General features: G+C 47.9%; 47 protein-coding genes (1 of these 47 cut by a window edge). 25 read left to right on the top strand and 22 right to left on the bottom strand.

Translation table 11 applies throughout. The features are described 5' to 3' along the window. On the top strand, window positions 1–107 hold the 3' portion of the coding sequence (locus GJR95_RS23325; protein ID WP_162388149.1) for a DsbA family oxidoreductase. 556 nt of this gene lie to the left of the window's left edge; the window shows 107 of its 663 coding nt (coding positions 557–663); its start codon lies off the left edge, out of view; its stop codon occupies window positions 105–107. Window positions 108–202: 95 nt separating this feature from the next. Here the strand turns inward: GJR95_RS23325 and dusB are convergent, their stop codons facing one another. The 3 genes from dusB to GJR95_RS23310 all read right to left on the bottom strand — a co-directional run bounded on the left by dusB (window position 203) and on the right by GJR95_RS23310 (window position 3790). Next, window positions 203–1192 (bottom strand): tRNA dihydrouridine synthase DusB, encoded by a 990-nt coding sequence (dusB, locus tag GJR95_RS23320; RefSeq protein ID WP_162388148.1) that lies wholly within the window; start codon window positions 1190–1192, stop codon window positions 203–205. 120 nt (window positions 1193–1312) lie between these two features. Next, a complete protein-coding gene (locus GJR95_RS23315; protein WP_232540836.1) occupies window positions 1313–2548 on the bottom strand; it encodes a sensor histidine kinase in 1236 nt (411 codons plus the stop codon). A 165-nt stretch (window positions 2549–2713) separates the two neighbouring features. Next, the gene (locus tag GJR95_RS23310) at window positions 2714–3790 is read right to left on the bottom strand and encodes a sensor histidine kinase (RefSeq protein ID WP_162388147.1); all 1077 of its coding nucleotides are present in this window, start codon (window positions 3788–3790) and stop codon (window positions 2714–2716) included. Between the two features lie 312 nt (window positions 3791–4102). Between GJR95_RS23310 and GJR95_RS23305 the strand changes: the two genes are divergently transcribed. From GJR95_RS23305 to GJR95_RS23295, 3 genes are read left to right on the top strand one after another with little or no spacing between them, the layout of a single operon-like run. After that, on the top strand, window positions 4103–5053 hold the full coding sequence (locus GJR95_RS23305; protein WP_394369961.1) for a CPBP family intramembrane glutamic endopeptidase: 951 nt from the start codon (window positions 4103–4105) through the stop codon (window positions 5051–5053). Between the two features lie 40 nt (window positions 5054–5093). Further along, window positions 5094–5312, top strand: coding sequence for a putative signal transducing protein (locus tag GJR95_RS23300; protein WP_162388146.1), 219 nt, complete (start codon window positions 5094–5096; stop codon window positions 5310–5312). Next, window positions 5293–6126: a phosphatidate cytidylyltransferase gene (locus GJR95_RS23295; RefSeq protein ID WP_162388145.1), complete on the top strand. Its 834-nt coding sequence runs from the start codon at window positions 5293–5295 to the stop codon at window positions 6124–6126. The genes GJR95_RS23300 and GJR95_RS23295 overlap by 20 nt, the downstream gene beginning before the upstream one ends. A 21-nt stretch (window positions 6127–6147) precedes the next feature. Here the strand turns inward: GJR95_RS23295 and GJR95_RS23290 are convergent, their stop codons facing one another. Next, the gene (locus GJR95_RS23290; RefSeq protein WP_162388144.1) at window positions 6148–7569 is read right to left on the bottom strand and encodes an MFS transporter; all 1422 of its coding nucleotides are present in this window, start codon (window positions 7567–7569) and stop codon (window positions 6148–6150) included. Between the two features lie 120 nt (window positions 7570–7689). Between GJR95_RS23290 and GJR95_RS23285 the strand changes: the two genes are divergently transcribed. From GJR95_RS23285 to GJR95_RS23260, 6 genes are all read left to right on the top strand, one after another. Beyond that, window positions 7690–8181, top strand: coding sequence for an Lrp/AsnC family transcriptional regulator (locus tag GJR95_RS23285; protein WP_162388143.1), 492 nt, complete (start codon window positions 7690–7692; stop codon window positions 8179–8181). A 345-nt stretch (window positions 8182–8526) separates the two neighbouring features. After that, on the top strand, window positions 8527–9252 hold the full coding sequence (locus tag GJR95_RS23280) for a carboxypeptidase-like regulatory domain-containing protein (RefSeq protein WP_162388142.1): 726 nt from the start codon (window positions 8527–8529) through the stop codon (window positions 9250–9252). Window positions 9253–9413: 161 nt separating this feature from the next. Further along, window positions 9414–11225, top strand: coding sequence for a tetratricopeptide repeat protein (locus tag GJR95_RS23275; RefSeq protein WP_232540835.1), 1812 nt, complete (start codon window positions 9414–9416; stop codon window positions 11223–11225). A 321-nt stretch (window positions 11226–11546) separates the two neighbouring features. After that, window positions 11547–14303, top strand: a complete 2757-nt coding sequence (locus GJR95_RS23270; RefSeq protein ID WP_162388141.1) for a TonB-dependent receptor — start codon at window positions 11547–11549, stop codon at window positions 14301–14303. A 96-nt stretch (window positions 14304–14399) separates the two neighbouring features. Then, window positions 14400–15668, top strand: coding sequence for a right-handed parallel beta-helix repeat-containing protein (locus GJR95_RS23265; protein WP_162388140.1), 1269 nt, complete (start codon window positions 14400–14402; stop codon window positions 15666–15668). A gap of 59 nt (window positions 15669–15727) precedes the next feature. Further along, window positions 15728–16822 carry a phytase gene (locus GJR95_RS23260; RefSeq protein ID WP_162388139.1) on the top strand — a complete coding sequence of 365 codons (1095 nt, stop codon included), beginning with the start codon at window positions 15728–15730 and terminating at the stop codon, window positions 16820–16822. A gap of 29 nt (window positions 16823–16851) precedes the next feature. Here the strand turns inward: GJR95_RS23260 and GJR95_RS23255 are convergent, their stop codons facing one another. Beyond that, window positions 16852–17637 (bottom strand): UDP-2,3-diacylglucosamine diphosphatase, encoded by a 786-nt coding sequence (locus GJR95_RS23255; protein WP_162388138.1) that lies wholly within the window; start codon window positions 17635–17637, stop codon window positions 16852–16854. A 137-nt stretch (window positions 17638–17774) separates the two neighbouring features. On the opposite strand from GJR95_RS23255, the gene GJR95_RS23250 reads away from it, so the two are divergent. The 3 genes from GJR95_RS23250 (at window position 17775) to GJR95_RS23240 (ending at window position 20761) form a co-directional block, all read left to right on the top strand. After that, on the top strand, window positions 17775–19190 hold the full coding sequence (locus GJR95_RS23250) for an OmpA family protein (protein WP_162388137.1): 1416 nt from the start codon (window positions 17775–17777) through the stop codon (window positions 19188–19190). Between the two features lie 74 nt (window positions 19191–19264). Next, window positions 19265–20023, top strand: coding sequence for a hypothetical protein (locus GJR95_RS23245; protein ID WP_162388136.1), 759 nt, complete (start codon window positions 19265–19267; stop codon window positions 20021–20023). A 288-nt stretch (window positions 20024–20311) separates the two neighbouring features. Beyond that, window positions 20312–20761: a DMT family transporter gene (locus GJR95_RS23240; protein WP_162388135.1), complete on the top strand. Its 450-nt coding sequence runs from the start codon at window positions 20312–20314 to the stop codon at window positions 20759–20761. A 378-nt stretch (window positions 20762–21139) separates the two neighbouring features. Here the strand turns inward: GJR95_RS23240 and GJR95_RS23235 are convergent, their stop codons facing one another. Further along, window positions 21140–22210, bottom strand: a complete 1071-nt coding sequence (locus tag GJR95_RS23235) for a glycosyltransferase family 4 protein (protein ID WP_162388134.1) — start codon at window positions 22208–22210, stop codon at window positions 21140–21142. Between the two features lie 253 nt (window positions 22211–22463). Here GJR95_RS23235 and GJR95_RS23230 point away from each other — a divergent pair, with 253 nt between their 5' ends. Both GJR95_RS23230 and GJR95_RS23225 read left to right on the top strand, forming a co-directional pair. Then, window positions 22464–23516: a glycosyltransferase family 4 protein gene (locus GJR95_RS23230; RefSeq protein WP_162388133.1), complete on the top strand. Its 1053-nt coding sequence runs from the start codon at window positions 22464–22466 to the stop codon at window positions 23514–23516. Between the two features lie 48 nt (window positions 23517–23564). Next, a complete protein-coding gene (locus GJR95_RS23225) occupies window positions 23565–25403 on the top strand; it encodes an ABC transporter ATP-binding protein (protein ID WP_162388132.1) in 1839 nt (612 codons plus the stop codon). 5 nt (window positions 25404–25408) lie between these two features. Here GJR95_RS23225 and GJR95_RS23220 read toward each other — a convergent pair whose 3' ends face one another. Next, window positions 25409–26644, bottom strand: coding sequence for a glycosyltransferase family 4 protein (locus tag GJR95_RS23220; RefSeq protein WP_162388131.1), 1236 nt, complete (start codon window positions 26642–26644; stop codon window positions 25409–25411). Between the two features lie 238 nt (window positions 26645–26882). Further along, window positions 26883–27644, bottom strand: coding sequence for a M48 family metallopeptidase (locus tag GJR95_RS23215; RefSeq protein WP_162388130.1), 762 nt, complete (start codon window positions 27642–27644; stop codon window positions 26883–26885). Between the two features lie 314 nt (window positions 27645–27958). On the opposite strand from GJR95_RS23215, the gene GJR95_RS23210 reads away from it, so the two are divergent. Both GJR95_RS23210 and GJR95_RS23205 read left to right on the top strand, forming a co-directional pair. Then, window positions 27959–28612 (top strand): response regulator, encoded by a 654-nt coding sequence (locus GJR95_RS23210; protein ID WP_162388129.1) that lies wholly within the window; start codon window positions 27959–27961, stop codon window positions 28610–28612. Between the two features lie 98 nt (window positions 28613–28710). Beyond that, window positions 28711–29298 carry a hypothetical protein gene (locus tag GJR95_RS23205; RefSeq protein ID WP_162388128.1) on the top strand — a complete coding sequence of 196 codons (588 nt, stop codon included), beginning with the start codon at window positions 28711–28713 and terminating at the stop codon, window positions 29296–29298. Window positions 29299–29503: 205 nt separating this feature from the next. On the opposite strand, the gene GJR95_RS23200 is transcribed toward GJR95_RS23205, so the two are convergent. The 3 genes from GJR95_RS23200 to GJR95_RS23190 form a co-directional block, all read right to left on the bottom strand. Continuing rightward, window positions 29504–30076 carry a hypothetical protein gene (locus GJR95_RS23200; RefSeq protein WP_162388127.1) on the bottom strand — a complete coding sequence of 191 codons (573 nt, stop codon included), beginning with the start codon at window positions 30074–30076 and terminating at the stop codon, window positions 29504–29506. A gap of 490 nt (window positions 30077–30566) precedes the next feature. Beyond that, the gene (locus tag GJR95_RS23195; RefSeq protein ID WP_162388126.1) at window positions 30567–31505 is read right to left on the bottom strand and encodes a 3-keto-disaccharide hydrolase; all 939 of its coding nucleotides are present in this window, start codon (window positions 31503–31505) and stop codon (window positions 30567–30569) included. Between the two features lie 303 nt (window positions 31506–31808). Continuing rightward, the gene (locus tag GJR95_RS23190) at window positions 31809–33878 is read right to left on the bottom strand and encodes a tetratricopeptide repeat-containing sensor histidine kinase (protein ID WP_162388125.1); all 2070 of its coding nucleotides are present in this window, start codon (window positions 33876–33878) and stop codon (window positions 31809–31811) included. A 344-nt stretch (window positions 33879–34222) separates the two neighbouring features. Here GJR95_RS23190 and GJR95_RS23185 point away from each other — a divergent pair, with 344 nt between their 5' ends. From GJR95_RS23185 to GJR95_RS23150, 8 genes are all read left to right on the top strand, one after another. Further along, complete coding sequence (locus GJR95_RS23185) at window positions 34223–35920, top strand: trypsin-like peptidase domain-containing protein (RefSeq protein WP_162388124.1); 1698 nt, start codon at window positions 34223–34225, stop codon at window positions 35918–35920. Window positions 35921–36105: 185 nt separating this feature from the next. Beyond that, window positions 36106–37293, top strand: coding sequence for a serine/threonine-protein kinase (locus GJR95_RS23180; protein WP_162388123.1), 1188 nt, complete (start codon window positions 36106–36108; stop codon window positions 37291–37293). An 11-nt stretch (window positions 37294–37304) separates the two neighbouring features. After that, window positions 37305–38243, top strand: coding sequence for a Stp1/IreP family PP2C-type Ser/Thr phosphatase (locus tag GJR95_RS23175; RefSeq protein ID WP_162388122.1), 939 nt, complete (start codon window positions 37305–37307; stop codon window positions 38241–38243). Further along, a complete protein-coding gene (locus tag GJR95_RS23170) occupies window positions 38240–40057 on the top strand; it encodes a serine/threonine protein kinase (protein WP_162388121.1) in 1818 nt (605 codons plus the stop codon). The genes GJR95_RS23175 and GJR95_RS23170 overlap by 4 nt, the downstream gene beginning before the upstream one ends. A 45-nt stretch (window positions 40058–40102) precedes the next feature. Continuing rightward, a complete protein-coding gene (locus GJR95_RS23165) occupies window positions 40103–40738 on the top strand; it encodes an OmpA family protein (RefSeq protein ID WP_162388120.1) in 636 nt (211 codons plus the stop codon). A 203-nt stretch (window positions 40739–40941) separates the two neighbouring features. Then, complete coding sequence (locus tag GJR95_RS23160; protein WP_162388119.1) at window positions 40942–42270, top strand: hypothetical protein; 1329 nt, start codon at window positions 40942–40944, stop codon at window positions 42268–42270. Window positions 42271–42317: 47 nt separating this feature from the next. After that, window positions 42318–44099, top strand: coding sequence for an ABC transporter ATP-binding protein (locus tag GJR95_RS23155; protein WP_162388118.1), 1782 nt, complete (start codon window positions 42318–42320; stop codon window positions 44097–44099). A 75-nt stretch (window positions 44100–44174) separates the two neighbouring features. Next, window positions 44175–45020 carry a serine/threonine-protein kinase gene (locus GJR95_RS23150; RefSeq protein ID WP_162388117.1) on the top strand — a complete coding sequence of 282 codons (846 nt, stop codon included), beginning with the start codon at window positions 44175–44177 and terminating at the stop codon, window positions 45018–45020. A 47-nt stretch (window positions 45021–45067) separates the two neighbouring features. On the opposite strand, the gene GJR95_RS23145 is transcribed toward GJR95_RS23150, so the two are convergent. From GJR95_RS23145 to GJR95_RS23095, 11 genes are all read right to left on the bottom strand, one after another. After that, window positions 45068–45562 carry a hypothetical protein gene (locus GJR95_RS23145; protein ID WP_162388116.1) on the bottom strand — a complete coding sequence of 165 codons (495 nt, stop codon included), beginning with the start codon at window positions 45560–45562 and terminating at the stop codon, window positions 45068–45070. A gap of 131 nt (window positions 45563–45693) precedes the next feature. Further along, window positions 45694–46086, bottom strand: a complete 393-nt coding sequence (locus tag GJR95_RS23140; RefSeq protein ID WP_232540834.1) for a hypothetical protein — start codon at window positions 46084–46086, stop codon at window positions 45694–45696. A 286-nt stretch (window positions 46087–46372) separates the two neighbouring features. Further along, window positions 46373–47377 (bottom strand): biotin synthase BioB, encoded by a 1005-nt coding sequence (bioB, locus tag GJR95_RS23135; protein ID WP_162388114.1) that lies wholly within the window; start codon window positions 47375–47377, stop codon window positions 46373–46375. A gap of 119 nt (window positions 47378–47496) precedes the next feature. Further along, a complete protein-coding gene (locus GJR95_RS23130) occupies window positions 47497–48717 on the bottom strand; it encodes an acyltransferase family protein (protein WP_317167012.1) in 1221 nt (406 codons plus the stop codon). A 127-nt stretch (window positions 48718–48844) separates the two neighbouring features. Further along, entirely contained in the window at window positions 48845–50806 is a 1962-nt protein-coding gene (locus GJR95_RS23125) for a pyrroloquinoline quinone-dependent dehydrogenase (RefSeq protein WP_162388113.1), read from the bottom strand. A 73-nt stretch (window positions 50807–50879) separates the two neighbouring features. After that, window positions 50880–52124, bottom strand: coding sequence for a helix-turn-helix domain-containing protein (locus GJR95_RS23120; RefSeq protein ID WP_162388112.1), 1245 nt, complete (start codon window positions 52122–52124; stop codon window positions 50880–50882). Window positions 52125–52229: 105 nt separating this feature from the next. Further along, window positions 52230–54002 (bottom strand): signal peptide peptidase SppA, encoded by a 1773-nt coding sequence (sppA, locus tag GJR95_RS23115; RefSeq protein WP_162388111.1) that lies wholly within the window; start codon window positions 54000–54002, stop codon window positions 52230–52232. Window positions 54003–54228: 226 nt separating this feature from the next. Next, window positions 54229–54840: an inorganic pyrophosphatase gene (locus tag GJR95_RS23110; protein WP_162388110.1), complete on the bottom strand. Its 612-nt coding sequence runs from the start codon at window positions 54838–54840 to the stop codon at window positions 54229–54231. 321 nt (window positions 54841–55161) lie between these two features. Then, the gene (locus tag GJR95_RS23105; RefSeq protein WP_162388109.1) at window positions 55162–56154 is read right to left on the bottom strand and encodes a glycosyltransferase family 2 protein; all 993 of its coding nucleotides are present in this window, start codon (window positions 56152–56154) and stop codon (window positions 55162–55164) included. Window positions 56155–56239: 85 nt separating this feature from the next. Beyond that, the gene (locus GJR95_RS23100) at window positions 56240–56893 is read right to left on the bottom strand and encodes a tRNA1(Val) (adenine(37)-N6)-methyltransferase (RefSeq protein ID WP_162391831.1); all 654 of its coding nucleotides are present in this window, start codon (window positions 56891–56893) and stop codon (window positions 56240–56242) included. Between the two features lie 63 nt (window positions 56894–56956). Next, complete coding sequence (locus GJR95_RS23095) at window positions 56957–57610, bottom strand: ribonuclease H1 domain-containing protein (protein ID WP_162388108.1); 654 nt, start codon at window positions 57608–57610, stop codon at window positions 56957–56959. Window positions 57611–57671 lie beyond the last annotated feature (61 nt).

Below are 57671 nucleotides of genomic sequence, written 5' to 3'. Positions count from 1 at the left end.
ATCGTCGATATGCTGTTTCTGGAGCCCAACAACCCGAAACCTTTCTGGGTGCACTCAACACGGCGTGGGCAGAAACTGAACAGGAGGCATCCAGCGTAAAACGCTAACCTATTTGCTAACCTGAAATATGAAGGCCACTTCGATTGAATGACGCTCAATCGAAGTGGCCTTTGTCTGTAATAGTATTTTACAGGAAGCTAGCTCACACAAGCTCAGGAATGTAATTTTCCTGAATCTCATCCAGAATTGCCCCAAGTTCTGCGTATGAATCGGTGGTTACCAGTCGGGACCGGTAGGGTTTAAAATCGGGCAACCCTTTGAAATAATTCGCATAATGACGGCGCATCTCAAAGAGCCCTACGATTTCACCTTTCCAGCGAATCGAGAAATCTAAATGCTGGCGACAAACGGCCACCCGATCGGCCACTGTCGGAGCAGGTCGGTGCTCGCCAGTTCGGGCAAAATGCTTGATTTCGTCAAAAATCCATGGATGGCCAATGCTGGCACGTCCGATCATGACACCATCTACGCCATACCGATTTTTATACTCCAGCGCCTTCTCCGGTGAATCGATATCACCATTTCCGAAAATCGGAATCTGAATGCGCGGGTTGTCTTTGATACGACCAATGAGCGTCCAGTCGGCATTGCCTTTGTACATCTGAACCCGTGTCCGGCCATGAATGGTCAGCGCTTTGATACCAATGTCCTGCAAGCGTTCGGCAACTTCGCCAACATTTTTAGTATTATCGTCCCAGCCAAGCCGGGTTTTAACGGTCACCGGAAGATGAGTGGCTTTAACGACCGCTTCGGTCATGCGCACCATTTTCGGAATATCCTGCAACAGGGCAGCACCAGCGCCCCGACAGGCTACATTTTTTACGGGGCAACCGTAGTTGATATCAATCAGATCGGGGTTGGCACGGGTTGCAATTTCGGCACAGGCCCCCATCGTCTCAATGTCGGAACCAAACAGTTGAATACCAATCGGTCGTTCGTACTCAAAGATATCGAGCTTCTGCACGCTTTTGGCGGCATCACGAATCAATCCCTCCGACGAGATAAATTCGGTATACATCAGATCGGCACCGTTGGCTTTACAGACCGCCCGAAACGGCGGATCACTGACATCCTCCATGGGAGCCAGCAGCAGCGGGAAGTCAGGTAATTGTATGTTGCCAATGTGTATCACGCAGGCAATAAGTTATGATTTATGATGTACAAATTACGATTTACAGCCCCGTTTGGTTCCTTTTCAATTGACAGTTCTTCAGCAGCTGAGTCAAGTTGGCTTTTTATAAACCACCTACTCTTACGATGAACTAGTTGGGGGAAACAATGATAAGGTAATCGTAAAATAGCCATCATCGTCCTGAATAATGGGTTCTGCATGACCCAGGAGCCGATATTTAGCGGCAATATTGGTTAAGCCGATCTGATTCGAGGCCATACGATTGTTCTTCCGTTGGAGATTATTCCGCACAATGAGCCAACCTCCACTCGCGGTTTTCGTTGATCGACCCGCCTGACGGACTGGCTTATTGCTGCCCAAATCGTCGGCGGTTGGTATCGTCGTAATTTCCAGCAACAAGGGCTTGCTGGCGGCAACAATATTATGTTTCACCGCATTTTCAACCAGCATTTGTAAGGTTAATGGTGGCAATCTATGCGTCAGAAATTCAGGTGAAACAGCCATTTTCAGGTCAATTCCAGCCCGGTAGCGGGTTTTGAGCAAGTGATAATACGACTCGATGAATTTCAGTTCCGTTTCGAGTGTGGTCAGTTCACTGGCGCCATCCAGACTACCTGTTTTATTGGTTTGTAACAGATACCGATACACATTCGCCATTTCATACAGAAACTCATCCGCCTGCTCGGGCTCATCGGCAATTAACGACGACAGTGAATTCAGACTATTGAATAAAAAATGCGGATTAACCTGATGCTTCAGGCTTTCGTACTGGCTTTGCAAGGTAACTTCTTTCAGTTTTTCCTGTTCCAGAGCACTTTCCCGCCATTTAGTCAGGGAATAAACCGTTTCGTCAATACCGACAGATACGATATTCACTAAAGCGTTGTAAAACAGAATCTTCACAGTCAGATTGGGATTATGCTGATACCCAAACAGATGAAAGTGATCATAGATAAAGATACCACCGAGAATGTATGCAGGCGTTACGATTCCGAATACAAGTAGCATCCGCCATACCCGAAGCCAAATCTGATTCAGGTCGGGGTATCGGCGAATCACTCGCTGGGTCAGAAAATTTAGCGTTAAAATACAGCAGCCCGATAAGCTAAAGTTCAGCAACGTTCCGAGCAGAAACGTTCTGGTATCCGTGATGTAGGCCGGGCCAATAATCCAATACGTCAGGAGTGGAATAAAAAACAAAGGCATCAGCAAAACATGCCATTGCAGCGCTGGTCGTTTGGGCAACATGGTTTCTGATTCAGAAACCGACAACGGTATAAAACGATCAAATCCGTAGGTTGCCAGCGGTCCAGTTGCCAGCCAAAAACGAAGGTTTTTCCTAAACGATGCTAACATAATACGATTCCCTCTGCGCCAATGAACGTCAACTGGCCGCAAGTACGAATTGTTTCGATGGATATCCGATCAAATTCTGCTTTAGCTGTTATATCGGCATGCCAGCCTGCCAAAACGGTCTGTCTAATTGAAAAACGTTTCTTCTCTGCCAGTTGCAACAATGCTTTATATATGCCCAAGATCTATCAATGGCACGGTAACGATAAACCACTCGTTCTCCTGTTGAATTACTAATTTGTCGTCGCTCAGCAGATCGTATCGCACCGTCAGGTTGGCTAAACCGGCGCGGGTCGTTTCAATTTTGTTTATTTTCTGCTGAAGAACGTTTTTAACCTCCAAACGTCCGTCGGGAAGCGTATTGATGCGTATCGTCAGTGGATTCGAAACCGACATGACATTATGTTTTATGGCGTTATCGATCAGCGTCTGAATGGTTAACGGCGGCAGACTACGCAGCCGATACTCGTCAGCTACGTGAAACGTAATGTTCAGACTATCACCATAGCGTGTTTTTAACAGATTGGCGTATACCCTGGTATAATCCAGTTCGGTCTGTAAGGATGTCAGTTCATGCTTGCCCGCCTGTAGCAGATACCGATAAACTCGGGCCAGATCATCTACAAACCGCTCGGCTTTCGTGGTATCTTCGCCAATCAGTGCAGACAGCGAATTCAGGCTATTAAATAGAAAATGTGGGTTTAAATCTCCCTTCAACGCGTCAAACTGGTGTTGCAGCGCCATCCGCTTCAACCGATCGTTTTCGATCTGATTCGTCTCCCACTGAGAATAGGTAAAATAGACGCTGATTCCTGTGCACAGAAAAACGTCGACAATGTAACTTACGATCCAGATCGGCAGTACCGTATCCCAGGAAAACGAGACGTTCAGTACAGGTATCAGGCTATAGAACCAGACGTAGATAACCGCCAGGCCAGTTGTTATACCCGCAGCCAGCAGCAACATGGTCAGTGTTCGGGAGGCCGCCTGGCGTACATGAGGAAACCGGCCTATTACCGTACGCACCACGAGTCTCAGTGCGCCAACCAAGAGCCAGTAAAACCCGGCCGACGATACGGTACCAATAAAAAACGCCGACAAATTCCGAAAATAGGGAAGCCCAATCAGGTAATAATTTCCAAGGAGCAGGAAAACGGGCATACCCAACAGGTAATACCGGCGTTCGGGAGTGTGGCGGCTAAAGGGCTGAATAAGGTAAGGTTTAATCAGAGGAAGAAAACCCATGTAGTTAGATCTCTGAATCAACCGGCAATTTACTAAATCATGTGTCTCTTCCCTATCCCGGAACAGGCTTTTCACCTTCAATTGCCCCGCGCAGAATGGCTGGCACCATTCAACCGGGGAAACCGATCTGGCCCAACGTTTTTTAAAACGAATTATCAACACGAGACGGGTTGTACCATCAGGGTTTGTTTTTTGTCGTAACTTGCGGCTTATACGCCTGACAGGCTAGCTTATCTGCCATGTTTTATTATCCAATTCGTCAGTGCCTTTCTAGCAGAAGATAGGTTGCTATTGAATAAATTTACCGGAAATATGCAACCAATCTATATGTCGAACCGCACTTTATCGCGGCCACCAACACTCGGTGGGCTGATTATGCTGGTCGGTTTTGTGCTGATGGGTGGGGTTATCAGTACGCTGTTGTTGTTCGGTCTGTTGATGCTCACCAAAGGAATGGGTCCTTCAGAAGCCCAGGCCTACCTGACCGAGCTGGCGGCTAATCCGGTTGCCGCCCCCAACGGATGGTACGAACTGATGGTGTTGCAGGCCATTAACCACCTCGGCACCTTTCTATTACCGTCGCTTTTATACTGGTATTCTATTGAGCGTCGAACCTGGGATCAGTTTAACCCCCGACCCATTTCGGCAGTTGCCGGGCTGAGTTTGATCGCGCTGATTGTGGTTGCATTCATGCCTTTCGACAGCCTCATTATTGAATGGAATCAGGGGATACATCTTCCTCAAACACTGTCTCCGCTGGAACAGTGGGTTCGCGATAAAGAAAAGGAACTTGAGGGAGTTACAAAGTACCTCACCACGTTTAAAACAATACCGCAATTGCTGGTGGCCTTTCTGGTGATTGCCATTATTCCGGCTATTGGTGAAGAGACCCTGTTTCGGGGTATTCTACAACGGAATTTAACCCACTGGAGCGGCAATGTTCACCTTGGTGTCTGGGTGGCGGCTGCCCTGTTCAGTGCCATTCACGTGCAGTTCCTGGGCTTTTTCCCCCGTATGCTGTTGGGAGCTTTATTTGGTTACCTCTACGTGTGGTCAGGGAATTTGTGGGTACCGATTCTGGCTCACTTTGTCAATAATGGGTTTACGGTACTGATGGTATTCCTGTACCAGCGAAAACTGGTATCGATGGATATTGAAAGTAACGAATCAGTGCCGCTGCTGGGCGCTTTGATTTCGGGTGTTGTTACCGTTGGCTTATTATTTTACTTCAGGCAGGCAAATGGTGATAAGGCAACGGGGTAATTATGCATTTCCCCATGCCAGCTACCTAATAATCTAAACAATGACAGAAAACTGGGAGTCTATTTATACTACACCCCTGCCCCACCGGGCTGAACTGGCAAAAGCGTTGTTGAGTGAACACGATATTCCGGCGGTTGTGGTCAACAAACAAAGCAGTAGTTATCCGTCAATCGGAGGGGGAAAAAGTGAAGTCCACGTATTGGCAAAGGACGCGGTTCTGGCCAAAGTAATTCTGGAGAATGAAGCAACGTTTAGCTAAAATGTCGAACCTACAACAGCGGGTTATTGCCGCTGTATTAGGGGTTCCTTTTATTATTTTCATGATTTGGTATGCCGACTGGACGTTCGCGCTACTCTTCTGCGTTATCAGTGCGCTCACACAGCGTGAGTTTTACCGCTTGTTAGGGCTCGACGGTTTTGAACCGTTAACGGCCTATGGAACGCTGGTTGGGTGTATGGTCTGTATATTGGCCTATTTCATTGAAACCGACCAGATTGGCACCGGCAACTACTTTCTGATCTGCCCGGCCTCGTCCATGATCTTCCTGATCAAGCTGTATAAAAAGCGGGATATGAAGCCGTTTACGAACATCGGTTTCACGTTTCTGGGCATCATTTACGTAGCCATGCCTTTTGCCCTGCTCATTATCCTGGCTTTGCGTGGGGGTAGTTTTCACCCCATGATTATTACCGGATGTCTGTTACTGCTGTGGGCGAGCGACATTGGAGCCTACTTTGCCGGAACTCATTTTGGCCGTCGAAAACTGTTCGAACGGGTATCGCCCAAAAAATCATGGGAAGGAGCCCTTGGTGGTGCAGCTGCCGCAGCCTTGATTGCCCTCGGTCTGGCGATATATGCCGATGAGCTACGGCCCTGGCAATGGTATTGTGTCGGCGGTATTATCGTTGTAACAGGTACGTACGGCGACCTCGTCGAATCCTTATTTAAGCGGAGCATTGCCATCAAAGATTCAGGAAGTAGCATTCCGGGACATGGCGGCTTTCTCGACCGCTTCGATGGGCTTTTGCTGGCGGCTCCATTTATTATCACGTTCCTTAAATTATTTGCCTGATTTATAGCCACGATTGGCAAGCTATAAAACATCATCGATTGTTTCGAGCAGGTGTTTATCCTGCTTGGATGACTGTCTGCGTTTAACATACGCATGCATTCCTAACCAAGTTACGCCTACAACCGCATAGACCAGTAATCCCACCGCTGGCCAGATCAAGCCATTAGCCACGTCTGTTTCGGAAGGCATCAACAGGCTTAATATCGACAACCCCAGGCCACCGCCCAGAAAGTAGGCCGTTGTCCCAACGCTTGAGGCTAGCCCCTGATGCTCAACCGCTATATCAGCAATGACCAGCAATGTCAGGCTGGTGAAGCATATGGCCATACCGAAGCCCGAGATACAGGCAACGGAAATCAAAAGGAGCCATAGTGGGTAGCCTAGCTGCAACGATCCGATCAAAGCAACCGCGCCAACCGTCATCATGCTCATACCCAATATACCCATCTGGAATACCGCCATCCGGCGGAGCAAAGCAGGAATCAGCAATTTGCCCACCACTGCCGAGAGAAGGCTAAAGGGAAATAACAAAATGCCCGCTCGAGCCGCACTATACCCCATGTATTGCTGTAGCGTAATGGATTGCACGAATAAGAAGCCCGTAAAAAAAGCCCCCAGCAAAAACGTTACCCCAAGGCCGGTCAGGGTATTGGGTGCCTGTAGTAAGGATACATCAATGAGCGGGTCCGTTTGCTGAACGGTCCGAAATCGTAACCACCTGATACTTAATACGATCAACCCGATCAACACAAATTGATGCCATAATGGCGATGCCGGCTGGCCGATTGTGTGAACTCCATACGTGATCAGCAACAGCGTAAAAGCCAGCAGTGCCCCCGACAGCAGATCAGGTGTCCGGCGGGTTCGATGAACCGGATCGGCCGGAATATAGTGAATCGCCAACCCGCCAATGAGCAAAAGCACCGGTACGTTGATAAAGAAGACCCACTGCCAGCCTGCGTAAGTAGCAATGATCCCCCCTAGCGACAAACCACTGCCGGAACCAATGGCAGCAAACGAACTGAATAAAGCGATTGCCTTACTTCGCGCTGTAAGCTCGGTGAATGTATTGGTAATCAGGGAAAGTGCCGAGGGCATGACCAGTGCGGCTGCGAGTCCCTGCAAGGCTCGAAATCCGGCTAACTGACCAAAAGAGGCCGAAAACCCGGCCCCTATCGATGCCAGGAAAAATAGCGCAATACCCACTAAAAATACCCGCTTTCGGCCTGATACGTCAGAGAGTTTACCACCAATGATCAGGAAACTCCCATATAAGAGGACATAAAGGGTCTGTAGCCATTGAACTGTGCCCGTATTCACACTAAACTGCTTCTGTATGAGCGGAATAGACAGATTGAGAATTGCGATGTCCAGCGCTTCGACAAAGACGCCGGTACAGGCAATCAATAGAATAATTGTATTGCGGGAAATGGTCATGTTCATACTATTTGTCCTGCACAAAATTATAATAGTAGAATATATACAGAAAATAATATGGCTATTTTAGAACAAATAAACTATATATTGGCACTTCCTAGAACAACTAATTAACTCCATGAGCAAATGGATGATTCAACAGAACAACACACAACTCCTCCTCTCCCACTCGATCAAAAGGATATCGAGATCTTACGGTTGCTTCAGGCAAATGCCAAGCTCACGGTTCGGGACATTGCGACTCAAATTCACCTGAGCCCTACGCCCACCCACGAACGGATCAAACGACTGGAGAAGCATGGCGTCATCAAACAATATGCAGCCCTGCTCGATCACCGGCAAGTCAATAAAGGCATTATGGTCCTCTGTCATATCACGCTAAAAGACCACGACCGGCAAACGGCAAGTGCCTTCATTGCGGCCATTCAACAATTCGATCAGGTCATTGAATGTTATAATATATCGGGCGAGTTTGATTTCATGCTCAAGATTGTTGCCAGCAGCATGGAGAGATATCATTATTTTATGGTCAATCACCTCAACGAGATTAAAGGCATCGGGCAAACGAAAAGTAGTTTTGTTATGGATATTGTCAAGCAAACCCACGAGCTGATCTAGCGTAATGAACTCCGGAATTACTCAAGCAGACAAGCGGTAGCAGACGTTTGCAACGCTACCAGTTAAAATAGAGCGTAAGGAGACTATCTCTAAAGCAATACCCTTACCTTTACATAAATTCGGCCAAAAACAGCAGAATGGTTTATTTTCTCTGGCTGAAACCAGAACAAACAAGTAGTTTAAGGCTTAACTTTTCTTAAATTATTTGCCTGAATACCGGCAATTAATAAATCATTCGTTATTTTGTATAGTTTACGTTAAAACGACTCTGGATGTTGGCGACCAGCAACTGGTTTGGGAAGAAACTCTTCGTTAACCAACCATAATCCAGCGTTTCTTTAAAGCATGAGGCAATCGCTAAAACATATACTTCTAGGATTAAGCCTGCTCCTGATGTCGGGCCTATTCACAACAACATTCGCGCAGGGGCAGGATCGGCAGGTAACGTTTACCGGTTTCCTGACTGGCGGCAAAAACAATGAGCCGCTCCCCGGAGCTTATATCTACATTCCGAAAGCCGGTCGTGGCGTGTTGTCCGCTCCGAACGGTTATTTTGCCTTGCCCGTATTTCCTGGCGATAGTATTATTTTTAGCTATGTTGGCTTTAAAGTACAATATCATATCATTCCTACGCGACTTACCGATCTAACCTATTCGGCGGTTGTTGCCCTTCAGGAAGATGTTAAAACTCTGGCGGAGGTGAAAGTATACCCCTACGCTACCGAAGAATTGTTTAAAGAGGCATTCGTTAATCTGAAGCTACCCGACGAAAAAGAACGGGAAAATCTGGCAAAAAATACCAGTCCCGAAGCAATTATGCGGCAGGCGGCTACCATGCCAATGGGTGCATTGGCCAATCACCAGAACTTTGTCAATCAACAGTTCTTTGGGCGAGAATCGGTCATTGGCCGAAGTCAGACACCGACCTTCTCGTTCACGAACCCCTTTGCCTGGGCTAACTTCATTCGATCCGTTAAACGAGGAGACCTAAAGAATAAGGAATGGCGCAGTGAGTTGAATAAAGCTCCCCGCGAAAACGTGTCCCGAAAAGATCTTTTGCAACAGAATTAAATAGTGTATAACCTGAATTAAACGCTCGGCCTGCTACAGGTCGGGCGTTTTTTTTATACGATTTGGTATCCGTATTGGCCTCAAGGTAAGTGTTAATAAAAACTTCACACCAGTCAGGCTTCGATCGTCTTACCTTTATGGGTTAGATTAATCCATATCGGATGTCGTCCTCTCACCTCTCATACACCTGTGCCTCAGCGGATACGCCCGTTTATTATCGGTGTAGTTACCTCAGGCACCTATTCCTGATGGTTGTTTTTGCGGGTTGGCAGCTATCCGTCACCGCACAAAGCCTGACTGTTGCCGAACAGCTATCCCGCCAATATCCCGATTCGGCCTACCGATTTATCAGGGTTTTGTTGAATCAGGCAGTGGCTCAGAATGACAGACGTACCGAAGGTGATTGTCTGCAACAGATCGGCCTGCTTTTTTATCATCAGGGAAGCTATGCCCAGGCGATTGACTACCTGCTTCAGGCGCAAAAAATCTTTCGTAGCGTAAGCGATGGCAATCGGCTGGCCCGTAACCGGAATGAACTTGGAACGGTCTACTATTATAATGAACAAAGTGACCTGGCGCTAAAGCAGTTCACCGAAGCGCTAACGTATTATAGCCAGAGTCAGAATGCGCAGGGATTGGCCCGCACCTATGCAAACATTGGTCATTTTTACGAAAAACGACTGGATCTAAATCAGGCATATCGATACCAAAAATTAGCTCTTTCTAACGCTGGACGAACAAACGATCGGGCTGGTCTCTCTACTATTTACGAAAATCTGGGGAGCATTTTCGAGGATAGAGAGCAGTATGACTCCGCCCAATATTATTACCAGAATGCGCTGTCGCTCAGTCAACAGACTCATGATGAGATTGGTCAGATCGAGATTATTAATAACCTCGGCGATATTTTCCGGAAGACCGGGCGCTTCCAGCGTGGCCTTGAACGATCGCGTGAGGCCATGCAGCTGGCTCAGCAAAAAAAGGAACGCTACCAATTGAGTAGTGCCTATCGGGACATTGCCAAAACCTTCCGGTTAATGAACCAGCCAGATAGCGCCTATACCTATCTGGAACGAAGCCGCGATCTGGTCGATGAGATTTATGCCGTTGAAAACAACCGCCAGATTGCCCTGCTCCAAACGCTCTACGATGTTGAACGGAAAGACAGTGAAATCAGCCAGTTAAACGCTCAGAAGCGGGTCGATTTTGTTGCGATTACCGCAACGGTCATTGTCCTGTTGCTTATTGGCGTTCTGGCTGCCGTAATAATCAGTCGGCAACGGCTGAAGATTCGCAATGAACAAGCCCTGAATCAGCAAAATCAGGAGATTTTCAGGACACAAAACGAGCTTATGCAGGTTGCCCTGAAGAATAAACAACTGGAAGAAGAAAACCTGAAAAGCCAGCTGGAGCTAAAAAGTAAAGAGTTAACGACCCATACTTTACAGATCATCCAGAAAAATCAGGTGCTGGAAGAATTAAAAGATGACCTCACTAAAGTGCTGAAAGATGATAAACGGGATCAGAAAAAACTGCTCAAGCAACTGGTTCAGAAAATAACGCTGAACTTCAGTCAGGATAAATACTGGGCTGATTTCAGGGCTATTTTCGAGCAGGTGCACCCTCATTTCTTCCGGGATCTAACGCAGCAATTCCCTGACTTGACATCAACGGACATGCGCCTGATTGCGCTGTTAAAAATGAATATCAGTTCAGCCGATGTAGCTACGTTACTTGGTATATCGACCGATAGTCTGCGTGTGGCCCGTTACCGACTACGCAAAAAGCTTGGTTTACTGGAAGGCGAATCGCTCTCTGCGTTCATTCAACGATTTTCCCGCGGCTCTTCAGGAACTCCTTTGAATCCCCAAATACCACTCGCGGCATCAGTTTCTGCGGTTACGTTTTCTCCTGTTACGCCTGTTTCAGCCGTTGAGTCAGTTTCTGCCGTGGGGTCAGTTTTGAGAAACTGACCCCACGGCAGAAACTGACCCGTTTCACAATCCTGCATTTCCTTTTCCCCAATCCTTCACATTCAGGAAACAGTTTCATAACAATAACATAATGGCTGTTTTGCTACGCCAAACAGCATTGATATACAACACATTAACCCTATCCTGTTAACGTTGTTGCCTACCTGTTTACGCTCCGGATTGCCTTGTTGCCTTTTTGTTCACGGCTAAAATTTGTCCTATTCCTCCGACTTCATACACCTTTGTCCGGCCAATCGAAACAACCTCCTTTTGAGTCGGGAGTTGATCGGGCCGTCAATCTGACACTAGGCTCTACACTGCATGAAGCTACTACTACTGAACATACTTTTTGTCTTTGGTTGCCTGCCGGTCTCGGCGGGTGTCATCAAAGGACGAGCCACGGACGCGGTCACCGGGCAGCCCGTTATTGGTGCAACACTACTTCTGGAAAATACAAAACTGTATGGCATATCGGGATTAGACGGCTCTTACTCGATTAAGAATGTTCCCGCCGGAACCTATAAAATTCGGGTCAGCTACGTTTCGTATCGGACTAAAACACTTGACATTAGTATCACTGGTGCAGACCAGATTATCACTCTGGATCTGCCATTAGAGACCGAAAACGACCGCCAGATTGCCGAAGTCACCGTGAAAGGGAAACGCGACGGTTCCAGTGACCGAACAGCCCGCGACCTCGAACGGAATGCCCTGCAGGTGACAAACATCGTGTCCGGCCGAACGATTGAACTCTCTCCCGATTTGACGGTAGCGAACGTCATTCAGCGCGTATCCGGAATTTCTATTGAGCGAAATAGCAACGGTGACGGTCAGTATGCCATCCTGCGCGGGATGGACAAGCGCTACAACTACACTCTTGTCAACGGTGTCAAGATCCCAAGCCCCGATAACCGGTATCGCTATGTGCCGCTCGATATTTTCCCATCTGAATTACTGGATCGTCTGGAGGTATATAAAGCGCTCACACCCAACATGGAAGGTGATGCCGTAGGTGGCGCAATCAACATGGTCATGAAAGATGCGCCCGACCGCCCGACCTTGCTGGCCAATCTCTCAACCGGCTATAGCGAACTATTTTTCGATCGCCCATTCACCAGCTTCGATACGAAAAACATCAATGTCAAATCGCCTTATGAGCAATTTGGTAACCAGTACAGCGCTAAATTTTCCGATTTCAATAAAGCGTCTACCACTTATACCAGCCATAACCCGCCCCCTAACCTGCTCGGCAGCTTTGCCATCGGTAACCGCTTCTTCAATCAGCGATTTGGGGTAATGCTCGCCGGAAGTTTGCAGAATACATTTCGGGGCAGCAATAGCCTGTTTTTCAATGGCGATGTGGTCGATACACTACGTGGCATTACGCTAACGAAACTAAGTGATCGGCAGTATTCGGAACGTCAAACTCGCTACGGGCTTCATGCCAAAATGGACTACCGGATCAACGAGAATAATAAAATCCAGTGGTTTAATGCCCTGATCAGTCTAACCAATCAGCAGATTCGCGAAACAAAATCAACAGAACTGGGGATTGGTGGTTTCGATCCGGTGCTGGGGAATGCGACATTAGGTTATGAAACCCGCTCCCGGCTGACGAAACAAAAGATTTATAACAGCACCCTTCAGGGCACACATCAACTAACCTCGAATCTGGCCGTAAACTGGTCGGCGGTGTATTCGCTGGCCAATAATACGGTTCCCGATCAAACCTATGTGCCACTGCTGGGTATTCGCAAAAATTTCGTCGAACAGCGGACAACGGTTCAGGATGGTCAACGCCGGTGGGAACACAATTCCGATACGGATCTGGCTGGTTATCTGAACTTGACGCTTAAAACAACACTCGCTGGCATAGCCGTTGACTGGATGGCTGGCGGTTTATACCGCGACAAGCAGCGCACAAATTTTTACAACAATTACACCCTTCGCCCTGCCAATCCATTTGCGCAGTATGGGGTCGATTTTACAGACTATAGCCAGATTGTCTGGACGATACAAAATCCGCTGGGTTCAGTTGCATCGGCGCTCAATTACGACGCAACGGAAAAAACCTCATCGGGCTATCTGCAATTCCGGACCACCGATCAGCCACTTGAAGTAATAGGGGGCGTTCGGGTCGAGCATACAGACCAGGGATACGCCATGAAGTTCCCGATTGGTGAAGAGAATCCAACCGGAAGTCAGATTTATACGGATGTGCTGCCCAGTCTGCATTTCCGCTATCACCCAACGGAGCGCACCAACTGGCGGCTGTCGTATTTCCGGTCATTGAATCGCCCTGGCTTTTTCGAGATTGTACCGTATCGCATTGTGAACGAAGAATATCAGGAACGTGGCAATCCGAATTTAAAACGGGCCCTGGCCGATAATGTCGATCTGCGGTATGAATTTTTCCCGCGACCGCTCGAACAGTTCATGGTTGGATTATTCTACAAACACATTCAGGACCCGATTGAATATACGCTTCAGAAAGATGCGATTCGTGGGCAGGATTTATACTACGGACCGGGCAACTTCGGTAACGCGACCAATTTCGGACTTGAGCTCGATGCCATCAAGTACTTTCAGCACTGGGGCGTAAAAGCCAATTACACCTACACCAACTCCAGCATTACCACGCCCAAGTCGAAACGTATTCGCAATGCTCAGGGCGATTTACAAACCATCACGGTTAATCAGACGCGTTCCTTATACGGACAGTCAGCGCACGTAGCGAACCTGTCGCTGCTCTACAAAGATTCCGAACATGGCTGGGATGGCCAGCTGGCGGCCAGCTATACCGGTGGCCGAATCAATACCGTCTCGCAATTTGTCGATAACGACCTGTATCAGAAGGGTTTTATTCAGATGGACGCATCGGCCGAAAAGCGGTTAGGCAATGGTTTCCTGCTGTTTGCCAAGGCAAATAACCTGCTGAATACACCAACTGAAATTTTCATAAAAAACGCCAGCAGCAAAAACTCAGACGTACCCGATCAGGATATTTCGGGCAAAACACTGATACGTCGCGACTTCTTTCAACGCTCTTATTTTCTGGGTATCCGGTACAAATTATAATCCATTGTCGATTCTCCAGAATCGGCCGAGTGCTACCTGTTTTCGAAGCCACCTCTGGAGAGTTGGTGCTACACAATTCATAACCAATAAATTACGATGAAACAATTAATTATTCTAGCCGCCCTGTCGGCTGCTGTGCTGGTAGGTTGCTCAAAGAGCGACGACAACAGCAATCCAAACGTAAACCCAACACCCGTTGTCAAAGAAGCGGTATCGGGCGATGTGTCAGGCACATGGACGAAAGGAAACACCTACAAAATCACCGGCCACTTGCAGATTCCTGCCAGTCAATCGCTGGTTATTGAAGAAGGGGTAAACGTAATTTTCAGCGATTCGACGGTAAAACCCGAAGTTATTGTTCGGGGCAATCTGTATGTAATGGGTACTTCGGCGAATCCGGTAAAATTCACAGTGCCCGACGCCTGGAAAACGACGGCCAACCAGTGGGGTAACCTGTGGGGTGGTATTATTGCCGCACCAACCTGCGCCGAAATGCTGATCGATAACGCCATTCTGGAATATGGTGGAGCGGTAACAACGGAGAGTTCGCCTTCCGTAAAAGCTGGCTTATACAAAGCCGAAGCTGGCAATCACGTACCTGCCATTAACTACTCGAATGTGAATGGTAAGCTGGTGATCGTTAACAGTCGGTTGAATAATCAGAATGAAGACGGTTTTTACATCGAGGGGGGTAAGGTTATCGTTGCCAACAATAAAATTTACACGCAGGGCGTATCGGGTGGCGACGCCATCAACATGAAATCGGGTGTACAGGCCGACGTAGCGTTCAATCTGGTGTATAGCCCAAACACCAATGCGCTGAAACTCTCGAACACCGGCGACCGCACCCCACAGGCTTATATAGTTGCTTATAACAACACGCTTCTAAATGCTGGCTGGCGTCGTCCAACCATCAAAGGAGGTTCTATCTGGGTAGAAGTGGCGGTTCGTGCTGAGCTTTACAACAACCTGCTGGTCAATGATCGGTTTGGCGTGAAACGCGATCCTAAAAATCCGGAAGACAATCGCACCAAAGTAAGCAACAATCTATATTATGGAGCTACCCAGGATGGCGTTACAGGCTTCCAGCCATCAACGGAAATCCTGGCCGGAACCAACGACATTCTCAGCAAAACCATTGGCGACAATGATCCAAAGTTTGTGAATTATCCGCTCACGACCGATCCAAAAAACGCAATTTTCAACACCGCGTGGGATTTCCGTCTGCAAGCAGGGTCGCCGGCCATTGGTAAAGGGACAACAAGTTTTACCCGGCTTTATGCTGACGGTATTTCGTTTGCAAACGGGACTGTTTACAAATCGCCCGCTCCCTCAACAACCATCGGTGCTTTCGGTACAAACTAATTTACCTGTCGTGTGGGTGTAAGCCCACACGACAAAACCCTGTTTTCATTCGCTTACCGATGAACAAGCCAGCTTATCCCATACTACGCCTGCCCTTCCCCCTTTATTTCATCCTGACCGGATTCTTACTAGTATCAGCCTGCCAGCAACCCTCGGCCCAGACAACAACACCGGAAGGAGCTCAGTCGGCAGTTATTCAACCCGTTTATATTACCGATACGGTACGACACGATACAGACGATCCGGCTATCTGGATCAACCCGGCCGATCCAACAAAAAGTCTGGTTATCGGCACAGATAAGGACCAGGATGGTGGCCTGTATGTATTTGATTTAAAAGGCAAAATTGTCCGTGAAGTTCATGACCTCAAACGGCCTGATAATGTCGATGTTGCCTACGGACTTATGCTGGGTGGCAAACCCACTGACATTGCCGTTACAACCGAACGTTTCACCCACAAGCTTCGCATTTTCGCGCTACCCGATATGAAGCCCGTCGATAAAGGCGGTCTTGAGATGTTCGTTGGTGATACCAGCAGCGGTTTCCGTGACCTGATGGGTATTGCGCTTTACAAAACTCCGGCAGGAATTCTCTATGCAATGGTTGGACGTAAAACGGGACCAACCGATGGATCATACATTGGCCAATATCGGCTCGAAGACGATGGTACTGGCCAGATTCGGGCTACACTGGTCAGGAAATTTGGGTCTTATAGCGGCAAAAAGGAAATTGAATCCATCGCGGTGGACAATGAACTTGGCTTTGTGTACTATTCTGATGAGGGTGTTGGCGTTCGGAAATACTATGCCGACCCAGCAAAAGGAAATCAGGAACTAGCGCTGTTCGCCAAAACAGGCTTTGCGGAAGATCACGAAGGTATATCTATCTACAAAACAGGCCCCAAAACGGGTTTCATTCTCGTGTCCGACCAGGGCGCCAATCAGTTTCATATCTTCAAACGCGAAGGCGAATCAACGAATCCAAATGATCACAAACTCGTTAAGATTGTGAAAGTTGCTGCCCAGGTCAGCGATGGTTCTGACGTAACGAATGTCGCTCTTGGCAAACAGTTTCCGCACGGGCTATTTGTGGTCATGTCCGACGATAAAACATTCCACTATTACCGCTGCGAAGACATTATTGGCAATGACTAAAGAATGAGTCTACAAGATTCATTCTTTAGTCATTTTGACGATTCCCACCTTTTCAGGGTTAATTCTGTCCCGTCAAAAACGGCATACGTTTTGGCAGAGACCCACTCACCCAGATTCATGTAACGGCTCGTGGGTGATACGGCCAGATCGAGTGGTAAATGGCGGTGGCCAAAAATATAAAAATCGTGATGATCGCGGGCTTCAACCTCACGGCAATACTGCATAAGCCATTCGCGGTCATCACCCAGAAAATGCTCCTCCCCTTTCTCCTGGTTACTGATCCGGCTCCGGCGCGACCACGCATGAGCCATTCCGATGCCCATATCGGGATGTAAGTATCGAAACAGGCGCATGGCCAGTTTGCTCTCAAAAACCCGCTTCAGTTTTTTGTAGGTATAGTCGCCGGGGCCAAGGCCATCGCCATGGCCGATGTAGAAACGCTTGTCGCCAATAACATAAGCCCTTGGGTCACGGTAAACGGGAATTCCCATTTCCTGCGTGAAATAATCATCCATCCACATGTCGTGGTTGCCCGTAAATAGAACGATGCGTGTGCCCGCATCGGTTAGTTCGGCCAGCTTTCCCTGCAGGCGGATAAAGCCTTTCGGAATACTATGCTTGTATTCGAACCAGAAATCGAACACATCACCAACCAGAAATATCACCTCGGCATCGGGGCGGATGGCATCGAGCCAGGCCACAATAGCGCGTTCGCGCGTGCGGCTCTGTTCGGGCGTAGGTGTACCCAGATGAAAATCGGAAGCAAAATAGGCCTTACGGTCAGGAGCAAGCGGAATGGTTTCGATAGCGGACATTGGTGCGTTAATTCGATCACAAAACTACGGAATGAATGCCGTTCACTCACTCATTCGTTACCGTTCACTCAGTGAACTCCGACAGATGTCCTGAAAATAGACATCTTTGTTCAGCTTACACGTTGATCATCCCGCTTATGAAAACCTTCTGCTTTCTCATCATAACAGGCTTATTTACAGCTCAGTTTTCCTTTGCACAGGTACGCGTCAACGATCCTGGTCGCGTGGTTGAGCGCAACGTCGAATATCGGGCGAATAGTAAAATCGATCAGGGAATCAATAAAGGGCTCGACAAAGTCGAAGAAGGTGTGATGGGTATCTTCAAGAAAAAAGATAAATCCAAGCAGACCAAAACTACCCCGGATAATGCCCCTGCAACTGAATCAGCGAACACGAATCCAGATAATAACAAAACGGATAATGCCCCCTCCAGTCAGGCAGGGAGTAGCAGCAACCCGTCGGCAACCAACACCAATGCTACCGGAACAGTAACGAAGGAACCAGCAACGTTAAAATCATACAGCAAGTTTGATTTTGTGCCGGGCGACAAAGTTATTGCTGTGGAAGACTTTATGCAGGACGCCATCGGTGATTTCCCGGCCAAATGGAATTCAAGCGGCTCCGGCGAAGTCGTTACGATCGATGGCAAAACAGGCCACTGGCTAATGTTATCAAAAAAGGGAGAATATTTCCCCGAATACATTACGAATCTTCCCGAAAACGCCACCCTTCAGTTCGATCTGGCCACGAATCCGGAGTTTAATTTTTACTCGAGCGAATTGTTTGTCAACCTGGTAGCGCTGGAAAAACAGGCGAAGGATTTTATTACCTGGGGTCGGCATACGCAGGGGAAAGACGGAGTTCGGGTGGCATTACACCCCAGAAACGCCGGAAGCACGGGTGGTATAACGTTATTTGAAAATTTTATTGGGGGTGAACGGCTTTTACACAATGAAGCCACCATGCGCCAATTCAATGCCGCAGAAGGGCGTAATCTGGTAAGCGTTTCATTCTGGCGGCAAAAACAACGGCTACGGGTTTATGTGAATGAAGAGAAAATCTGGGATATTCCCCGCGCCTTTCAACCCGGTGTGCCCTACAACACGGTCGTATTTTCTACGGCCGATATGCATACCGAAAACGATCGCTATTATATCAGCAACCTACGGCTGGCTGTCGGTGCACCCGATACCCGCAATAAACTCATCACTGAAGGGAAGTTCGTGACCCACGGTATTCTATTCGATACAAATTCAGACAAAATCAAACCTGAATCGTATGGAGCCATGAAAGATATCGCCAATGTATTGACCGAAAATGCCGACGTCCGCGTCCGAATCATTGGTCATACCGATGCCGACGGCGACGATGCCAGCAACCTGACTCTGTCAAAGCGTCGGGCAGAAGCGGTAAAAGCGGCCCTCGCCAGCATGTTCGGTATTGGCAGTGAACGCCTGGAAACTGATGGCAAAGGCGAATCGCAGCCCGCCGGACCCAATACCACCGCAGAAGGTAAAGCGAATAACCGACGTGTAGAGTTTATTAAATTATGAGAAAAGCCAAAAACAGTTGGAAGGATAACATGGTATTTAAGAAAACGCTAATTTTGGCTTTTCTCAAATAACTCATGAAAATCAAATCGCTGATACTGGCCTTTCCTGTACTGTGTTTAGCTTGCAGTAGCCCATCTGATTCGTCTGATCCCGCTAGCAATGCGGATGCCACATCAATTCTGGCTAAGAGTGTCTCTGGCGTTCTAACGCTCACCAGCAACGCCATATACGATAATCCCGGTCATCTTTTGGGCGAAGAGTATGTCCGTCATACGTTTAATTTACCAGAAAACACCGAACTGGAAGAAGTCCACGAGCACGACGGTTCCGCATTTGAATGGGCAGGCAATAAAGTAATTGTCTCGTTCAACGGTGCAAAGCCGTATTCGTCAATCGATTTCGCCAGCTATGATTTCGATAAAAAGTATCAAAACAAGCCCAGCAAACCGGTTGCACCCGTAGCCGAAGCAGAGCCTAAAGAAGAAGCGCCTGAAACAGAAGGTACCGCTACAGAAACCACGTCTACCACTGCTACTACAGCCCCGGAACACGAGGCTCATCAATCGCACCCTTCGCCAGGGATCACCTCTGCTACGGCCTCGCATACTGAGCCGGTTGTCAGCAAAGGCTCATTCGAAGCGGTTCCAGGTGTAGGTGACAAAGCGGTTTGGAATCCAACAACCGGCGAATTGCACGTTCTGTATGTTAATCATATCATTAACGTGACTGTCGAAACAAAAGACAAGGCTGAAGTTCGTAAAGAACATGCTTTGAGCCTGGCCGAAGTTTTGATCGAAAAAATTGCCAATAACGAATATATAAAGCGGTTGTAAGCAGAACCGATCATGTCGAGACAAAAAAGGAGTCTGATTATTTTTATCAGGCTCCTTTTTTGTGCCCCGGATTATCAGGATTGGCTTTCGAAGCCTAACCTTTATAAGTCTCATTCCGTGCCAAAAAACAAGAAAAAAATCAGACAAGCTCGTTGAAACCCAGAAACATACGATTAACAAATCCGGTGATTTTTACGGTTAATTCAAACCCGGTAAAATGATTCGCTTAAAGTACTATATTCACCTTCTTTGACGAATATAATTCCCAAACCATTCCTCTTTCTACCCATGATCAACTCATTCCTTTATTTACTATTAGCCGTATTTGCCGGCGTAGTCATTCCGTTTCAAAGCGCGATAAACACTCAGTTGGGCAAAAGCCTGCAAAGCCCTTATTATTCTGCACTGACCGTTTTTATGGTAGCAGTAATCGGGCTGGCGGTTTATACATTCATTATGCGGCAAGAACTTCCGACTCTTCAACAGTTCACTAATGCGCCAAAATGGAGTTATCTGGGTGGTATATTAGGGGGAACCTATACATTGCTGGTCGTGATTTGCGCCCCCAGATTAGGAATTGGGAATGTAACAATCATGGTTTTGCTGGGTCAGGTATTGGCAGCAATGATAGTCGATCAGCTTGGGCTATTCAACACGCCCATTCATGCCATTAGCTGGCAACGGCTGGTGGGCGTGGTCCTGGTAGTTGCCGGGGCTTATATCGTGCGGAAATTTTAACTAAATCATTGTTCATAAAGAGTCATCGATCAACGATTTCCATCGCCCACGAAATAAGACCCTGCCTCCTTTCCAGCCAGAAAGTGTTAGCTGTATCCGTTTATTGATTTGCCCTGATAGATCCGACAAAAGTGAATGTGGTGTCGGTTTCTCAAAACCGACACAGCAAGGAGGGCTGGCCGTGGCGATTCTCCAAACCTCGTCGTTCATGGCGATTGCAGTTTTGAGAAACCGCGGAGGTCAGGTTGAAGAACCTGACCTCCGCTAATCAACCTGAACTCACACCAATACTCGCTAAACAGATCGTATTCAACTGCGTAATCTGGTGTATGTTCTTTGCTATGAATCAGCTACCTCATGAGACAAATTAGTCCAGTTTCAGGACATGAGTGACTGGTAAACGGCTAGATACTGTCTGGCGCTCTTTTCCCAGTTAAATCGTTTCGTATTTTCTATAATCGACTCGGCCATGGTTGAGGTTTCATAGGTTTTCATACCCTGCCTGTAGACTTCCTGGACGGAAATTTCGCTAAAGTCTGGAAAATAAAAAGCCGAATCTCCGCCTACTTCCGGCAACGAAGTAAGCCCGGACAGGAATACGGGCTTACCAAATTGCATGGCTTCTATTACCGGCAAACCGAATCCCTCGGCTAAAGAAGGATGTAAAAACGCTTTACAATGGCGTAAATACCAGATCTTTTCGGCTTCAGAAACCGTGCCTGGCAGCTGTAATCGATCACTAACGCCTAACTTCTGAGCGTAATTTCTCATAGAAACCACGTAGTCCGGGTCATCAGGATGGCCCAGAATAATCAGATCCAGGTCTGGATTGGATTGCAGTAACGGTAGCAGGACGTGGTAATTTTTCTTCTGATTCAGGTAGCCTAATCCCAACAGAAATTCCCGACCGGGTTTGTAGGTAGTTACATCATCATCCACCTGCGGCAGGGGATTAAGGCCGTTGTAGATGACATGAACTGGTTTACCAGCTGTAGTACAATGGGTCAACACGTCGTTCCGGGTAAACTCAGAAATACAAATGATTGCATCACTCTGATCAATTAATGACTGAGTGCGGGCGAGGCTTTTTTCCTGGTAGTTTGCGGGTTTGCCCTCGTGCAGGAAGTTTAAATCATGGATTGTCAACACAACCTTCACATGGGGAAATTTCCGTTTGTTGGGCACTATTCGGCCAGCCTGGAAAGGAGCATGCCACAGCTGACAATCCTTCAGAAAAGGCTGCATGAATTTATGCCACTTTCGTTCAATCAGGTGATGCGGTTCTTCGATAAGCCTTAGTTTCTTCCTGGGTGGCAGATACATCTGCATCAATCCCTGATTTTCCTCCGTAAGCAACGAATTGATGTGTTGTGTCAGGTTCTGGCAGTAGTGGTATAAGCCCGAGTGAGGAAACTTCATCAGGTCACAATCGAGAATAATACGTGGCATAGTGTTATGCATGGATTGAATTCGGGGCCTTAAAATCGCATTATGTGATTTTGTGCAACATTAATCCCTAGTAGTCAGTATTGTTTGTATAGAAGTTATTAATCACTCCAACCCTTACTCCTCATAAAGTCTCCTAGTACCCAACAAGGGTTCCTGTAAATGGTGAACCGTTGTAATAGAAGTGCCTTTTTTAATGGATGGTGTGTTTCAGGACTTCTATTTCAATTATCCAACTTTATAAAGCTAGAACGTTATGATCCGTATTGTGTTCGATTGTGAGCGTATGAAGTACGTTAACACTGGGCTGTATTATTACTGCCTCAATCTGGGAAAAGCAATTCAGCAAAACATAAGTCAGGAACAGCTATCGTTATTTATTCCAAAACAGGCCGTATCGACTTTCGACGCTTCGTTAACGTGCATCAATCAGCATTCGCTCCAGAAATTCTTCATGCCTTCGTTAAATGGATTCGATGTGTGGCATAGCACCTACCAGAATTCACACTATTTACCAGTGCGGAATAAAAAAATTAAAGTTCTGCTTACCATTCACGATCTAAATTTCCTGCATGAGGATAAGTCCGATCAGAAAAAAGAGCGATGCCTGGCTCATCTACAACGGAACATCGATCGATGTGATGCCATTGTCTGTATTTCTGAGTTTACCCAGAACGATGTGTTGACCCATTGTAATACGGATGGCAAACCAGTTCATGTCATCTACAACGGAACAAATGGATTACCCCGGCCTGCATTGGAGGAGAAATCATACCGGCCCGCAACGCCTTTTCTGTTTAATATTGGGGTAATTGCTCCTAAAAAAAACCAGCACCAGATTTTGCCGTTACTTCAGTATAACCCGAAGCTGGAACTTGTTTTGGCAGGTCGGCACGAGGATAAAGACTATGCCCGTTTTCTCCGGCAGCAAGCCTCCGAATTAAACGTAGAAGACCGAATGCACCTGGTAAATGAGATTACTGAAGGCGAGAAATCCTGGTATTATCATAATTGCCAGGCAGTAGTAATGCCCTCACTAGCCGAAGGTTTTGGCTTACCTGTTACTGAAGCAATGTCGATCGGCAAGCCCGTTTTTCTATCGAAGCACACTGCCTTGCCTGAGATTGGTAAGGATATGGCCTTCTATTTTCACGATCTTGATAACATGCAGGAGACTTTTACGGCGGGGATGTACCAGTACAATAAGGCTGGTAATCAGCTAAAAGAAGCCATGAAAGCGTATAGTGCGCAGTTTAATTGGGAGGATTCGGCCCGGAAATACATTGACGTCTATCGATCATTAAGTTAGTCGTTGCATCAGACCGAAGTTTCTTTTTTTATACATGAACGCCAACCAATGAAGATTTATAAGCGGCTGATGGTGTATGCCAGGCCTTATGGAAAATTTATCATTCCCTTTTTTATTTTTACACTCATCAGTGTGTTCTTCAACGTATTCCAGTTTGCGTTGATCATTCCGCTGCTCAACTTTCTGTTCGACCCGATCAATACAGCCGATGCGGTCAAGTATGAGTTGATGCCAGCTTTTCGGCTGTCGCCCAACTACTTCAAGGATTCCTTTTACCACCTGATTTATTATTTCAAGACCACGAATCCTGTTCATGCGCTATATTTTCTGGCGGCCATGATTGTGGTGGCCGTTGTTCTGACCAACCTGTTCCGATTTCTGGCGCAGCGTTGCCTGCTCAATGCCCGGACGCTATTGGTAAAACGGCTTCGGGAGACTCTGTTCGAGAAAATCAATCACTTACACCTGGGTTATTTTACAAAAGAACATAAAGGCGATTTGTTATCCCGTCTCAATGGTGATGTCTATGCCATCGAGAGTGTGGCAGCCAGTTCCATCGAAGTCGTTTTCAAAGAACCGTATATGCTGATTGGCTACTTTGTTGCTCTGTTCCTGATTTCGACCAAGTTGATGCTCTTTACGCTGGTTATCATTCCCATTTCGGCTGTGGGTATAGCCGCTGTCACCAAAAAACTTAAAAAGGAAGCTAAAGATGTTCAGGCATCCATGGGGCGAATGCTCACCCTTATGGATGAAACGCTGCTGGGAATGCGGATAATTCGGTCGTTTAATGCCACGCCGTTTGTCATAGATCGATTCAGTGAAGAAAACGACTTTTACCGAAAGGCCAGTCTGGAGGGTTTCAAACGTCGGGAGTTAGCGCCCGCCTTTTCCGAAGCGTCCGGTGTATTTGTTGTGGCCTGTATTCTCGTATATGGAGGCAGTCTGGTTCTGAATAGTCAGAGTAATTTACAGGCCAGCTCGTTTATTGCCTTCATCGCCATTTTCTCGCAGGTCATCCGTCCGGCCAAAGCCATTGTTGTGGCACTGACCAACATTCAACAGGGACAGGCTGCGGGCGAACGCATCATTGAACTCCTTGATAAGCCGGTAGAAATCCAGGACAAGCCGAATGCCAGGGTTCTCGATGGATTTCATCGGGATATTGTTTTCAACAATGTAAGCTTCCAGTACGCCGACAAGCCCGTTCTGAAAAACATTAATTTTCGACTGGATAAAGGCAAAAAAATAGCGCTGGTAGGTCCATCTGGCGTTGGCAAATCAACCATTGCAGATCTGATTCCCCGGTTTTACGAAGCAACAAAGGGCAGTGTCACTATCGACGGGGTCGACGTTCGGGAGTTTACTATGGAATCGTTACGCCAGCAGATGAGCTTCGTAACCCAGGAAATCATCTTATTCAATGACACGATCTTCAACAATATCGCCCTGGGTAAACCGGATGCCCGAATGGAGGATGTTATTGAAGCGGCTAAAATAGCGAATGCCCATGCTTTTATTATGGAAACAGAGGATGGCTACCAGACCAATATCGGCGACCGGGGCATTCGCCTGAGTGGTGGCCAGCGACAACGGCTCAGTATTGCTCGTGCGGTATTTAAAAAACCCTCGATTCTTATTCTGGATGAGGCCACATCAGCGCTGGACATCGAATCGGAAAAATCGGTTCAGGATGCGCTCGATAACCTGATGGAAGGCCGGACAACCCTGGTGATTGCCCACCGGCTCAGTACCATAAAAGAAGCCGATGAGATCTTGATAATGGAGGGGGGCGAAATCATCGAACGGGGCAACCACTACGACCTCCTGAGCAATAAAAATAGTATTTATCGTCGGTTAAACACCATGCACGAAGTGCTTCAGTAACTCATTTAGTTCTTCTCCGATACATACGCTACAGCTTTATTAAACTTTGTCAGCACGGTTGGCCATGTATAATATTGTTGAATATAAGCACGGGCATTGCTGGCCATTTCTGACACATCCTGCATTAGTATCTGATTGATAGCCCCCTCAAAATCAGGATAGTTACGATATAAAATCCCAGCCTGGCTCCCAACGATGTGATCGCTAAGAACGGCACAGTCGGCATTGGCAATAACGGGAATTCCGGCAGCGAAGCTTTCCAGAGTCACCATTGACAGACTTTCGTAAGGCGATGGCATGATCAGCGCTTTTGCGCCCGCCAATAAAGCCGCTTTCGTGGGTTCGTCCACAAAACCTGCCGACAAAAGGTCAGGATGTTCGGGTACGGGCATAAATGCCTGCCCAACCAGCACCAACTTTAAGGTCGAAGGATTCGCTTCCTTGTAGCGGAAGAACAGATCGAACAACATGTCACATCCTTTAGCCACATCAATCCGACCAATGTAGAGCACATATGTGGTATGGCTGTCCAGTATAGTAGTCATGGCTTCTCCCGATCCGGCACTGGCGGGTTCGATTCCTACCCCAATGACATCATTATAGATCGCATCGTTCTTAAACTTCTGATGAACGAAGCTTTGTTCGGCCGGTGTGAGGAATAAAATAGCGCGTGGTTTTTGAAATACCGGGTCGAACAGGGGCAGGTAAATTGGCAATTCGTCATGTGCCGTCGGGATAAAAATAGACTTATGCGGAGCAACGTTCAGCCCGGCGGTTGTTGGATAATAGAGGTACGTAATGAAAATCAGCGCGTCATACTGCTGATGGTTGTGCTTTAGATAGGTGATCAGCTCAGGCGTGTATGGCCCCTGATACCTGGCCCACAACCGGCCATAACGTCGTACGGTCTTGCCAACCAGCGCACGAGCCCACATTTTCAGAAAACCCAATCCTTGCCATTCCTCCGGTCGAGACCATTTCTTGAGCTTATGCTCAACTCGGGAGGATTCCTTCACCTGCCGTTCGTACTGAGTGGGGAAGCGGTGCACCTGTACACCATTTATCGACGTTGTTTCGGCCGGGTACCAGTTGGCCCAGGTGACGTATTCCAATGCGCAACTGGTTAGCACATCTACGTTGTAGGTATCGGCCAGTTTTTCCGCCAATAGGCGGCAATAGTACTCTGCTCCACCATTAACTTCTACGCCATAACGCTGGACAACAAACGCAATTTTTCTCATAGAAACGAACCGACGATCTTCTGTTTTTCTATAAACGTATTCTACCCCAGCAATACGTCTGTTTAATCGATAAAGGGTGCAACTGTAAATGCAACAGATACTAATATAAGCGTCTAGTACTCTTCCAATTTCTAGTTTATACGTACTAGTTAAGGTTGATTACAAACCTATAAGGTTTCAAAAACCTTATAGGTTTAAATTGGCCGAGCACTGATGATCAGACAGTTAATTTACTAAACTAACGAGCCAGTCCATCGCGACGGGCGCGGTCACGTACGCGCTGAGCCCTGGCTTTACTATCGGGGTGCGTAGACAAAATCTGGGTAACACCGCTTCCTCCGCCACCGCCCTGTTTGGCCAGTTTCTCAAACGAAGTAGCGAGTGCCATCACATTGTAACCATACCGTTTCAGAAAGTCATAACTATAATCATCAGCTTCGCTCTCCTGCTGGCGGCTAAACTTCGCCCCCAACATATAGTCGGCCAACCCGCCCAACTGGGAGCGGGACAGCTTTCCAATCAAACCCGATTGCGAAGCAGCCACATTGCGAACTGCCGAACGACGGAGCGCGCTTTTCATGGCATCGCGAGTATCATGGTTTATGACGTGCCCTATTTCGTGTCCCATAATGGCCAGCAGTTCGTTATCGGTCATGATATCCATCAAGCCCTTAAAGACCCGAACGCTCCCATCGGCGGTTGCAAAGGCATTTACATCGGGCACTTTATATACTTTATAATTGATGGGTAGTCCGCTAACCGTATGGTGGCGGGTAACAATCCTATTAAGCCGCTGCGTATACGGATCATTCGGAGCAGCCACCGGGTTTTTCGCATCCATTTCCACAACAGCCTGCCGGGAAAGCTCAGCAACCTGAGCATCACTCAGCATGGCAGAATTGAGTGCATCCATAGCGGCTTGGGCCAGCCCAGGTTGCTGGGCAAACGTCGAGACTGGAAGCCAAACCGTAAGTAGAAATAACCTTGCTATATAGTTCATAACGGAGTCGTTTTAGTTGGCCACCTACAAAATCAACAGTAAGTAGCTTTATTCTATTGACTTTATAAGTAGCATAAAAGTTTAACGGGTCTGATTCAATGGCATTATTATCAGGCAAGTCGATTTCCCTCCGATGTGGCCGATCGTCGCAGAAAACTGGTTGAAACAGCTATCCACATCGGTTATTTATCGCGCTGTATCGGCAAGGGCTATTTTCTGTACATTATCATTCCAGTTGAATGACAAATTATTGACCATCAAGTCTAAACGTATAGTATATTTGGCTAAGAGCCCCAACCTACCTCGTACTGACCATGCCATCCTCAATCCGTGTCCTATTAACGGACGATCACGAAATTATTTTAGATAGCCTATCACTTTTATTGAGCCGCATCGAGGGCGTAGAGGTCGTAGGCACGCTGATTGACAGCCGGAAAGTGGTTGATTTTTTGCACGTAAATGACGTTGATATCCTGTTGACCGATATGGATATGCCCGACCTGAATGGCATCAATCTGACGCTAAAAGTTCGGCAGCTTTTCCCGAACCTTAAGATTCTGATGTTAACCGTTTCCGAAGATGCGGATAATATTCGGGAGGCTTTTCGGGCTGGCATTTCGGGTTACGTCATGAAAAAAGCCGGTAAAGCCGAACTTGAAAAAGCCCTTCGTACGATTGCAAGGGGCGAAAAATACTTTTCTGAATCGGTTATGACCCAGTTGGTAGCCTTACCTGTAGAGCCAATTCGCCCAACCGACGAAGCACCTGCCCTACTTACCCCGCTCACCGACCGCGAAATTGAAATCATCCGACTCGTTGCGCAGGAACTCTCCACCAATGCCATTGCCGATACGTTGTTTATCAGCCCTGGCACCGTAGAGACCCATCGCCACAACATCCTTCGCAAACTAGGCGTCAAAAATTCAATCGGTATCATCAAGTACGCCCTTAAGCACGGGATTTTGTGAGAAGAATCCATTCCGTAGAGTAAGGTCTGTCGGGTAAACGTTTAGCCTGCTAAAAACGCACATACGAATCATCATTTTTAACAAATTCGGTCACTCCTATGAATGCCTCATCTACTCTTTTCAGCCAATTCAACTGGCTATACAGCACCCTCTACTTCTTTAAAAAGAATTTTGCGGTATTGGCCGGTCTTGGCCTCATTGCGGCATTTGGTCGGGTTATCCAGCTTGGTGGATTTGGCGAAATATCTACTTTCCTAAATATTACTCTGGAAGTCATTATTGAATCGGCTCGGGTAATTTTGTTCTTATACGTACTCGGTTTGGCGAATGTCAAAAAAGGAGTTTTGCGTATCAAGCACTTAATTACCCAACAGGAAAACCGTAAACAGAATTGGCTCATCGCCAGTCAAAAAGTAAAAAAACAGTGGTTTTCCATCTTGCTAAACCTGATTGCTTTTTTGCTGATCGCCTGGACTTTAAATTATTTAATTGATTTATTAGCTTACGAAACCTGTTTATACCTCACCTTAAAAAAAGGCGGTATTCTGTCCAATTCTGCATCCGAATGGACGATATTATTATTCTTCAAGAATCTATCCGTAATTCCTTTTACGTTAGTTTTCGACGCCGTTTTCCTGCTTTGGATTACGAATAGATTCCAGGTCAACAATACGCTTCAGGCATAAGACAAAACGCGTAACTGCCTGTACCACAAAGGCTCTAGGCTATATTCACAAAAAGACAGAAGAAGATTACGTTCAACGGTAAAACAGAAATTTAAAGAGGAAACTCGCTAAACTGCGTCACAGGCGACAATAATGGTTTTAGCACTTTATCCAACCGTAACACAGTTTAGCGAGCAGTCTCCTGCTTTATAAGCAACTGTTAAAGTCAGTCACTGGGCAGACCAGTAGATTTCATTTTCCCAACATATAATGCCAGGTTTACTCCGATGAACGATCGGTGTTCATTTAGGTTTCCAAAAGCAGTTATACCTATTCCTACATGTTTGGCGGATGTTATGAATCGAATTTCTCCAGGTATCCCAACAGTTGTATATCCGAGATATTGATAATTCGCTCCAGTACCCCATAGAGGATCAAGGTCTGTATATAGGTAGATACCTCTCTCATTACCCCATACAGTACTTAAACCGGTCGAAAAACGGAATTTGCCAAGTTTTATCCCGTAGAGTATTCCCAGCTCATTGATCTTAATACCTGGCTCTACTGGTTGTGCTATTTCACCGCTTACTGAGTATCGAGCTATTATAATAGCACTTCTGTGCTTAGGTTCGAAACCTAAAGCAACCATAGCACTTGGAAATTCTGCTTTTCCTAACCCAAGACTAAGCCAGTAGTTATGTTGCTTATTAACAATACTACTTTGGGCCTGAGCATTTTTTGCTATAAAAAAAAAGCTCATCAATACTATCGTTTTGAATTTCGTACTGAAATTGTACATAAGATTGGATATTTATTCTATCAAATATATTTTGATAAGGATATAATTAAATATTTTTATTTGTCAAAATAGTATACTATAATTCTATAAATTTTAGTAAATTCTTTTAATAATACAATAAAAATTACTTTTACCTATATTTATTCTGCTTTACAAAAGAGTCCAATGCCATATTTCTGTAAGGTTGCTTGCTATTTCTGAAGATAGAAATTGATTAGGTCATGGCAATGATGCTACTTCCATACCATCGTATTCAATGGTATTTGATTACAAACCTATAAGGTATCAAAAACCGCATCGGCGGCCCGGCTTATAGGTTTAAATGGACCGACCACTAGTTTACGTGAAGAATGGAGGTTAGTGTTAATTGTGTATTTAGCGAGGTGCCAGCAGGATGGGAACACCAATGCCGAGCAAGTGTTGACTACGAGAGCAGCCTATAGGTTCATATAAATGCCCTCTTTAGACAAGGGTCAAAAGTCTCAAGCAGCTACGGTTTAACCGGGATTATCGAAATATTTCGAAATTCGATAGGCTCGTGGTCACCCTGTAGCATGATAGGACCGGGCTCCCCTTCCCGACTATCCAGTGCACCGCCCGTAATACCGGGAATCACCTGGTCTGTGATTACAGGAATGCCATTGGCTACTATGGTTACTCTTCGTCCAATGAGGGTAATGTCAATGGATTGCCATTCGCCAGCATCTTTGGCGACCATTTCATTGGGTGACAAAAGGCCATAAACACCGCTAAATTGATCGTCAAGCGGCTCTAATCCTTTACTGTCAGTTAGCTGTACTTCATAGCGTCCCCGAAGGTATATCCCGCTATTCCCTCCTTTGGGGTAACGAAACTCGGCATGCAATTTAAAATCAGTGAATACTTTATCGGTAATCAGGTTGGCACCCGGTTTTGGGCTTTTTAACACACCGGCCTCTACAACCCATTGATTTTGAGTGGCTGTATGCCAGCCCTGCGTATCTTTTCCATTGATTAGCTGTAGCGGACTACCCCATTGAGGAGCTTTATTTCTCCGAAGAGCAGGGGCTCTGCCACCTGTCCACGTATACACCTTATTATCGACGTATTTAACGGTTCCGGTCAGGGAGTCGGCGCTAACGGTCCCTTCAAACTGAAGGTCGACGTCGCCCTTATCCCACTGGGGCGGGACCGAGAAGTCAAACTTCCCATTGGTATAGTTAATCTTTGCAATGGGCCGGGCACTGCCAAACAGGAACATCACCCGCCCAACGAGTGTGTGATTTCCTGAATGCCTTATTTCCAACCAGGCCGGTGATCGTTTACCGGCCATGTCAACCACAATATCCCATCTGCCTTCTAACGATTTAGACGTTGCTAGTTCCTGCCCCTGACCGTTAATTGAGAAGAGGAATAAGAAGAGACAAATCAATAAATAGCTGACTTTCATAAAATGGATTTGATTGCTGCCCTTTAGATCTTTTTGCTTGACGCTTGCCATACAGGCTACAAGGTGCAATTAGTACGTATTTACTCACATCCCTGGAATGATTCCTGAATTCTTCTGCAAAGTAGTCGATGCAGTGATGTGGTGTCGGTTTTGAGAAACCGACACAGCGAGGACGGTTCGCCGATGCGACGATTCGCCGTGGCGATTCTTAAAACCTCGTCGTTCAAGCCAGATACGGTTTGGCAACCCACGAAGGTCAGGTTGAAGAACCTGACCTCACTCACCCATCCTATCGCTACCAGGCTATCCAGCCATCGGAATCTGTACATTGACCAGCGTACCACCCTGATCCCGATTGGAGATCAGATAGGTTCCGCCCAGCCGCTCCAGCCGGGACTGAATGTTCTGGAGACCAATACCGTCCTTCTGATTTTCCAGACTAAAACCCTGCCCATCGTCCTGAACCGTAAGTGCCAGAAAGCCATTTTGCCGAAATAAGGAAATATCGGCCTGCCGCGCTCGGGCATGTTTCAGTATGTTATTGACCAGTTCGAGGGTGATCGCATAAAGTTCATAAGCGGTTTTACCCCGTACGTCTTCTCCCGATTTCTCTACTTCAATCAAAAACCGGGTTCTATTCTGTACGTTAAGCGTATCGGTGAGTTTGATCAGGGCCGCCTGAAGTCCCTGTTTCTCCAGAATTTCGGGCATCAGATTATGAGAAATGGCCCGAATATCGTCATACACTTCGCCCATATGCTCCAGCAGACGAGCGTGTTCGCGATGCTGATCCGTATCAAACTGCGATGTATCGAACGCTTCGAACCGCCATTTCAATGCCGACACTTTAGAGGCCACGCTGTCGTGCAATTCGCTCGCGACCCGTTTTCGTTCAATCGTCTGTCCCCTATACAAAGCCGCTTCGATTTCGGCATTCTTCCGCGACAACTCCTCATTTCTGGTCCGTAACCGCCGATTATTCCAGAACACAAAACCCAGTATGCCAGCACTAAGCAGCAGCAAAACAATCAGGAAATTTCTGGTTTTTTCCAGATTATCGTTTTCCAGCAATTGAATCCGCGCCTGCTGACGAGCCTGTTGTAGCCGGACAACCTGCTGTTTTTTCTCAAAATCAAATGTCATGCTGGCAACCGTCGCCTTTTGCATAGCCTCTTCATTGAGCATAGTGTCAGCTTCTGCTTTGTAACGTTTAAAGTAATAAAGTGCTTTGGCTGGCTGCTTCAGGTGGTCGTAGGCGTCCGACAACTGACGCAGGTATTCGGTTCGTTCAGGGCGCATTTCGCGGACATTTTCTGTCCATGCCAGTCCCTCCCGGGCGGAGGAAACCGTGCGATCGTACTGCTTCAGTGCCAGATAAATTTTCCCGAAGTTGGCCTGCGCATTATGTTCCATCGCTTCCTGCGTTTTTTCGACCGTTTTTCGGTAGGTATCCTGCGATAATTTTGTGTAGTGAAGCGCTTTGTCGTATTGGTTCAGCTGAATATACATCCGCCCAACGGCTCCATAGGCTCTGGCCAGATTGCCGGGCAGATACGGGTTCGAATACGCCTTTACCTGCTGTAGGTATAAGGGCAGGGCTGTGGCATACTCTCCTTTTTTCTCAAAAATCTCCCCTTTCCGGCTCAGAATAAATGTCCGGATCATGGTGTCGTTCAACCGGTCAGCTACCTTTTCGGCTTCGGTAAAACAGGCCATTGCTTCTGTATACCGATTGAGTTTAATATACACCGCGCCCAGGTTGGGCAAAGTAGCCCGTAACCCTTTCCAGTCTCCAATCGATTCCTGAATGCGCTGTGCGTTAAGCCAGAAATTAATCGCAGCGACATAATTCCCTTCTCCCATTTTCATGATGGCCATTTCGTTATAAGCCTGGGCCTCCCATTTACGGTCTGGTGCCTGCTTGAACTTCTGAAGCGCTTTATCCAGCAACGTTCTGGCTACGGGAAGTTTGTCCATGATATTCTCATACAGTTGAGCCCGCCGAAGAAACACTTGCCCCTGTAAGGATAAATCATGGATAGTTATTGCCATTTGCTGAGCTGTATCTAGTTGAGCATGTGCAGATTTCGTATCCGATAAGTAATCGGCTTCGATGCGGGCCAGCGCCAACCGGGCACGGATCTCACCGGTTGGGTACTTCACCTGCTGGGCCACCTTCATCCCCTGACGAAGGGTCTGGATTGCGATTGAATCGTATCCGTTCCACCAAAGATTAGTTGCCAGTTCGTGTAACGTTTTCACCCGGTTGCTGTCCGTTGGCAATTTGGTTAGCTCACGACGTAATGAATCGATTATCGGATTCTGGGCAACCGCTACAGTACTGGTCAGAAAGAAGAGCAAAAGATAGCGCATGGGTAAAAGGGTTAATGAGCAAATGGGTGAAACACGATCCCTCTCAGAGTTGACCAAATACGCGTCATATACCAGGCGTTCATTCGCTCTTTCTCTCATTCACTCTTTTGTATTTCCTCAAAAGTAGACCGATAAATTACTCAAAACCAAAGATCTACACTAAAATATAGGTTTTCCTATAGAGGCAAAATATAGGTTCTCCGGGATTAAATTCAGGGCATTCCCCGATTTCCTGCCAGCGGCTCACCTGCCAACTTTGTATCAGTCAAACGGCACTCATTTTCAGCCTCGTTCTGGCAACCAATTTCACACATTCGCTCTTTCACTCTTTACCATAACTCGTCATGGCAACTATAGTAGATCGTTTCGTTATCCGGCACCTCACCGGAACCAAAGCTAATCAGGTCGAAGAGTTCGACTACAAAAAATACACAGAACTCACCTTTGGTCGTGCTGCCACGAACCTCGTTCGGTTTGATCCCGAACGCGATTCAGCCGTATCGCGGGAGCACGGCAAACTGGTTCGGGATACCGAACAGCCGTTATCCTTCAGTGTGGTTGACAACAATTCGCGCAATGGAATTTTCGTCAACAAGAGTCGGGTCATTGGATCAGCCGTGGTTCAACCCGGCGATGAAATTCAACTCGGAAACGGTGGACCTGTTTTTCAATTTGACCTTAACCCCCGTCCGGTCGAATTAATGATGAGTACCCGTATTATGGACATGGCCGTTTCGGGCAAACCAACAACGGAGCTTAGTCTGGCTGAAGCCGGTAATGAATTGAACGATACCGATCTGATGGCTCCACATAAAGTGGGCTTAGGCAAGCAAACGGTGGAGCGGATGATGGTGACCGAGCGTCGGCAAACCACGCGTACGATGATGCTAAGCGTAGCGGTTGTATTGGTACTTCTCTCTGGCTTAGGCTACGCCTTCCGCGATAAATTCGGCGAACGCAAAACCATCGTCATCACCAACAAACCGGTTATTCCGGTGGTCAAAACCGACAATGGACTAACCCCTGAACAGATCGCTTCGGCCAATACCAGCAAAGTGGTTTTCATTGAATTTGGCTATAAACTGACGTACACACCCACCGGCGACGATATCTACCACGAGTATATGCCTGTCAAACAGAGAGATGGCAGCATTGTTAACGTGGCCATGTATATCGAAACATCGCCGGGTAAGGTGGAGCCGCTGCTGGGCCTGAAGCGAAATGTAGCCGTTGGCAAACCAATTGCGATGGCCGGTGCCAGCGGAACTGGATTTGTTGTGTCGCCCCAGGGGCACATCATGACGAATCGCCATGTGGCTGCGGCCTGGAACTCTTACTATGATTTCCCCAAAGATGCTTTCCCTGGCGTATTGTTAGTGCAAGGCGCAAAAGGATGGGAAGTCAGCCCGAACCTCGTGCAGGAATTCCGGTGGGTACCTTCTGAAACGCAGTTTTTTGGCAGAAAACCCATGTCGGGTAAAGTTATTGAGGGCGAGAACACCTACATCGACGTAACGTTCAACAAAAACGAGCAGCGTTTCCCGGCCCAGGGCAAGCCCATTGTTTCGAACAAGCATGATGTAGCAATCATTAAGATCGATCTTCCTGAAACACTCAGCCCGGTAAAACTGCGCGACGCTGATAAAGGTATTGCCGCTGGCCAACCCATTACGGTAATGGGCTATCCCGGAATTTCACCCGATGTGTTTGTCGGCGAATATTCCTCTGACTTTGCGAACCGCAATCCTCAGATCGTTAAAGTGCCCGACGTTACGGTCACACCCGGCAACGTTGGTAAGATTCTGCGCGGCCAGTCTGTGGGTAAAGCGGCCGCTTACTACAGCGAATTTGGTGACTACTACCAGCTTACAGTCAATGCAACAGGGTCGGGCAATAGCGGAGGGCCAGTATTTGATATCGATGGAAACGCCATTGGAATTTTCTCGGCCAGCACAAGCCGGGACGACGCCACCCGAATCACCTTCGCCGTCCCGATCAAATATGGTCTGGAACTGATGGGCCGTCGGCAGGTTGTTGAATGATACAGCTTATGTCTTTACACAATACCCGTCAATAATACCTTCTACCGCTTTCCGCTCCTATCCTCAACAAAGAAAAGTACCACCATTACGCATGTTATTGCTGGCTTACGGTGGCTGATGCACAACATAGTACAATTCCGTCCTGCATAAGTCTACCGTAAACCAACTACTAAAACCGATTCCCCATGTCACCCTCACAACCCTTTCTCAATCGCATCGTTGCTGGTTATCGCCTGACCACCTACATAGGTGCGGGTGGGATGGGCGAGGTTTTCAAAGCCGTGAATCCGGAAACGGGACAATTGGCCGCAGTGAAAGTGTTATACCGCCCTGAATTTGCAGCCCGCTTTCGGAACGAAGCCTCCGTACATGCCTCGATTTCGCACCCGAACATTGCCACACTCTACGATTCTTCGCTCATCGACAACCGTCCGGCACTGGTGATGGAATGGGTAGATGGCGAATCGATGGATGAATTGATTCGTCGGAAAGGGCGGCTCAGCAATACAGAAGCTAGTCGTATCCTGGAACAGATGGTCAGTGCCATCACCTATCTGCATCAGAACGGTATTGTTCACCGCGACCTGAAACCATCCAATGTTCGGGTCCGGCCCGATGGTCAGATTAAACTACTTGACTTCGGTATTGCAAAAGGGCAGCATACGCCACAACTAACCCAAATCGGATTTGCCGTCGGCACGACCGAGTTTATGGCTCCCGAACAGTTTACCGGGCGGGTTGAAGCAAAATCGGACTGCTGGGCACTGGGCGTTATGCTCTACGAAATGACTACCGGCCATCTGCCTTTCGAGGCTTCCAGCCCGCTACTGTTGCGTCAACAGATTACACGAGGCCACTTTACCAGTCCGCGCCTGCTTAATCCCGACATTTCGCCCGTATTGCTATCGGTTATACAGGATTGCCTGCACACGAACCCGGCAAAACGCGCCACGGCAGTTGAAATCGGACTACAGTTACGAACAGTCCATAGCGTCGAAACACCCACTGAACGCAAACAACCTGTACACCTAAAGTCCTTTCCAACAACCAATTGGCTGGCCTGGCTACTGGCCATTTTGATTATCATTGGGATTTCTGTTCTCAACGGCAGTTGGAAAAAAATTCCTAAACGGGAAGAAACCAGTGTAAGCCTTCCCGACCAGTATGAACAACTACAGGTTGAGGTGCTCAATGCCGACTATGACCTCGAATTGGTCATGCCCGATGGCACCGTTCAGGACAAAGAGCCTTTTCGGGTCAGGCGATTGCCGGGTGAAGCGCTGCCAATTACCATCCGACACGGTGGAACAGAACAGCAGTACATCATTGCCCCCGAAGTACGGGAATTGTATCAGTGTTACTTTGATCGATAGCAACCGCGCTCATGAAAAAAATCCTCAAATGGCTACTTGGGCAACAGGAGCCGGATGCGCTTCCCGAAACAGCCGAATCCGCAATAGAACAGACTACGAATGATTCATCCGACAGTCCGGCATCTGCCGGAGAAATCAATGCCGTTGTGCTCTCTGATGTAGGCAATGTACGGCAGAACAATGAAGACACCGGGTTATTCGTACGCCTGGCCGACGAAGGAATTCGCCGACTGAAAGGGTACCTTCTGCTGGTAGCTGACGGAATGGGTGGGCATCTGGCCGGTGAAGTAGCAAGTCAGATGGCCGCTGAAATCGTGAATCGTGAATATTTCCAGCATAAGGACTCCATCGAAAAAAGTCTGCTACGGGCTTTCCAGATCGCCAATCGGGAAATATTCAACGAAGCCCGACAACACGATACACTACGTGGAATGGGCACTACCTGCACCGCCATTGTGGTGCACGACCAGCAGATATACTTTGCTCATGTGGGCGATAGTCGGGCTTATTTGTTCAAAGCCGGGCAGTTAATCCAGCTCACTGAAGACCATACGTACGTGCAGGAATTGCTGCGGGCGGGCGACATTACTCCAGAAGCTGCGATCAGCCATCCAGAACGGAATGTGCTGACTCAGGCAATGGGCACGAAAGCCGACGTTCGGGTCGATTTAGGCCGTTGCGTGCTCCCATTCGACCTCAATGACCGATTGCTTTTGTGTTCTGATGGGCTGTATGAGTATTGCAGCGATGCCGATTTTGTGCAGATGCTAAGCCAGCCAAATCTGCCCGATATAGCCGACGAGTTCGTCAGAATTGCCAAGAGTCGGGGGGGGCACGATAACATCACGGTTGTGCTGGCCGAGCGGATCGCAACACCCGATGAAACGGCCCCCAGAGAAACGCGCGAGATTGATCTTCCTTTTACCCGTGATCTGACACTTCCTCAATGACTACGACAACACTATCCATGAAAGGCCGATTCATCCATCACTACCGCATTGAGTCGCTGCTTGGCGAAGGAGGCATGGGAACTGTCTATCGGGCACTCGACACCCACCTCGAACGGCCCGTTGCCGTAAAAATGCTTCACTCCCACCTGGTGAGTCAGGTTTCGTTTATGGAACGATTCCGCAATGAAGCGCTCATTCTGGCCCGGCTCAACCACCCAAACATTGCCGTAGTTTACAATTTTCTGCAAGACGGTACGGATTACTTCATGGCGATGGAGTATGTAGAAGGTGACAGTCTGGAAATGCTGATTCGCAAAACAGGTGCATTGCCAGCAGCAGTAGCCGCCGAAATAACCCGGCAGGGCCTCGAGGGACTTGCCCACGCTCATCGCAAGGGTGTTCTGCACCGGGATATTAAACCGGCGAACCTGATGATAACCCCGGAAGGGGCCATTAAACTCATGGACTTTGGCATTGCCCGTGTGGTGGGTGAACAGCGAATGACGCAGGCAAACCGCGTTGTAGGCACACTCGAATACATGGCCCCCGAGCTGATTCAGGGTGAAGCTCCTTCGCCCGCTTCCGACCTTTACGCAATGGGCATTCTGCTCTATGAACTTCTTTCCGGAAAACTACCTTTCGCGAGCCGGACAGACTATGAGCTGATGCAGACCATCATCCGCGAGAAGCCAATTGGATTACGGAAATTGAATGCCCAGATACCGAAAGAACTGGAAGCTGTCGTGCAAAAAGCCCTTGAAAAAAATCCGGCCAAACGCTTTGCCGATGCCAGAGAATTTCAGAAAGCATTGCAGCCTTTTTTCTCACAATCACCTGCCCTGAATCCCGCTCAGCTGACTAGCGCACCACCGGTTAAGGATGTCATGGATTTTCAACCGGCACGCCGGAAGAGCCTACCCGAAACTAAAGTGGCTCCGTCAACCAACCGATCATTTTCCAACAGGCATCTTCCTGTATCGGGTTGGTTAGCCGAAAACTGGCAAATGGTACTGGCTGGTGGTTTAACGGCATTGGCATTGTTTTTCATCAGTTTGATTCTCTTCGATCAAACCACCGATACGAAGCTTACCAGCCCAAACCAGCCTGCCGTAAAGCATCCTGCAGTGGCGGCTAACCAGCCAAAACGCTCGATTGACGAACCAGTTTCTGACAATCCACAAGCCTCCTTCACCCCTGCTTCACCCGTGAAGCCTGCCGAGGTCAAGACAGTACCGGTTGAAAAGAAATCGAATCCAACGGAGAAAACCCCAAAAGTATCAACGCCCAAATCGCCGGTCAGTAAAGTACCCGTCAGCCGGAAGCCCGTGCTGATTACGCCGGAAACACCCGCCCAAAAACCCATTGAAGAACCCGTAAATCAGCCAGTCGCTCCAGTACGATCAGAACCCGTCCCAGAACTGACCGTACCCAAAACGATCGCCCACAAATCAATTGCGATCCGGCGGCTGAAGGTTAATCTGACACTAACTGAAGGACTGTCTTCCGATGGTGCCCATGAGGGGCAATCGATTCGTTTTCGGGTAACTGAACCCGTTCTGAGCGATGGTCAGGTTGTTATTCAGGCTGGTGCAACGGCTTATGGTGAAGTGAGCCAGGTGAAGCGGGCCGATGGTGACATCTTCCGAAAGAAAAATCTACTGGAATTCCGGATCAATTCAGTGGAAGCCATCAACGGTAAACGTCTGCTGCTCCGGTCGGCAACGATCAGTGACGAAGCAAAGGGACAGCCGGTGCTGTTTCGTCCCGGACAAACTTTTGAAGTACGTACCGGCGACGATGTACTAAATTTTTAGTGACTCTTTTTGACCCTCTCCAGCTCACATAAACTACACGAACACATGCGCTATTCTCCGTTTACTATCCTGATTATAGGGGCAACGTTACTCCTGTCGACCAGCGTTCTTGCCCAAACCATTCGGCAGCGCTCCACCACCGAAGGATTCAATTTGAGTCTTCAGGGGCATTACATGAACTGGTCATCCGATTATTTTCAGTTCCTGGATGAACGGTCGGGCAACGGCATAGGCTTTGGTGGCAGGGCTGGTTTTGGGTTGACCCAACGCTATGAAGTGTTTCTTCAATACAATTATACCTCGTTGAATGCCTCGAATATAGCGGCTCAGTCGTTTCATTTCTCGCATTTAACGCCGGGAATACGATTCAACTTTTCACCGACAACGCGCGCCCTTCGCCCTTATGCTGAAGTGGGTTATGCGTATCAGACGGGTAAAGTAGATCAGGTTCTCAATCAGAACGGTGGTCGTGATAATCTCCTGTTTAAAGGTGGAGCAGCTCATATTGGCGCTGGCCTTACCTATTTTGTTTCCCTACCGATAGCCATAACGCTTGGCGGTTCTGTTCAGGTGGCGGGTAAGCCAACCGTTCAATTAAACGGCCGGGATACCTCCGATCAAGCGGACCTTTCCGCATATCGAATATCACTGGGAATTGTCCTGTATCTCAGCGAATTGTAAGAATAGAAACCGGATAGAAATAGACACTATTTCATTAGTACAGTGGCTTATGTCAAGCCTATAGCAGCAAAAAATCAATAGACCTTCTCGACCACCCTTCCTCAATTTATAGGTTTTCCTGTAGCCAGAATGTAGGTCTTTGTGGATAGATCCGCAGTCAATTACAGGAGACCTTTGTCATGTCCTACTAATCAAACGCAATCATGCAAACGATTTCTTCTTCCTCCGCTTCTCATACCATCCGCCACGACGCTACCACTGCCGATGATGAAGGCTTCTTCAGCGTTCTCTATGAAATTATCCGGCGGCATCCGTTTCTATTCACCGTTCTTTTTATGCTACCGTTTGTAGCGCTATTGATTTCTATGGGCCTCAAATGGTATTATGTCTTTAATGATTCAGCCCATTACCTGTCAAATTTCCAGATCGACCCCAAAACCGGTACCTGGTCCGATCATAGCCGCTATTTCAGTCCGGGTATAGACCGCTACATTCGCGAACTTGACATTGCCGGTTTGCTTGGCGGCATCGTCGGTATTTTTATTGGCTTATTCGTAACCGTATCGACCGAAAAAGCGAATCGTCAGAAGGAAAAAGTGAACCAACAGGAGATGGATCACATCAAGACCCAGACCAATCTGCTGGTTCAGGCTACCCAGTCGCTCAATACGCTGATGATTGACGTGAGCGGTAAGGTTAACGAAAAAGTACTCCTCATGGAAGGAGCCGATGAAGTTCTGGATGGCATCGGCAAGGTAATTGAATCGGCCCAGTCACAGGGGAACGACCTGCTTGTGCTGTCAAATACGGCTCGTGTGGAGGGCATTTCTCCCTTTCGTATGGATTATGTTGCCAAACACGCTGACCTTAAACCGCATGAGTTACGGAATGCCACTCAGTTCGAGTATGCCCGTAAAGCAGAAGCCCTCCAGCGCGACCGAACCGATATTGAAAACAAGTTGAAAGGGGCTGCCCTATACCTCCAGAACATGGGCATTGACGCTCACGTTGAATTTGTAACACTTAATGATCAGAACGAAGGCGCAACGCACGCTTTTCTGAAATACCTCGGCAAAGTAGTCAATGAGCACGTATCTGTTGAAACCTACCGGCCAGGCAGCAACGCAATTCTGACCCAGCGCGATGACATTCCGCATCACAATCGTTTTCTGGTACCCGCTTCTTCGGAAGAGGACACCGAACCTAAGTCGCTGCTAGTGAGCCAGCTATACAAAGATCATTCTCAGGCTATTCGCGAGATGCAGGAACTGGGAATCCGGGTCTCAAAGGTCAATAAGACACTGCCGGTACAGCTGTTTATCAGCTCTCCGCGCGACAACAAACCGGGCATTTTCCGGGGCCTGTGCGTCTGTATTCTTGGGAGCGGATCAAGTGCCAGTGGAAGGGCGTCGAAACTAACGGCTTTTCTGACCGAAGACCCGCACATTATCGCTTCCATGACCGAGTTATTCTACGATTACCAGACAGACGGCAAGCTGAATACGCAGGAGTTTATACGACAAATGATTTAGAAGTAAACAGGTTACAGCTGGCCTCCCACACTCCTACCCAAACGCTCATGAACACCTTTATTCTTATCCGGAAACTCTGGCCATTTGTTCGTAACTACCGGGGTAGTCTGGCAGTAGCGCTTCTTCTGACTACCATTGGGGCACTGCTCGCGCAGGTCACACCCCTGGTCATGGAATACTCGGTCAATACCGTCCAAAAACTACTGGATCGCCCGATCGAAAAAACAGAGGTGGCCTGGGTTGTTGGCAGTTTGGTTGCCATTTTGCTCACCAAAGAACTCCTGAGCCTATTGGTCCAGTTGGGGCAGAAATTCCTGAGTGATCGTATCCGTTTTCGGATGGCTGCCGATCTCTATGAGTTTACCATTAGCCGGATTGTTTCCTACCACCTGTCCTTCTTTGCTCTGGGTCAGAATCAGACGGGCAAGCTCGAAAAACGAATCGACAAGGGCATCGAAAGCCTGACCAAAACGGTAAAGAATCTATTTGTCGACATTGTTCCGATGATGGCCAATGCGCTCTTTGCGCTGGTGCTGATTTACAATAAAAATGTAGGCGTTGGTATCGTCGCAACCCTGGTACTACCCTTGTATGCCTATATCAGCCGGGAGCAAACCAAGCGTCAATCGCAGATACGCCGAAGTATTCAGGAAATACGGGAAAATAAGGCCAATGCGCTCTTCGGACTCCTGGAATCTATTTTTGTCGTAAAATCCTTTGTGCGGGAACGTTATGAACAGGACCGTCAGCACGTCCTGAACGTCAGTTTGTGCACCAACGAAATTCGTCATCATCGGACAAATTACCTGTTCGATGGGCTAAAAAGTGTGGCTGAACAAATCGGCATTGTACTCGTCTTTGTAGTGACCATCTATTTTGTTCTTAACCGCCAGATGACCATTGGGGCCATTCTACTCCATATTATGCTCTTCAACAATGTGTCGGCACCGGTCAGGCACCTGCATCGAATCTATGACGAGTATTCAGAAGCCCTTGTCTATGCCGAAGGATTTTTTGACATGATCGAGAACAATACCTACTTGCCCCATCAGGGCTCACTCAAAACAACTGCCTGGCAGGGGCACTTCTCCCTCAAAAATGTCGATTTTATTTATCCGAACGGTAAGCAGGCCCTCCGCAATGTTACACTCGATCTTCAACCGGGGAAAGTAACGGCCATCGTCGGGCTATCAGGGGCGGGTAAAAGTTCAGCCCTGAATCTGCTGGCCGGTTTCTACAATCCGACCCAGGGCAGCGTTCTATTGGACGGGAAACCTCTTTCAGACTATGACAGCGAATTTGTCCGGGAAAACGTGGGACTGGTTCTTCAGAAAAACCACATTTTTGCCGGAACGATCGAAGAAAATATTCGCTACGGACGCCTGGAAGCTACTCCCGACGACGTTATTGAAGCCGCCCGACAAGCCAGTCTCCACGCACAGGTATTGCAATTGCCCCAGGGTTACCAAACCGAAGCCCGAACCCTGTCGGGTGGGCAGCAGCAACGCATTGCCATTGCCCGGTTATTCCTGAAAAATCCACCGGTGCTACTGCTCGACGAGCCTACCGCCAGTCTGGATGCCATCACTGCGGAACAAATCAAGGAAAGTCTGGACGCCATCAAGCAGAATCGCACCGTCTTAATCATTTCCCATAACATCAGTCAGATCATGGACGCCGACCAGATTTATGTCATGCAGGAGGGCGAAGTGATTGGGCAGGGCACTCACGAGTCGCTCTATCAGTCGGGCGGCCTCTACCGCGACATCATTGACTCCAATGCCCGGACGCTTAATATCAGTCGGCTGGCAGCCACTGTACTGGGATAATCGGCTTATTATCAGACTTTATTTACATTCCAGACCTAGTCCGGACTATATACCATTCGTCTTTAGCTTTCTGACATGAATCAAACTATTCGTGGCTATACATTGACCCGTTGGCTGGGTTCGGGCGGCATGGGCGAAGTTTATCAGGCTCATCAGGCGACCACAAACCGTACGGTAGCGATCAAGTTGCTACGTCAACTGGAACAGGCCGAACGGTTTCGCAACGAAGCGTCGGTGCAGGCATCGCTCAGGCACCCGCACATGACATTGCTGTATGAATTTTTCGTGGAAGATGGTCTTTCCTGTCTTGTTATGGAATATGTAGAGGGGCCAACTGTTGAACAATTTCTTCAGCGCAACGGTCCACTTCCGGAAGCAACAGCCTGGAAACTGATCGGTCAGGTTGCTTCGGCTCTCTCCTATCTCCACGAACGGGGTATCGTACATCGAGACCTCAAAGCCAGCAACATCAAACTTCTCCCACACCAGAACATCAAATTGCTGGATTTTGGACTGGCCCGGCTCGCTAACTCCCCCCGACTAACCCGACAGGGACACGTTGTTGGGACAGCCTCGTCAATGGCTCCTGAACAATTCAGGGGCGAGAGCAGCTCTGCGTCAGACTGCTGGGCGCTGGGCATATTATTCTATGAAATGCTGACCGGTTATTCGCCGTTTGGTGGCAGCACCGAATCCGAATCCGGTCGTTTGATCCAAAAAGCCGATTTTATTTCGCCAATAAAGCTGAATGCAAGCCTATCAGCAACGAGTGTTCGGCTGATCAACAAACTATTGACCGTATCGCCAGAACGTCGGCTAACCGCCCATCAGGTTCTGGAAATCAGCCAGGACCCAGACAGGCTTGGCACAGCGGACTGGGCCGATCCAATTCGAAAATGGTGGGATAAAATCAAACGTTGATTAGGCGACTCAGCAGCATCTATTTGGGGAAATAGGCCGCTCTTGCTTTATTCCTTTAGATTTAACGCCTGTTTCACCTCGTCGTAATCGGTCCAGTTTACGTTTTTGGCAGCCTCTTTCGGAACCACAATCCAACGGTATTCGCCATCGAGCGTTTGTCCAGCTTTCTGTTGAAAGCTGATTATACCTTTGTCATTCATGGCGTAATAGGTGAATGAAATTGCCTGATTTCCAATCGATACCGGTAGCGGATACACCTCTTCTACGGCCGAGTGGCGGTAGAAAGCAACGACTAATCCATTTTCGACAACGGAATTCGTAACGGCGCTATCGACAAAACCGGCAATGTGTAATTGGGGAGCTTTAGCGCTGATTGTCCAGGTTTCATCAGTAATAGCGATCCAGTCAGAAACAGTAACTTTCGGATTAGCACCGATGGCCGTGCTTGGCAGTACAATATCTGGGTTTGTCTGACAGGCATTCAATCCTAATTGACCAATCAGCAGCACAGCAATAAAACGAATCGTTGGTACCGACATCATAAACGCTTTTTCTGACCAACGACTTAGTAAGAAGAAATCGTATGCCCGTTTTCGGGAATTTGGAAGGTATAAGGCGTGCCACGGTTTTGAACCGTGGCACGCCTTATACCTTCCAAATTCCCGAAAACGGATTAATACAAATTACGAATCGATTCTTCTGGAAGTATAGCTTCTGAAAATGCACTAAAATTATCCCAATCCGCATCAATGAGCTGGTAGGCTATTTCTTTAGAACACAATGTTCCATTTCGACGATGAGCATAATCCAGGTATGAAGAATAAGGCCAGTCCTCGATCATTTGAATCAGTCCAGCCTCAACCGGATTTTGGTGAATGTAATTTAGACACAGTAAGCTATAGTCAGTCTTGGTTTCATCACAGCTCACCAGTTTTGCTTTTGTATTTTGAGAAAATAAAGACCCAACGCGATTCTCCTGCTTATTGACTGCCTGGGTATACGTACTCAATAAATTCTTAAATCCATCGCTCAGTTGTGTTTGTGTCACGACTGTAGTCTGTTTCATGAATACAGACATTGATGTGGCCTGAAAGAGAAAATGAAAATGATTGGGCAGTAAACAGTAGGCCAGTAAATTACAGTTTGGTCTAATATATCGCCGGACTTTGTATAGAAAATAAATATAGTTCTCTGGTCTAAAAAAAATAGGTTGTTTATTGTTGCCACGGTTATAAACGTGGTAGATTTTGTCTTCTACAAAGTACACTGAATCAATGAGATGCGATTGTTTTTTGATTAAGGCGTGCCACGGTTTTGAACCGTGGCACGCCTTAATCAAAAAACAATCGCTTTTAAATCGCAGCTAGCGGAATTTGTTCAAAAACTACCGATGGCCTGTCCCCATTCTTGAATGCTTTTCGGGGTCGGATGTTCAGTGTCTGAAACAACTGCTGATCCTGATCTTCATCAGGATTTGGGGTAGTCAGGAGTTTGTCACCAGCAAAAATAGAATTGGCTCCGGCCAGAAAACACAATGCCTGTTCTTCCGTATTCATCCGAACCCGACCGGCAGATAGCCGTACCATCGCTTTGGGCATGATAATCCGGGCCGTAGCAATCATCCGAATCATTTCCCAAACCGATACGCGAGGCTGATCTTCCAGCGGTGTGCCTTCTACGGGTACGAGGGCATTTACCGGAACCGATTCAGGATGTTGAGGGAGTGTAGCCAGCGTGTGCAGCATCCCAATGCGATCCTGATCCGATTCACCCATGCCGATGATGCCACCAGAACAAACTGAAATACCTGCTTTACGAGCATGACCAAGCGTATCTAAACGGTCGTCGTAGGTACGGGTACTGATGATGTCACCGTAGAACTCTTCACTCGTATCGAGGTTGTGGTTGTAGGCGTACAGACCCGCATCTTTCAGTTTTTGCGCCTGGCTTTCGGTTAGCATTCCAAGAGTGCAGCACACTTCCAGGCCCATTTCATTGACGCCCTCAACCATTTCCAGCACCTTGTCGAAATCGCGGTTATCGCGCACTTCGCGCCAGGCGGCTCCCATACAAAAGCGCGTGCTACCGGTGTCTTTGGCACGTTTCGCAGCAGTCAGTACCTCATCGACCTCCATTAGTTTGTGAACCTTCACGGCCGTATGGTAACGGGCTGCCTGCGGACAGTACGCACAATCTTCGGGACAACCGCCGGTCTTAACCGATAACAGCGTGCAAACCTGCACCTCCTGCGGGTCGTGATGCTGACGATGTACGGTTGCAGCCCGATAAACGAGGTCCAGAACGGGTGAATTATATATTTCGGTGATTTCAGCACGGGTCCAGTCAGTGCGAAGCATAGGTGTACGATTTTAAATTGACGAAACGAACCAGGAAACGGCACGCTCTACCCCCATAATGATGAGTTCAGACCATCAAAAATCGTAAACCAGCGCTCGTAAATCAACAGTATAGGCGTTTATTTCAAGCCAAACAATACACGCATCAGCTTAAATGGCCGAACGACAAGCACATAAATGGCGATACAAACAACTAAAGATGAAAGGCTTATCGTTAAAAAGCCGTCGTAAACACCAAGGTTCGTCTGGGTTAAAACATAGTAGCCAATCATGACAATAACAGTCTGATGGAGGATATAGAACGGATAAACAGCCTCGTTTAGCTTCGGCAAAACAGGTCGCCCACGCCAGGTCGGATTGACATTGAGATAACGGTATCCATAGGCGATGGTCATTAGTACCGAAAACCAGGTTAGTCCCAGACCATTGAAACTAAAGAGTGTTCGAATTAATACCGTATCGTCAGCAGGATCAAGCCCGAAGAACGGCCTGGCACCGTACAGGACAATCGTACAGAGTATCGTACCAACCAGAAAATAGTGTCGCTGATCGGTGATGGCTTGCCAGAAATCGCGTCGACTGATCAGGATATAACCAAGCCAGAACAGAATCAGGTTATTCATAAAATAAGCCCAGTCGTTCACTAGGGCGTGCGTTTCGTTCGGGAAGAAACCGCCCAGTAAAACATCGTTCAGAAGCAGCAATCCGACCAGCCACAGAGCACCCCCCGGCCGGGCAATCAGTCGGCCAATTCGATCGACAAACCGCTGACCACGATCACTCTTCAACCAGCGAAATACCGGAATACTTACCAATGAATACAGAAACAGATACGCGACAAACCACAGATGATGCCAGCTAAAAGCGCCACCAGCACCCCCGTCCTGATAAGGCTGAAACTGGAATACTGCAGGGTAAAACTCGCTATAACTCCACGCAAAACGACCGCGAAACAGCCACTCAAAATAAATCTGCGGAGGCACGATAACAAACATACCAAATACCAGCGGTACGAACAGCCGTCGGACACGCTCGCCCGCGTAGGAGCCAAACGAACGTTTGCGAAGCGCAAAATAGGTTCCGGCTCCTGAAATAAAGAATAGTAGTGGCATCCGCCAGCGGTGCAGCCAGCGCATGACCAGTTCAAATTCGGGACTCGTTGCTTTGCTTTGTACATGCCAGCCCCATGAAACATAGATCATGCCCGTGTGGTAAAACAGGAGCGTGAGGATAGCAATGACGCGCAACCAGTCGAGGTCATAACGTCGAAATGCTGCCGTATCAACGACTTTGTTTTCTAGTGTTGGAATGTCTGTCATTACTTGTTTAGTAGCGATCATTGGCGTAAACTGCGTTTGTGATTGATAAGCCAAAATTCCGTTTAATAGGGTTTTAACGGGCTATTTTCCGATAATCTTGAACTTCGCGCCGACCGGGGCGAAGCCTGTTTCACTCCAGAAAACCCGATTAAGGAAGTCGGTAGGCCACAACATAATCACCCAGTTTTGTCCCCAGCTTTCCGTGGCCACCAGCGGCAATCACGACGTATTGCTGTCCATTGATCTGATACGTCATGGGCGTGGCCTGCCCGCCTGCCGGTAATGCTACTTCCCACAATAAGCTACCATCCTGGGTGTTGAACGCCCGCAGGTGACCATCCAGACTGGCGGCCACAAATATCACCCCGCCTGCTGTGGCAATAGCTCCGCCAAAATTCAGGGAACCCCATTGTTTGGCTTGTGGATACTTGGTAATGTCCATCATATAGCCCAGCGGTACTTCCCAGGCCAGTGAACCCTTTTGTAGATTTATCGCCACCAGCGTTCCCCAGGGCGGAGGTGTCTGCATGATAATACCACGTCCATCTTTGGTAAATAAATAGCTCCGCTTCATTACATAAGGCGTTCCGGCCTGCATTCCCGTTTCTGCCCGAAGCAGTTCCTGATCATTTTTAACGGATTCGGCCAATTTCTCCCGAGGCAACAGGCGAATAGCGGCAGCTAACCGATTAATGTTGGTAATGAGCAAACCTGATTGGGGATCATAGCACATACCGCCCCAATGAACGCCCCCTACATTACCCGGTGCAATCAGGCTCCCCTGTAGCGATGGGGGCGTAAACATTCCTTCGTAGTGCAGGCTATTGATGCGACGCTGGGCCACAGCTTTATCATCTGGTGTCAGTCCCCAGGCTTCCAGCTTTGGCAAACCCAGCAGCGGTAGAGTCGCAGGAAAGGGTTGGGTTGGGAAAGCTTCCTCACCCGGAACGGTTGATTTGGGCACAGGTCGCTCTTCAACGGGCAACAGCGGCACGCCCGTTTCCCGGTTCAGAATAAAGACATGACCTACTTTAGTGCCCACGGCTACAGCTGGCACCGCTTTGCCATTCTTTGTGAAGGTGAATAGCAGGGGCTGCGACGCATTATCGTAGTCCCATAAATCATGATGGACCGTCTGAAAATGCCAGACAACTTTACCGGTAGACGCCCGTATGGCAACAATTGAGCTGGCATACAGATTGCTACCGATACGTTCGCCACCGTAATAATCGGGACTTGGGCTGGTTGTCGGGATAAAAACTAAATCACGTTCAGCATCCGCCGAAATCAACGACCAGGCATTAGCCGCGCCCGTTTGTGTTGCTTCGGCGCCTTTCCAGGTCGTAAAGCCTGCATCATTTTTCGATCGGGGAATAGGGTCCCAGCTCCATCGTAATGCCCCCGTTAGCGCATCGTAGGCGCGCACAACGCCCCGCTCGTAATTGAACCGTTGGTTATCGCCCATCGATGAGCCAACCACGATCGTATTGCCAATAACTGCCGGTGGCGAGGTCACACTGATATTGCCAACGCCTTTGCGTAAATCCACGCTTCCTTCTTTCCCGAAAGTCGAAATTGGTTTACCCGTAACCGCATCCAGGGCAATTAGTCGACCATCCAGCGTTGCTACGAAAATGCGCTTGCCACTCGATCCGGAAGCGCGCTTATCTGCGGGAGCAGGCCAGCATGAAACTCCTCTCGACGTGATTTCGGATAAATCCTGACGCAGATAAACATCGGGATTATAGTCCCATTTTTTCTGGCCCGTGGCAGCATCTACCGCAAAAACCCGCGATGTTGGTGTGCTAAAAAAAAGTGTACCATCCACCATAATCGGGGTTGCTTCAAATGCCGCTTTCTCGTCGGCACTCGTCCCTTTATAGTGTTCTAACTCACCAGTCCGGAATGTCCAGGCTACCGTTAACTGCTTTACATTGGTTGGATTAATTTGCTTCAGGGGCGAAAACCGCATCCCACCGGCATCATTCCCATAAGCAGGCCATTCTACAGAATTGGCCGCCTGACCCCTGGCGACGCCAATGGCTGAAAGCAGTAGTACGGCAATACACCAAAAAAATCGGGCTCTTAGACATTGGGGGAGCGCTTGCATACAAATAGGGGTCTTTTGATTTGATGGACCAAAAATCCTCCACAAACGCCGATAATGCCCTATTTCCCGATCCTTATGAAGTTCTTGCCGACCGGGATGAAGCCTGCGGCTCCGTTGTCGACAACCCGGCCGAACGTATTGCGGCCGATTCTCTATATTGAGCCGGCGTTTGATTGGTCAACCGCTTGAAGGCCGTATGAAAAGCGGATGGCGAGTTGTAGCCAACCCGCTCAGCAATCTCATCGATTTTAAGATTGGTGGTTAACGGGTCATTCAGCAATCGTTGCGCTTCCGCTATTCGATGGATTGCCAGCCAATCGAAGAAGGTTTGCCCGAGCCGATCGTTCAGCAACTGCGACAGATTGTGTGGGCTCGTGTTCAACCGTTCGGCCAGTTTGGGCAGCGACAGATCGCTTTCCAGATAAGGCTTTCCGGTTTCGAGCAAGCGGGCGAGTTTTGCGAGAACGGCCTCTTCCACCTCTTCTGACAAAGCCGATTTTTCGTATTTCTTTTTTGGCTCGACGGGTAACTCAGGTTCAAGAACGACCGGCTCTGCTGCCGGTTCATGTCGCAGAAAATCAGAACCGCGCATCACCAGAAAACTCGTTACATAAATAGTAACGGAGACGTATGTTGCCAATAAGTAATCACCTACATCCCGATAAAACTGCGGTTTAACAATAATAATCAGAATGGGGACCAGCGCAAAAAGCCCGCTTAATAAACGTAAGGATGTCAGACCCGAAACCTGATGCACCGTCGATTTATTACGACCTGATTTCCACAGCGTTATGAGCGCCAGAATGGCATAAACGAGACAACTGAACAAGGTCATCTGGTTTATATAGCGACGCAATCCCGTAAAATCTTCGTCTAAATACGAATCAGCGTGAATGTACGGCAACTCAGGATGCTGAGAATCGATATAGGAGTTGTATTTAAATTCTATGGGTTGATAAAACCAGGTAACGGCGTTGATAAGCCAGATCGCGAAAGGCAGCAAATGCCAGATCCAATGACGAGGCAGTTTCTTCCATAAGCGGCTATAAACGAAGAAGTAGAATAAAGGTCCCAGCACAAAGTTAAACGGCTCGGCAAAATCCCCCGTCCAGAGTAATCGGAAGGTGTAGTTGGTATAATTCAGGAATATTTCGCCACTAATTGCCGCCAATGCCAGATTAAACCAGCCCAAACACCGATTCGAAACGCTACGCGCCCGCTCACCCGTCAGGAAGAAGATACCCAGGAAAATTCCCTGTGCAACACCCAGAAAGATAATCAGTGCAAACAGATCGAGATGAATCGGAAGGATCTTCATTGAATCGATTTTATGTAACGCAAGGTAAACAAAGTAGACAGGCAAAAAAAGGCCCATACAGTCTTAAAACCGTACGGGCCTTTTCTATTTACAAGCTAATCCGGGTTATCGAATCGTCATCTCAAACGGCAGCCGCATCTGAATGCCTTCCATCGTTTTGAGTTTTTTCAGGTACTTCACATAGGGCGCCAATTCACCGAGCTGTGCCTGAACACGGGTTTCTTCATCACCACCGAAGGAGCTCATCAATTGCTCGAAGAAAGGTTTCTTCCGGGGCTGGTATTTGAGTTTGTAATCGCCCTCTTTCAGTTTAGCCGACTGAGCCGCCAGTTTAATGGCATCATCCAGTCCACCAAGCTGATCGACCAGACCGATTGCTTTACCCTGCGATCCTGTCCAGACACGGCCGCCCGCAATGGCACGAATACTATCAACCGGCAATTTGCGTCCGGCAGCCGCTTTGCTGGTAAAATCGGCATAGATTCGCTCCGTAGCCCGTTGTAAGGTCTGCTTCTGGAAGGGCGTCATTTCGTGCGTTACCGCCGGAAAATCCGCATTCTCGTTGGATTTAACGCGGTCGTAGGTCACGCCAAGTTTGTCTTTAAAGAACGTTTCGGTATTGAACAACAGCGAGAATACGCCGATGGAGCCCGTAATGGTATTCGGTTGAGCGACAATTTTATCGCATCCCATAAGCATGTAATAACCGCCCGAAGCTGCATAGTCTGACATTGAGCCAATAACCGGCTTCACTTTACGGGCAAGCTCAACTTCCCGATACATCACATCGGACGCCAGTGCACTACCACCACCCGAATTCACACGCAGAACAATGGCCTTAACCTTATCGTCAAGCCGGGCTTTGCGAAGCTCCTCAACAATGGTTTCGGAACCAATACTATTTTCTTCGCCCTTACCAGTATGAATATCTCCCGAAGCCACAACCACGGCAATCCGATTGCTACCGGTTCCTTCCGTGTTCGGATCCGTTGATTCAGAGCGTTCATATTTGCTGAGCGACACGTAATTGATCTTCTTTTTCTCATCCAGGCCCAGCTCTTTACGAATTACGCTTTCCAGTTCATCCTGATAACCAATATTGGTAACGAGTTTCGTACGGAGCGCGTCGGCGGGTTTCTGAATGGTCAGCTTATCGGCATACCGTTTCAGCGAATCAACGCGCAACCCACGACTCTGAGCCACTCTGACGAGCATGTGGTCGTTGATCGAGTTAATGAAGGAAGTAACCTGCCGTTTGTTGGGTTCACTCATGTCCTCCCGAATAAACGGTTCAACGGCGCTTTTGAACTCCCCCACCCGAAAAATCTCCGGCTTGATCCCTAGTTTGTCGAGCGTTCCCTTAAAGAACGACAGTTCAGCATCCAGGCCGTTCCATTCCAGATCGCCAACGGGGTTGAGGTAAATTTTATCCGCTATCGATGCAATGTAATAGCCTTTCTCATTCATCGTTTCGGCATATGCATAAACGAACTTCTTCGATTGTTTGAAGTCAATCAACGCATTACGTATCTCTTCGACGGAGGCCCAGCCTGCGCTCGGACTTTCTGCCTGAAGATAAATTCCTTTAATATTATCGTCTTCCTTGGCGTCCTTTAAGGTCTGCTTTAATTCAATAAGCCCGATGGCATCACCAGACGCATCGATAGGCCCGAAACCATTAAACGGATTATCAGCGCTGCGCTCTTCAATAGGTTTATCTAGATCAATTTTCAACACCGAATTTTCCTTCACTTCAACTTTCTGGTCAGACGATGACGACAAAGCCGCACTTAGCCCGATCAACAGCAGAAAGCCGACGAACGAAAACAGTAGTAAGCCAACGATTGTGGCTAAAACATACTTAAGAAACTGTCGCATGTATTAATGATTGAGTTGTGTGTTAATACACATAATAAACAAATTTACGCGTCATAGTTGCCAATATTTCAGAAAAATGTTGAGTGCGCAAATCGGCGGATAAATGGTTGACTGGTTAAATAAGGTATTGAAATCAAACAGGGTTCTAAAACAACTGGGTAATTTAGCGAACGACTCCCTGTCATTCACCAAATTACCCAGTTGTTTATAAAATCACGTTACTGCATCAGGCAGGCATGTTCGCATAATCCTCCATGGCGGTCCGGATTACGTCACGGGCTTCATCGCGACCGTACACATTTGCCAGTTCCATGACAGCTGGCTCGTCGGGTAAATTCTTGTAGGTTAAGAAGTAGTGCTGTAAACGCTTCACAACAGCTACGGGCAATTCGCTCAGGTCATTGTATTGACCATACATGGAATCCCCTTTCAAAACGGCAATAATTTTATCGTCGGCTTCACCTTTGTCGATCAACCGGAAACCACCGATCGGGATCGCCTGCAACAGAATATCACCGTGGGTGATTTCGCGTTCGGTCAGTACGCAGATATCCAGCGGGTCACCATCACCCAGTTCGACAGTACGGCCCGAGCGATCAGACGCTAGCTGGGCAATTCCATCGCCACAGTAGGTCTGAGGAACGAATCCGTATAAAGCCGGAATAATGTTGGAATACTGCTGCGGGCGGTCAATTTTCAGATAACCCGACTCTTTATCAATTTCATACTTAACCGTATCGGTCGGTACAATTTCGATGAACGCGGTAATAATATCCGGAGCCTTTTCGCCTGGTGAAATACCGTGCCAGGGGTGGGCTTTAGAAGGAGTTTTTGCCATAGGGTCAAGTTGTGTCGGCTCAAAAAATGCTTGCATACGATTTAAAGAAAAAACTGGAATAATCAATGTTTGTTGTTTCGCTGAAACAAACATTCCGCCCACTTTTCGTCAGTTAATGCCATTTGGCCTGACAAAAAGGGGGCGGAATGCCTTTAGTGCTACAAAAATACGAAGAGAAAACTATACTGAATCGTTTTCCTTTTAAACGGATACAGGATAAGTTTTATATCGTACGGGTTTATTCGGTCAAAACCGAAAACTCCGCCCGAAAAAATCCTATTTCTACCAAAAAATCTTATCTAACTTAAGCTGGAAATAATCCTATACAGTTATTCGATCCGCGAAACCAACACGCTCAGCGACCTGGTGTTCACCGGATTTATTCAGCGATTGCCGGACCAGCATTTCACCCAGGAAGCCCGCCAGGAATAGCTGAACGCCAAGAATAATGGCGACCAGTCCGAAGTAGAACAACGGATTATCGGTGGCATTTCTAAATTTCACGCCCTGGGAGATATTGATCAGCTTCTCGGCGATAAGCCACACGGCCAGAACTGTCCCGACAAAAAACGATAGCGTTCCGAATGTGCCGAAAAAGTGCATCGGCCGCTTGCTAAACCGGTGTACGAAGGCAATAACCAGCACATCCAGAAAACCATTGACGAAGCGTTCAAGGCCAAATTTGGTTGTCCCGTACTTACGGGCACGGTGCTGGACAACCTTCTCCCCAATCCGGCCGTAGCCGTTCCAGTTAGCCACAATGGGCAGGTTCCGGTGCATATCGCCATATAGAGTGGGAGCTATCGTTTTAACAACCTTCTGTTTGTAGGCTTTCAGGCCACAATTGAAATCGTGGAGTTGAACCCCCGAAATCCAGCGCGAAACCGCATTGAACAGTTTTGTCGGGAAAGTCTTGGTAATCGGGTCATAGCGTTTTTGTTTCCAGCCCGATACCAGATCGTATTTATCCTCAACGATCATGCGATACAGTTCCGGAATTTCGTCGGGGCTATCCTGCAAATCGGCATCCATCGTGATCACAATCTGGCCCCGAGCCGCCTGGAATCCGGTTTGCAGGGCGGCCGTTTTGCCATAGTTACGATTAAAACGAACCCCGCGAACATTCGGGTTAACGCCTGCCAGCCGTTCGATAACCGCCCATGAGTCATCGGTGCTGCCATCGTCGACAAACAGGATTTCGTATGTATAGTGCTGTTCCGTTACAACCCGCACGATCCAGTCGTGCAGTTCGGGCAGCGACTCGTCTTCGTTGAAAAGCGGAATTAAAACGGTTAGTTGAAGCAATTCAGTCATTTAATTCGAACCTTTTGTTCTTTACTTCATGAACGAAACTTTAGCCACAAAGTGCTCAATGTCGATACGAAGTTCACAAAGGTATTTAGAATATCAGGTAAAAATCACGGAGCAGGTTCCGGAATGCAGTTGAATAGGTTCGCCCATCTGGCTCATAGATGTCCAATACTTCGTCGAAACGATTGTCGGCTCGGAACGAAAAGCCTGTCACTATTCGAAATACAGGCTTGTTCGCGTGGTGTCTCAAGGCCAGCTGTCTGAATGGACCTAGTCCTGCTTCGCTGGCCAGTTCAGCTAATTTCCCGGTTTCGTAGGGCGGCAGCAGTACCCACCATTGCCCTTCCGGCTCCAGTAACCGAACAACGGCCTCAATCAGTTCTGAAAAAGGTAGTTCGTCGGTATGAAGAGCCCGATTGATGGCAGAATCGGGAGAGCGAAGGTGGTTCGTATAAAAAGGTGGGTTGGTCAGTATTCGGTCGTATTTGCGTCCGCTGGCCGTAAAGTCCTGTATGCGTTCGTGTATGGCTACAACCCGTTTGGCAAAAGGGCTTGCTGTTACATTCTCAGCAGCCTGACTAAATGCAGCCGCATCCATTTCTACCGCATCGATGAGCGCATTCGGATTGCGCTGTGCAGCCATCAGTGCCAATAAACCGGTACCAGTACCAATATCGAGTATTCTTGCTCCGGCTACATCGGCATAGGCACCAAGCACACACGCATCGGTGCAGACCTTCATGGCCGTGCGCTCCTGATGAATGGTAAATTGCTTGAACGAAAACACAGGTATATAGCACACGTTTTATTTTCGACCAAAATCTGCCGGATTTTCACCCCACACGGTAGTTTCCCACTTTAATACCGGATTTGCATAAATGTGTGTTTGAAGCCAGGTTTCGGCCCGGTCGAGCAAGTCGAAGAGTTCCGTATTGCGGGATGTTTCTTCGAGTTTGGTATTGGCTTTCTTTTTTTTGACCCAGCCAATGGCTGTTCGGGAATCGGAATAAACCGGAATGTTACTACCCTTCTGATGGAGCAGGGCTAACGCGTGAACAATCGCCAGAAATTCACCAATGTTGTTCGTCCCATCTAAATAAGGTCCCTTGAGAAAGAGCTTCTGCTTCGTAGCCAGATATATTCCCTGATACTCCATATCGCCGGTAGCGGTATTCCAGGCGGCATCGACAACCAGACTATCCTGAATTGGCGAACCGACCAAACCGGGCACTTTCAGGCTGGATGCTCCGGTCTGCTTCGCCGATCCGTTTTTACCCTGCCCGATGTGCACGTGTGGTTTGTCTTTATAGGCTTTTATGGCTGCCGGTTTGGTATCAAACGCTTTAAACAGCGCCCCATCAAAGCCCGCCGTTTGCTTCTGACAGTCGGCCCAGTTGTCGAATACGCCGGTCTCACGACCGCGCCAGACAACATAAAATTTCGGCTTTTTCTGAGCCATAGATCACTCTCTTTTCCGCAAAAGTAATGACTATCTATTAACAGCCTTGTTTGAGATTAGC

The sequence above is a fragment of the Spirosoma endbachense genome, assembly GCF_010233585.1.
GTDB lineage: Bacteria > Bacteroidota > Bacteroidia > Cytophagales > Spirosomataceae > Spirosoma > Spirosoma endbachense.
Note: the sequence above shows the minus strand (reverse complement) of the source record. Positions and strands in the feature narration are given on the sequence as shown.

Excerpts from the sequence above, each read along its gene's own strand:
- GJR95_RS23140 (WP_232540834.1), bottom strand. The coding sequence starts at position 46,086 with ATGAAACAGACTACAGTCGTGACACAAACACAACTGAGCGATGGATTT.
- GJR95_RS23295 (WP_162388145.1), top strand. The coding sequence starts at position 5,293 with ATGAAGCAACGTTTAGCTAAAATGTCGAACCTACAACAGCGGGTTATT.
- GJR95_RS23310 (WP_162388147.1), bottom strand. The coding sequence starts at position 3,790 with ATGGGTTTTCTTCCTCTGATTAAACCTTACCTTATTCAGCCCTTTAGC.
- GJR95_RS23240 (WP_162388135.1), top strand. The coding sequence starts at position 20,312 with ATGATCAACTCATTCCTTTATTTACTATTAGCCGTATTTGCCGGCGTA.
- sppA (WP_162388111.1), bottom strand. The coding sequence starts at position 54,002 with ATGCGACAGTTTCTTAAGTATGTTTTAGCCACAATCGTTGGCTTACTA.
- GJR95_RS23165 (WP_162388120.1), top strand. The coding sequence starts at position 40,103 with ATGCGCTATTCTCCGTTTACTATCCTGATTATAGGGGCAACGTTACTC.
- GJR95_RS23110 (WP_162388110.1), bottom strand. The coding sequence starts at position 54,840 with ATGGCAAAAACTCCTTCTAAAGCCCACCCCTGGCACGGTATTTCACCA.
- GJR95_RS23175 (WP_162388122.1), top strand. The coding sequence starts at position 37,305 with ATGAAAAAAATCCTCAAATGGCTACTTGGGCAACAGGAGCCGGATGCG.
- GJR95_RS23120 (WP_162388112.1), bottom strand. The coding sequence starts at position 52,124 with ATGAAGATCCTTCCGATTCATCTCGATCTGTTTGCACTGATTATCTTT.
- GJR95_RS23270 (WP_162388141.1), top strand. The coding sequence starts at position 11,547 with ATGAAGCTACTACTACTGAACATACTTTTTGTCTTTGGTTGCCTGCCG.
- GJR95_RS23215 (WP_162388130.1), bottom strand. The coding sequence starts at position 27,644 with ATGAACTATATAGCAAGGTTATTTCTACTTACGGTTTGGCTTCCAGTC.
- GJR95_RS23245 (WP_162388136.1), top strand. The coding sequence starts at position 19,265 with ATGAAAATCAAATCGCTGATACTGGCCTTTCCTGTACTGTGTTTAGCT.
- GJR95_RS23285 (WP_162388143.1), top strand. The coding sequence starts at position 7,690 with ATGGATGATTCAACAGAACAACACACAACTCCTCCTCTCCCACTCGAT.
- GJR95_RS23225 (WP_162388132.1), top strand. The coding sequence starts at position 23,565 with ATGAAGATTTATAAGCGGCTGATGGTGTATGCCAGGCCTTATGGAAAA.
- GJR95_RS23125 (WP_162388113.1), bottom strand. The coding sequence starts at position 50,806 with ATGCAAGCGCTCCCCCAATGTCTAAGAGCCCGATTTTTTTGGTGTATT.
- GJR95_RS23150 (WP_162388117.1), top strand. The coding sequence starts at position 44,175 with ATGAATCAAACTATTCGTGGCTATACATTGACCCGTTGGCTGGGTTCG.
- GJR95_RS23250 (WP_162388137.1), top strand. The coding sequence starts at position 17,775 with ATGAAAACCTTCTGCTTTCTCATCATAACAGGCTTATTTACAGCTCAG.
- GJR95_RS23280 (WP_162388142.1), top strand. The coding sequence starts at position 8,527 with ATGAGGCAATCGCTAAAACATATACTTCTAGGATTAAGCCTGCTCCTG.
- GJR95_RS23185 (WP_162388124.1), top strand. The coding sequence starts at position 34,223 with ATGGCAACTATAGTAGATCGTTTCGTTATCCGGCACCTCACCGGAACC.
- GJR95_RS23145 (WP_162388116.1), bottom strand. The coding sequence starts at position 45,562 with ATGATGTCGGTACCAACGATTCGTTTTATTGCTGTGCTGCTGATTGGT.
- GJR95_RS23195 (WP_162388126.1), bottom strand. The coding sequence starts at position 31,505 with ATGAAAGTCAGCTATTTATTGATTTGTCTCTTCTTATTCCTCTTCTCA.
- GJR95_RS23205 (WP_162388128.1), top strand. The coding sequence starts at position 28,711 with ATGAATGCCTCATCTACTCTTTTCAGCCAATTCAACTGGCTATACAGC.
- GJR95_RS23260 (WP_162388139.1), top strand. The coding sequence starts at position 15,728 with ATGAACAAGCCAGCTTATCCCATACTACGCCTGCCCTTCCCCCTTTAT.
- GJR95_RS23160 (WP_162388119.1), top strand. The coding sequence starts at position 40,942 with ATGCAAACGATTTCTTCTTCCTCCGCTTCTCATACCATCCGCCACGAC.
- GJR95_RS23190 (WP_162388125.1), bottom strand. The coding sequence starts at position 33,878 with ATGCGCTATCTTTTGCTCTTCTTTCTGACCAGTACTGTAGCGGTTGCC.
- GJR95_RS23170 (WP_162388121.1), top strand. The coding sequence starts at position 38,240 with ATGACTACGACAACACTATCCATGAAAGGCCGATTCATCCATCACTAC.
- bioB (WP_162388114.1), bottom strand. The coding sequence starts at position 47,377 with ATGCTTCGCACTGACTGGACCCGTGCTGAAATCACCGAAATATATAAT.
- GJR95_RS23265 (WP_162388140.1), top strand. The coding sequence starts at position 14,400 with ATGAAACAATTAATTATTCTAGCCGCCCTGTCGGCTGCTGTGCTGGTA.
- GJR95_RS23155 (WP_162388118.1), top strand. The coding sequence starts at position 42,318 with ATGAACACCTTTATTCTTATCCGGAAACTCTGGCCATTTGTTCGTAAC.
- GJR95_RS23235 (WP_162388134.1), bottom strand. The coding sequence starts at position 22,210 with ATGCCACGTATTATTCTCGATTGTGACCTGATGAAGTTTCCTCACTCG.
- GJR95_RS23230 (WP_162388133.1), top strand. The coding sequence starts at position 22,464 with ATGATCCGTATTGTGTTCGATTGTGAGCGTATGAAGTACGTTAACACT.
- GJR95_RS23210 (WP_162388129.1), top strand. The coding sequence starts at position 27,959 with ATGCCATCCTCAATCCGTGTCCTATTAACGGACGATCACGAAATTATT.
- GJR95_RS23180 (WP_162388123.1), top strand. The coding sequence starts at position 36,106 with ATGTCACCCTCACAACCCTTTCTCAATCGCATCGTTGCTGGTTATCGC.
- GJR95_RS23105 (WP_162388109.1), bottom strand. The coding sequence starts at position 56,154 with ATGACTGAATTGCTTCAACTAACCGTTTTAATTCCGCTTTTCAACGAA.
- GJR95_RS23275 (WP_232540835.1), top strand. The coding sequence starts at position 9,414 with ATGTCGTCCTCTCACCTCTCATACACCTGTGCCTCAGCGGATACGCCC.
- GJR95_RS23100 (WP_162391831.1), bottom strand. The coding sequence starts at position 56,893 with ATGAAGGTCTGCACCGATGCGTGTGTGCTTGGTGCCTATGCCGATGTA.
- GJR95_RS23220 (WP_162388131.1), bottom strand. The coding sequence starts at position 26,644 with ATGAGAAAAATTGCGTTTGTTGTCCAGCGTTATGGCGTAGAAGTTAAT.
- GJR95_RS23200 (WP_162388127.1), bottom strand. The coding sequence starts at position 30,076 with ATGTACAATTTCAGTACGAAATTCAAAACGATAGTATTGATGAGCTTT.
- GJR95_RS23305 (WP_394369961.1), top strand. The coding sequence starts at position 4,103 with ATGCAACCAATCTATATGTCGAACCGCACTTTATCGCGGCCACCAACA.
- GJR95_RS23255 (WP_162388138.1), bottom strand. The coding sequence starts at position 17,637 with ATGTCCGCTATCGAAACCATTCCGCTTGCTCCTGACCGTAAGGCCTAT.
- GJR95_RS23095 (WP_162388108.1), bottom strand. The coding sequence starts at position 57,610 with ATGGCTCAGAAAAAGCCGAAATTTTATGTTGTCTGGCGCGGTCGTGAG.
- GJR95_RS23300 (WP_162388146.1), top strand. The coding sequence starts at position 5,094 with ATGACAGAAAACTGGGAGTCTATTTATACTACACCCCTGCCCCACCGG.
- GJR95_RS23290 (WP_162388144.1), bottom strand. The coding sequence starts at position 7,569 with ATGAACATGACCATTTCCCGCAATACAATTATTCTATTGATTGCCTGT.
- GJR95_RS23315 (WP_232540836.1), bottom strand. The coding sequence starts at position 2,548 with ATGTTAGCATCGTTTAGGAAAAACCTTCGTTTTTGGCTGGCAACTGGA.
- GJR95_RS23130 (WP_317167012.1), bottom strand. The coding sequence starts at position 48,717 with ATGATCGCTACTAAACAAGTAATGACAGACATTCCAACACTAGAAAAC.